Consider the following 57671-nt stretch of genomic DNA (forward strand, 5'->3'; position numbering starts at 1 on the left):
AGGCATGCGCGGTAAGTTCGATGGGCGCGGACGCATCCATGTCGCCATGGATCAAGGTGACCGGAATACGCAACGCAGCCGCCTCGTCGCGGAAGTCGGTTTCCAGGATCGCCCGCTGGAAATCGACGAACGTGCGGCGCGAGACATCCATGATCATCTGGCCAAGCCACTGGATAAGCCGGTCCGGCACGCCCGGTGCGAAGGGTTCGGCATTTCGGTCGATCCATCCAGCAAGGTCGTAGGCCAGTTCACCCAGCAACGCTTCGGCGACTTCCCTGGGCACGCCGCAGGGGTTGTCCTGCGCTGCCAGCATGCACGGACCGGTGGCGCCCACCAGCACCAGTTGGCGGATACGTTCGTCGCCATGCCGGGACAGGTAGCGGATGGCTTCGCCGCTCGCGCCTGAATGGGCTACCAGGGTGACGTCGTGAAGATCCAGGGTGGCGATGACGGTGGCAAGGTCGTTGGCCAGCAGATCGTAGTCGACCTCCCCGCAGTCACTGGAAAAGCCGTGGCCCCGGCGGTCGTAGGCAACGGTGCGCATGCCGGCATCGTTCAGTCCCACCATGGTTTCGGCCCACAGGCGCGAATCCATGCCGGCACCGGCCAGCAAGAGCACCGTCGGCCCATGGCCCCAGTCGCGGACGAACAACAGTTGGCCATCGCCGGTCTCAACGACGGGCGCAGTGGCGGGGGTGGCCTGACGAATGGGGGAGGAAGCGAGGAAGGATTGCACGGTAGTCTCCAGGTTGGGCCGGGCATCGGCGCAAACGAAGCATCGGCGAGCATGTCCCCCTCGGCGATTACCTCACGGGTAATGCCCGGAATATTCCCCACTGTTGGAAATACGCGATGACTCTTGCCGCCATGGAAAACCAGACCCCCGGCGGCCTGCTGCGCGAATGGCGCCAGCGCCGGCGTTTCAGCCAGCTCGCCCTGGCGAACGAGGCTGAGGTTTCCACGCGCCATTTGAGCTTCGTCGAAAGCGGACGGGCGGCAGCGAGCCGCGACATGTTGCTTCATTTGTCCGAGAAACTCGCCATGCCATTGCGCGCCCGAAATCGCCTGCTCGTGGCTGGTGGATACGCACCGGTCTATTCCGAACAACCGCTGGATTCGCCCGACATGGCCGCCGCGCGAGTGGCAGTGGAAAGCATCCTGAAGGCGCACGAGCCCTTCCCCGCCATGGCGGTGGACCGCCAGTGGTGCATCGTGGCCAGCAATGCGGCATTCGCGCCCATCCTTGAGGGCGTGGCCGTTCACCTGCTGCAACCGCCGGTGAACGTGCTGCGCATGACCCTGCACCCGGAAGGCCTTGCCCCCCGCATCGAGAATTTCGACGAATGCCGGTCGCATCTGCTGGAGAGGCTGCATGCACAGGTCGTGGAGACGGGTGATCCCTACCTGGCCGAACTCCTGGCGGAACTGCGCGGTTATCCCGTTCGATCAGGCTCGCAAGCCACCCGGCCGGCCAAACGCATCGCCGTACCGCTGCGCCTGCGCATGCATGGCAGCGACACGGTGCTTTCTTTCCTGTCCACCATCACGGTATTCGGCACACCGGTGGACGTGACGCTTTCGGAACTGGCGCTCGAATGCCTGTACCCGGCCGACGATGCCACTCGCGAAGCGCTATTGCGCCGTGCCTGACGTGATCTTCAAGCAAGCAAGCCCCAAGGAACAACGCAAATGACCGACAAGAGAGTGTGCTTCGATTTCGACGTGGCGTTTTCCAACGGCGGCGGCATCCAGGGCCAGGATTTCCGCCTGGACATCGATGGCGACGACATCGACGACGACGCCCTGGCGGCATACATCGTCCGCGACCTTCGCCTGCTGATGGTGGGCAGCGTAAAGATCCTCAACAAGACCATCATCACCGAACGGCACAAGCGGACAACGGCGGTTGATGAAGCGGAGCCGGGTGAGGGAACACACAAGTTCGACCTCAGCCACGTGATTGAAAGCGGCATGATCACCTACAAGGGGCTGCCTGCACCGCTGGTATGCGATTACATTTCGCGGGAAAACTCCAAGGCCCACTACGCCGAAGGCACCTCGTTCGTGATCGACCGCCTGGACATGGTGGGCAACACCGGCACTTACATCGATTCTCCCTTCCATCGTTACGCCGATGGCTGCGACCTGGCTGGGCTGGCGCTGGACCAGATCTCAGGCGTGCCCGCCGTGGTCGTGCGCGTGGCCGGCGCCACGAACCGCGCGGTGGACTGGACCGAATTCGCAGCCTCCAACGTCAAGGGCAAGGCCGTGCTGGTGCACACCGGTTGGGATCGCCACTGGCGCACCGATGCCTATTTCGAAGGGCATCCGTTCCTGACCGAGAAGGCCGCGATCTACCTGCGCGACCAGGGCGCTCGGTTGGTGGGCATCGATTCGCTCAACATCGACGATACCTCCGACGGCAAGCGGCCGGTGCATACCATCCTGCTGGGTGCCGGCATCCCGATCGTCGAGCACCTCACCGGGCTCGAGAAGCTTCCGGTCGAGGGCCTCCGGTTCTCCGCCGTACCGCCCAAGGTAAGCCGGATGGGCACCTTCCCGGTGCGCGCCCACGCATGGGTGGACGCCAGCGCGTAATGTCCAGAACACACGGGGCGTCGCTGTCAGGCGCCCCTTTTGCGCAAACCTTCAGAAGCGCGAGGCGATGGGCAGCTTCTTCAACTCCTCCAGCAACAAGGCCACCGGAGCTTCCAGGCGAGGTGGCAGCGGACGATAAGCGAGCCAGCCCACCACATCGGTGCGGAAGTCCGCCACCTGGAGCACCTTCAGCCTGTCCCGGTAATTACTGCGCTCAAGAAGATCGGCCGTGACCATGCCCACGCCTGCGCCGCGGGCCACCAGCGAGAGCTGAAGTTCCGAGCCCACGGCCTCCACGGTGACATCGAACGACAGGTTCGAAGCTTCCATCGTGCGCCTTAGCACCGACCGCATGCCGCAGCCGTTCTGGCTCAGCACCCACGAAAACCCGGACAGGCGCTTAAGGTCGCTTCTCGTTGGAAGCCCCAGAGATGGCGCGGCCACGATACGAATCGGTTGCCTGGAAAATGGATGCGCGACCAGCGAGGACGGCGGCGTACTACCATCGGCAAAACCAACCACGGCAGCATCGAGCATATCGTTCTCGACCGCCGCCGTGAGCCCGGGCGACCACGTACTCTGGATACGCAGCGATAGCCTGGGAAAGCACTCGCGCAAGCGATCAACCGGCGTGGCAAGCATCATGTCGGCCAGGTACGGCGGCATCCCCAGGCGCAATTCGCCGGTGGGCTCCGTTGCCGGGTTCACCGATGTCATCAGCTCGCTCTCGGCCTCCAGCATCTGCCGCCCCTTGCGATACACCTCGCGGCCCGCGGCCGATGGCCGCAAAGGTTTGGACTGCCGGTCCAGCAACTGAACGCCAAGCAACGACTCAAGGCCCTGTACGCGGCGGGTGACCGCCGGCTGGGTGAGATGCAGCTTGTTAGCGGCCTGCACGATGGAACCTGAGTCCACCACGGCAATGAAGGCTGCAAGGTCATGCGTATTCATGGCGCTCCAGACTATGCAAGTAAGGCATATTCTTTATAAAGATTATTCAATTGATGCATCGCCCATGGGTATTTAACATCCATCGCCTACCCCGCCGCAAATGCCCACCCCATGCCTCCCGATGCCCCGGCCGTCCAGGCCACCGCCACACCCGTCGAACCGACTGGCACGCTGACGCGCGGCCTGACGGTGCTGTTCGCGTTTGCCGTGAGCATCATGATCGTGAACCTCACCGCGGCGCAGCCATTGGCGGAACCGGTGGCACGCGGTCTTGGCCTGCCCGCCTCGCTGGCGGGCCTGGTGGCCACGCTGCCGCAGGTGGGCTACGCCTTGGGCATGCTGTTCCTGGTGCCGTTGGCGGACCTGCTGGAGAACCGCAGGCTCGCCGTGACGACGCTTGCCATTTGCGCCGCCATGCTTGCGCTTGGCGCTGTCGCACCGAATGCGCCGGTATTCCTGCTGGCCGCCTGTGTGGCAGGTGCCACCTCGTGTGCGATCCAGGTGCTGGTGCCGCTGGCCGCCTCCATGGCACATCCGGAACGTCGCGGAAGCGCGGTAGGCAACGTGATGAGCGGCGTGATGCTCGGCATCCTGTTCTCGCGCCCGCTCGCGAGCCTGGTCGCCGGACACTTTGGTTGGCGCTGGTTCTATGCCTTGCTTGGTGGACTGGACCTGGCGCTGGCCGTGGTGCTTTGGCGCAACCTTCCCGACCGTCGCCCGGACTTCGGCCACAACTATGGCGCGCTTATCGGCTCGCTATGGTCGTTGTGGATACGCGAGCGTGTGCTGCGCCGCTACGCCGTATCCGCGGCATTCGTGATGGCCGCGTTCGCTGCGTTCTGGACGAGCGTGGCGATGCTGCTGGCACAGGCGCCGTTTTCCCTTGATGCCAATGGCGCAGCGGCGTTTGCACTGGCGGGCGTGGCCGGCACCGTGGTCGCTCCGCTGGCCGGCAAGGTGGGCGACAAGGGCCTTAGCAAGATCGGCATGCGCGTGGCCCACGTGGTGCTTCTCGCTGGCGTAGTGCTGGCCGGCATCGCGGGAGCCGGTTGGTTCGGCCTGGATGCAAGCGAACATCGCTATCTGGCGCTGGGTTTGCTGGTGGCGGCGGCCATCGTGATCGACGCCGGCGCCGTCGGTGACCAGACGATCGGCCGGCACGCCATCAACATGCTCGCCCCCGAAGCCCGCAGCCGCCTCAATGGATTGTTCGTGGGCGTGTTCTTCATCGGCGGAGGCACCGGCGCTGCCAGTGCCGGCATCGCCTGGGCTACCGCCGGCTGGACCGGCGTGTGCATGGCGTGCCTGGTATTTGTTGCCCTTGCCTTTGCCGGCGACGTATTCGCGCAAGGATCTGCCGAAGCCTAGAGAGCGACTACCCCGCCCCGGAGGGAACATCCTTCGGAGGCGACGGTGGCGTAGAAGCAATGAGGTGTCGCCGCCGCACCAAGAACCACACGGCGCCAAGGGGGAACGACAGGGCCAGCTGCCATGGCCCATAAGGCTGCGCCACGCCGGAAGCGCTGAACAGCCGGAACGAAATGAGGGAGAAGCCCAGCTCGCCCGTACTCCAGTTCATCGATACCGTTACCACACCCACCAGAGTGAACAACGCCCACCATACCTTCCGCCGCATCGGAGTGCGCAGGCAAGTGACCAGAGCGAACAGGCAGAACAAAGGCATGGCGATGACGCCCAGCAGGAAGAGCCATTGCAAAGGCCCTTTCCCGGCAAGCGAGAAAGCGTTGATTTGTTCGAGCGACTGATCGTGCGTCTCGGCTCGCATACCCACGATTTCCGTACGCTCGCCGGTCTTGACCAAAACGACGTTGGCGACGAGCCAGCGGTGGTCAAACTGGTATTCGTAGCTCAGGTTATAAGTGGTCTGCTTCGCCTTGCCGCTCGCCCAGTGTTCGCCGGTGTAGGTGCCAACCAGCTTCACGTTGGTGGGCGTGCCTGATGGCATTCCGGCGGAGAGGCTACGAAGCTTGACCAACGTGTCGGGGTTATCCAGTTCCCCGGACAACATCGGGCGAAGCTCGTCGATCTTCCCCGTCCGCCATTCGTCGATCACCGACCGGCCGATCTCGGCGGCGGGATGGGGCGTGAGCTTGTCGATCATGGCTTGCTGATCGCACGCGCAAACGCCAAACACGATGGCCAGCACGACCACGCAACGCCTGATGATCCCCATGGGCACGTCCGATGTGATGTTCGACGTCGTTATACGCCTGAACTGGTAGCCACGCTAGCGTGCCGGGGTCGCAAGGCGATACGCACCAGGTAGATAACGATCAGTATATTGGCCACCATCACGGCAAGCTTCAGCCAGCCGAAGCGCACGATGCATTCGTACAGTTCGACGGGCACAAACGAGCCGGTGGCGATCACGGTGAACCACTCGGCCCAGTGCTTGCGCATCCACAGGCCGATGCCCTCGGTGGCAAAGATAGCGGCGTAGACCAACGCCACAATGCCCACCGCAATGAATTTCGCCGGCCCCATGCCCTCGAGCAGGTGCACCAGGCTCCAGCGGATGCTGTTGCTTTCGGTCAGTTGCAGGTGCTCAAGCCATTGCACCAGATTCTGGAAGTTCTGTTCGCGATCCAGGCGAAAGGCAGCGATGGCGATGAAGATCAGGCCGATGGTCTTCACCGCCTTGTACACGGCGATAATGCGAAGTCCTGCCGGGTATTTTTCGGTATCTGCAGAGGAAGCGGATGCGTGGTCCATGAAGTTTGGGCTTATTTTCCCAGTGCCAAGGCGATCGCCCTGGCCGCCAGCGGCCGCATGACATCATAGCCCGCGGCATTCGGGTGCAGCCCATCGAAGGTCAGGCTCTTCTTGAACACGCCCTCTTCGTCGAGCATCGCCGGGTAGTAGTCGAGCAGCACCAGGTGCTCGCCCCGGGCGTAGTCGCGGATCCAGGTGTTGAGTTCCTTGATGGTCTCCGGCGGGCGGTTTTTGCTCTGGTTCGGATCGAAGTAGTCGCTCACCGGCAGCACCGTGGCCAGGATCACCTTGATGTGGTTGGCCCGGGCAATATCGACCATCGAGGCAAGGTTGTCCTCGATCATCTGCACGCTCTGCTTGCCTGTATTGCCGGCGATGTCGTTGGTGCCGGCCAGGATAACCACGGCCTTGGGGTTAAGGGCAACGACGTCGGCGCGGAAGCGGACCAGCATCTGTGGCGTGGTCTGCCCGCTGATGCCGCGATTGATGTACGGCTTGTCGGTAAAGAACACACCCTGGCCGCGACCCCAGAAATCGGTGATCGAATCGCCCATGAAGACCACACGCTTCTCGCCCTTGGCAGGCTTGGCGACGGTTTCGTTGTCGGCGTGGTAACGGGCCAGTTGCGGCCAGTCAGCCAGTTGCTTCTGGGCCTCGGCCAGCTTCTGTTCGCTGGTGGGTACCGCCGGTGCCGCGGTGGCCTTGGCGTTGGCATCGACCGTGGAAGCCGCCTGCGATTTGGGCGCCACCGTGGTGCATGCCGAGCCCATCAGTACCAACCCAGCCAGCGCAAATGCGGCACATGCACGATTCATCGGTCCAACCCTTCACGACGAGTTCTTGAGCATAGGCCGGCAGCCCGCCACCGACAACGGGTGCCTGAAGTCACGGTGACCGGGCCCTTGCACCATCACGGCGACACCCCACCATGGACGGATAGAATCCGCGCATGGCGATAAGCTAAAAGTGAGGCACGAAAGATGAAGAAGCTCTTGTTCGCGCTCTGCCTGGCATTTATAGCCATCGGCCCTGTATTCGCCGACGACTCGCCCAAGGCGGTACAGGCAGCCATCGCCCAGGGTAATTACCCCCTGGCCGAACAGGAATTGCGCCAGGCCATCGCCGAGCATCCGCAAAGCGCCAAGGCGCACTATGTGCTGGCGCAGGTGCTGGCCCACCAGGGCAACATCGGCGATGCACGCACCGAAGCGGATAAGGCGCAGGCACTGGATCCCAAGATCGGCTTTACCGATCCGGCCAAGTTCCAGCGCTTCCAGACGGAACTGCGCCAGGCTACCGCGCCAGCACCCACGCGCGCCGCGCCAGCGCGGCGTGAGGCATCAGCTGCAGCCGCGGCCCCCGTGCCGTTCCAAGTGGAGAAACCCCATACGAGCATCTGGCCATGGGTGTTGGGTCTGGGGGTGATCGGCGGCATCGTGATGATGGTGATGCGTCGCCGGCAATCCCAGCCACCCGGCGGCCCGGGCTACGGCTATGGCCAGGGTCCCAATCCCAATGTTCCGCCGGGATTTCCCGGCCAGGGGTATCCGCCGCAAAACCAGGGCTCGGGCATGGGTAGCTCGTTCCTGGGCGGCCTGGCTGGCGGCGCCCTTGGCGCCGCGGCGGTGAACATGTACGAGAACCATGAGCGCCGCGAAGAAAGCGAACGCGGCGGGAACGGGATCGTCGGCGGCAACGATGCCGCTGACAGCCGCGGCCAGGCCTACGACGACCTTCGCGACCAGCCCATCGACATGGGCAACGACGATAGTGGCTGGGGTGGTGGCGGTGGCGGCGACGACTCCAGCTTCGACAGCGGCGGCAGCGACGACAGCTGGACCTGACGACGGTTCACCGCTTCGCATGAACCTGCGCTAGTCTCGGTCCCCGGAATATTCCGGGGACCGTAGATGAACAGTGCCGAGCTTTTCCTGATCGCCATGGTGATCATTTTCGCCGTGCCCTACCTGATCTGGCGGCTCGGCCGCACCGACTACTACGCGCCGCTGGTGGTGGTGCAGATCCTCACCGGCATCCTGCTTGGCCCAGGCATCCTGGGCGCCGCCTACCCCGCTTACTACCAGACCATCTTCACCCCCTCTGTGGTGACCGCGCTGAACGGGGTGGCCTGGTGGGCCGTGATGATCTTCGTCTGGATCGCCGGCATCGAGCTGGATCTCAAAGCCGCCTGGGCGCAGCGCAAGGAATGCGGTACCACCGCGGCACTGGCCCTGGGCGTACCCCTGCTGTTCGGCTGCGCCGCGGCGGTGGGCCTGTTGGCGTGGCGTGACGGCTGGCTCGGCACGCAGGGCACGAACACGCAGTTCGTGCTGGGCGTGGGCATGGCCTGCGCGGTGACGGCGTTGCCGATCCTTATTCTTTTGCTCGAGAAACTGGGCGTACTGCGTGAACCGCTGGGCAAGCGTGTGCTGCGTTATGCCAGCCTCGACGACGTGATGATCTGGGGGGTGCTGGCGCTGATCCTGCTGGACTTCGACCGCGTCGGTAAACAGGCGATCTTCCTGGCCCTGCTGGTGCCCGTATCCATTGGCTATCGCAAGCTGATGCGCCGCATCCCGGAAAGCGATCGCTGGTACGTGGGCATGGTGTGGCTCGCCCTGTGTGCCTACGGCGCGGACTTCTCGGGGTTGCACTTCATGGTGGGCGCGTTCCTCGCTGGCGTCGTCACCGACTCTGAATGGTTCAACCAGGAACACATGGATTTGCTCCGCCGCCACGTACTGCTTACGGTGATGCCGGTGTTCTTCCTTTCCACGGGCCTGCGTACGAACTGGTCGATCGGTGGCGCTTCGGTTTTCATCGCCGCGGCCGTGTTGCTGGTGGCATCGGTGGCCGGCAAGCTCGCCGGCGTCGGCATCGCCGGCAAGATGCTCGGCTGGGCACGCGGCGACATCTGGATCGTCGGCTGGCTGCTGCAAACCAAGGCGTTGATCATGATCATCTTCGTCAACGTACTACTGGACCGCCACCTGATCAGCAGCGAAACCTTCACCGCGTTGCTGCTGATGGCGGTGGCCAGCACCATGCTGACGGTACCGATGGTCGCGCCGAGGCTGGCGCATCGAAAGCTTGCCGATCACACGATCGGCTGCGCCGAGGGAACTTCCGCTTCGTAGCTCACTGCGTGGAAGCCGGCGCCCCGCTTGGCGATGCGCTTGGCGGCGGCTGCAAGGCTGGCCACGGCCTCGGCATGGCGCGGGAACTCGTCGGCGAAGGTCACTGCGCCCACAGCCACGGTGGTGATGGGAATAAGCCGGCGGCTACCCTGGCGATCCTCTCCCTCGATACCGCCGCGCGCACGATCGGCGGCGTCGAACAGGGCTGGAGCCATCTGGTTGAAGCGAAGGCGCATCTGCGTGCAGCGGTCGAGCCAGTCGTCGCCCTGGAACAGCACCACGAAGTCGTCGCCCCCGATGTGCCCGACGAAGTCGCTGTCGTGGCGCAGGTCCCCGGTAAGCGTGCTTGCCAGCAGGCAGATCATCTCGTCGCCGCGAAAATATCCGTACAGGTCGTTGAACGGCTTGAACTGGTCCAGGTCGAAGTAGGTCGCGGTGAACGGGCGCCCGGCTTCCAGCAGCCGGGCGATATGCTCGGCGACAGGGATATTGCCCGGAAGGAAGGTCAGCGGGTTGGCGTAGCGCGCCGCCTCCACGCGGATCTCGGTCACGCGCCGCACCAGCGATTCACCGGTGCCCAGCCCCAGGTAACGGCCCTGCGAGGTGATCACGAAGCCATCGCTCAAGTAACGCTGGTCCTCGCCGCGGAGGATATCGGCCATGCTCTGCAGCGACTGCTCCGCGTCGCACAGGAGCGGATGGGCGTTCATGAAACTGGTGCAACTCTTGCGACCGAAGAGTTCGCGGGCGAAAGGCTGTGCCATGCGCTCGGTAAACGCGCGCCGGTTGACGATGCCGATGGGCTGGCCATCCTCCACCACCGCTACGGCATGCAGCCGCTCATCGGTGCTGAATATCTGCACAAGGTCTTCATTGGTTTGCGTCGGTGCCAATGCCGGTGCCTGGATCAACAGGTGCTCGGCGTTGAGTGGCCTGGCGCCCACCGGACCGCGCGGACGCGGAGGCACCGGCACGCTGGCGCTGGCCAGCGCCAGCATCGCTGCCGCCGGCACCAGGGCTGCCGGTTCGCTTTCCGGGTGCCCGATGAGGAACCCTTGAGCGAAGGGAATACCCAGTTCGCGCAGCATGCACAGGTCGTCACCCTCTTCCACGCCTTCGCCCACGAGTTCGGCGCCAAGGGTTTCGGCCACCATGCACAGGGCACGCACGATGGCGAGCTTCTCCGCGCTCCTGGACAAGCCGTTGATCAGGTAGCGGTCGATCTTCACGATCTCCGGCTGCACCTCGTTCCACATCTCGAAGTTCGAATGGCCGTTGCCGAAATCGTCAAGGGCAATACGCACGCCACGCGCGCGGAGGTAACCCAGTGCATGCGCGAGTGCGGCGGCATTCTCGACGATGTCCCGCTCAGTGATCTCCACGGTGATGCGTCCGAAGTCGAGTCCCGGCACCGTCAATGCATCGATCACATCGTCCGGCCGCATCCCGTCATGCAACACCGCGTGCGCGCTCAGGTTCACCAGCAGGCGTCCACTCAGCGCCTGTCGCGAAAACTCCGTGGCAATGCAGCGCGCTGCACGCAATTCGAATTCGCCAAGCTTGCCGCGGGCGCGTGCCAGGTCCAGCAGGTCGATCGGCGTCAATGCAGCGCCGGGCAAGTGACTGCGGATCAAACCCTCGTAAGCGACGATTGCGCCCGTCTGGATCCGGATTACCGGCTGGAAGGCTGCGCGCAGATAAGCGGATGAAAGGGCCTGGTCGAGGATCGAGGTAGGGTCTGAACCTAAGTGCGGGGTTTCCAGGCGAGGCATGCGTTAGGCCGAGGAACAGTGTTGGCATGATATCGACCCGGACGTTGACCGCTTGAATGAATTTTTGATGACACTTAAGCAAATCAAACAGTTGCTGTGTCCGTTCTAGCTGACACCGAGTGGTCACAATCGGCTGCTATTGCTCGTGGGACACAAGGTGATCCCGGAGCAACGGCATGAACAGCGCGGTCCTAGGCGAAGGCGTCAAAGGCTCCCCACTCCAGCGTTACCTTGGCTTCGGCCTGTTTGGCGGGTTCCTGCTGGCGGCGGCGATCTACGTGGCATCCCAGCTTGGCCACGACCTGGAAGTGGTGCCCTCCAGCCCCGCCCTCGCCTACGTCCTCTTGGGTGTCGCCCTGTTGATTGCACTGGGCTTCGAATTCGTCAATGGCTTCCACGACACGGCCAATGCCGTGGCCACGGTGATCTACACGCGAGCGCTTCCTGCCAGTTTCGCGGTGGTCTGGTCCGGCGGCTGGAACTTCATCGGCGTGATGGTTTCCACCGGCGCGGTGGCTTATACGGTGCTGCAACTTTTGCCCATCGCCCTGGTATTGGACGTGGGCTCGGGCACGGGCTTTGCGATGGTGTTCGCATTGCTTATCGCGGCGATCATCTGGAATCTTGGCACCTGGTATCTCGGCCTTCCCTCGTCGAGTTCGCACACGCTGATCGGATCGATCATCGGCGTTGGCCTGATGAACCAGTTGATGAGTTCGGGTGATGCCACGAGCGCTGTGGACTGGAGCCAGGCCTGGAATGTCGGCAAAAGCCTTTTGTTCTCGCCGCTGCTGGGGTTTGCCCTGGCCTACGGACTGCTGGTGCTCCTGCGTGCGCTGGTGAAGGTGCCTGAGCTCTACCAGGAACCCAAGGGTGAAGCACCGCCGCCGTTCTGGATACGCGGCCTGCTGATCCTCACCTGCACTGGCGTGTCATTCTTCCACGGCTCCAACGATGGCCAGAAGGGCATGGGCCTGATCATGCTGATCCTGATCGGCACGGTGCCGGGCGCCTACGCGCTCAATCGCGCGGTCACGCCCAGCCAGACGCAGACGTTCATCGCGGTAGCGCATTCGGCCAGTGAAGTATTCGCCCGCAACAGCGCCGGTGTTGCTCCGGCCACCGATCCGCGCGCGGAACTGGAGCGTTACATCAACTCGCACGACTTGAAGCCGGCCACCATCGCAGCGCTCGGCCAGCTCACCGACGCCATCAGCGGCCAGGTGGGCCGCAGCACCACGTTGGCCGACGTTCCCCAGAGCGCGGTGAACAACGTGCGCAACAACATGTACTTAAGTTCCGAAGCGCTGCGGGTGATGAGCAAGGCCAAGCAGCCCGCGTTCAGCCCGAGCGACCAGGCAGTGCTGGACAACTATCACAAGTCGCTGGACAACGGCACCAAATTCATCCCGACCTGGGTCAAGGTGGCCGTGGCATTTGCGCTGGGCCTGGGCACCATGGTCGGCTGGCGCCGCATCGTGCGCACCGTGGGCGAGCGCATCGGCAAGCAGCACCTGACCTACGCGCAGGGCGCGTCGGCCGAGGTGGTGGCGGCGGTCACCATCGCCGCGGCCGATAGCTTCGGCATGCCGGTAAGCACCACGCACGTGCTGTCATCGGGCGTGGCCGGTGCCATGGTCGCCCAGGGATCGGGCCTGCAGTGGGCCACCGTACGCAGCATGCTGATGGCCTGGGTACTCACGCTACCCGCGTCGATCGCGCTTGCAGCGTGCCTGTTCTGGGTGTTCCGCCACGTTTTCTAAGCCTAGAGCCGCCTTATGGTGAAGGCGGCGCGGCACCCTTCGGCGGCGGAGGCGGCGCGAACGTCGCCAGGCGTGCACGCATGTAGCGTTCGATGCACTTGGTATCGCTGCCGCACAGTTCGTTGCGCTCGTGCTGCCAACCGGCCTGGCCTTCGCGCAAGGTGGTGGCACGATCGCCGGAGGTTTGCGCCAAGGCCTTGTTGAAAGCCGCTGCCTGTTCGCGGTCGAGCGCGGACAGCGCTTTGTTGGCGCAGATCACCGTCTCGGTCATGGAGAGCGACTTTTTGCAGTCGAACGAAGGGCCGGCGCTTTCGGCCGCGACGCTGGCGGGATCCACATGAGCGGACGCCGCGGGCGCTTCTGAGGACGCCGGCGCAGGAAGGGTTGTAGCTACCGGGGCCGCCGAGGGCGCGGGAGCGCTGGAGGACGTTGCCGGCGGCGACAGCGCGGCCGATGGCACGGTTGCAGGCGTGGATGCGGCAGGCGCGGGTGCCGGCGATCCGGTGACTGCCACTGGCGCGGCAGCGACCGGCCGTGGGACCGCAGGGGCCTGCCGGTCAGCCACCAGCTGGCCGGCGGTGACCGCGTTGACCTGCGACGTCGACGGCAGGCGGATGTCATCGCGCAGCACGAACAGCGCCGCCCACACGACGGACAACACCGCACCGACTGCGATGGCAAAGCGCGCACGACCGATGCCCTGCTTCTGCGGATGGCGATGGATGTCACGGACGGCAAGCATGCCGGCCAGCATCGCCAGCAGGCCCACTCCCGGGACGATCGAAAATACGCCCAGGTAGCCGGCGATGGCGGCGATCGACGAGCGCGGCGGCTTCGCTTCCACCGGCTCCGTGGATGCTTGATCTTCGACAATCGGCTGCGTCCATGCCGGCGGGAATGCCGAGGCGTCGACGGGCAGCGGCGGGGGTGGCGGCGGCTCGAAAGCCACCGGAACGTCAAGTTCCGCGGCGACATCGTTGGTTGTCGCTTCGGAGAGCGATGCCGGCTCAACTTCGGTTATCGCCTCGGGGAGCGGTGCCGGTTCAACTTCGTCCGATGGCAAGGACACCACCGGTCGTTGCCACACCTGCCACTCACGCGTGTTGCGCAGGCGGTAACGCTCGCCATCGGCGATGAATCGCTCGAGCGCGGCGTGCGGCACGGGACCGAGCGAGGCGCCCTCGCGTTCGATGTACACGAAGGGATCGCGGTCGGGAACGACCTCGGCGATGGCGCCGATCGCCGCCAGCCGGTCGGCCACTTCAGTGGCAAGGGCTTCGTCCAGCTGTCTGCGCACCAGCAGCGGCATCGCCGAAAGTACCTTTGCCGCGAAAGCTGCCTGGTCCAGGCCCAAGGCCCGGGCGACGGGCGTCCAATCGACATCCGCCTGGCCGGCTTTCGGGCCGGCTAGCACCACACCAAATGACGTCACGCGCATATCCCCCTGTTTCTCCGGGGAGTTTAGACGGTTCGCCGCCCGGGCGCACCCGGCTGGGGATTAGCTGGCGTGCCGGCTGTAGGCCGGCCGCTGGGCACGCACCTCATAGAGCTTGCGGTCGGCCTCGGCAATGGCGTCTTCCAGGGTGTTGTCGGCGTGGCGCAGGCCCTGCCCCACGGTGAACCCGATCGGGGCCTGGCTGCGGTCGTCGAGCATGCGGGTGGCGATCGCCTGCGTGGCGTCGGCATCGGCGCCACGCAGCATCACCAGGAATTCGTCCCCGCCCAGGCGCACCACCGCGTCGTCGGGCCGCACATGCGTGCGGAGGAACTGCGCCATCGCCACCAGCACCTCGTCGCCGCGCTGATGGCCATAGGTGTCGTTGACCTGCTTGAAGCGGTCCAGATCGATGGCGATGCAGCCCCAGGCGATCCGCTGGCGGGGATCGGCTTCGACCTCGGCGAGGAACCGACGGTTGAAACAACCGGTGAGCGGGTCGCGGATCGCCGATTCGCGCAACCGCCGTTCGAGGTCGCGCCGCTCGGTGATGTCCTGGGCGTGACCCAGCACGTAGGTCTCGGGGCCGGTGGTGTCGAGCATGTTGTTGTACTGCCATGTATGCCGGGTACCGTCCTTGGCCATGAGCTCGAGCACGCCTGAGTCCGCGCCATTGCTGCGCACCCTGTCCAGGTAGGCCGTAAAGGCCGCAGCCACTTCATCGCGCATGAAGTCGAGCAGTGACCGGCCCATCATCTCGGCCACGCGGTATCCCAGGGTGCGTGCGGCGGCCAGGTTGACCGACAGGATCACGCCGTCGAGGTCGTGGGTGCAGATCAGGCCCAGGCTGTTCTGGAACAGGCGCCGGAAGCGCTGCTCGCTCTCGGCCAGGGCTTCCACCGCCTGCTTGCGCACGGTGATGTCCTGCAACGCACCCACCAACCGCCGGGCGCGGCCGTCTTCGTGCTCGACCGAACCTAAGGTGCGCACCCATATGTCTCGCCCATCGGCGGTGACAAAGGGGAGCTCCAGGTCCCAGCTGGTGCCGTCGGAAATGGCACGGGTAAATGCCGCTTCGATCGCCGGGCGGGCCTCGGGCGCATAGAACGCCAGGCCCTCGCGCATGGAAGGCGCATAACCTTCGGCCACGCCGTGGATGCGGCAGGTCGCATCCGACCAGGTGATCTTGTAGGTTTCCAGGTCCATCTCCCAGCCGCCGACGGCCGCCATGCGGCCTGTGCGGTCCAGGAATGCCTCGCTTGCACGCAGGCGTGTCTCGGCGGTCTTGCGCGCGGTGATGTCGATCGCGGTGCCCTGGATCCAGTGCGGCTGGCCACCGAGCCCGAGGCTGGTGATGCGGCCGCGGAACAGCGCCCATACGTCGTGGCCGTCCTTATGCCGCAGCTTGAGCTCCCCGTCGAATTCGTCGCTGCCGGAAGAGGCCAGGCGCCGGGCGCGCTCTACCAGGCGCTGCCAGGCTGACGGCCCACTGAGCGTGGGCAGGCTGATGGTGGTGTAAGGCGCCATCTCCACCGGCGGGTAGCCGATGATGTCCACCCAGCGCCCGTCCAGTTCCAGCTCGCCGGTTTGCACGTTCCAGTGCCAGATCCCGGCCGAGGTACCGTCGATGATCTGGGCCAGCCGCTCGCCGGCATCGGCTTCGCGCTGCAGCGCCGCGTTGCGGTCGATGACCAGGGCACGCTGGTCCAGCGCCTCGGATACAGCGTGGGCCAGTTCGGCAAGGATCGCGCGCTGGCGATCGTCGAGCTGGCGCGGTTCGCGATCGATCACGCACAGCGCGCCCATCCGCAGCCCGTCGTGCAGGCTGATGGGCGCACCTGCGTAGAACCGGATGTCGGGGGAGCCGGTGACCAGGGGATTGGCGGCGAAGCGTTCGTCCTCCCGTGCATCAGGAATTTCCAGCAGCCCGTCTTCAAGGATGGTATGGGCGCAGAAGGCCACTTCTCGCGGGGTCTCGCTGACACCTGGAAGGCCATGGTTGGCCTTGAACCACTGCCGGTGGGTGTCGACCAGGGTCACCATGCCGATCGGTGTCCCGGCGACCAGGGCGGCAGCCCTGGCCAGCGCGTCGAACAGCGGCTCGGATCCGGTATCCAGGACGGCAAGTTCATGCAGCCGTGCGATGCGTCGGCTTTCGTTGGACGGTAGGGGAGCCGGTCGGGTCATGGTAGCGAAGGGGAGCCGGAGGAATGCGCAGCGCATGATTAGCAGAATTGGCGTGGAAAATCCGTCTTACGGTTCACGCGGGTGCCCTTCCCCCAGCCGGCCCAACATACGCCCGCGTACCCGGCCCGGGGTGCCTTGCCGCTAAAATGCCCTTTCCGCAAACACAGGATCAAAGCGCGTGGTCATCAACCCGAAAGTCCGTGGCTTCATCTGCACCACCGCCCACCCGGTTGGTTGCGAGAAAAACGTCATCGACCAGATCGAAGCCACCCGCATCCAGGGCGTCCGCGCCGATGGTCCCAAGCGCGTGCTGGTGATCGGCGCTTCCACCGGCTACGGCCTGGCCTCGCGGATCACCGCGGCCTTTGGTTTCGGCGCCGCCACGCTCGGCGTTTTCTTCGAAAAGCCGGCCACTGAAAGCAAGACCGGCACGGCCGGCTGGTACAACTCCGCCGCCTTCGAGCGCTTGGCCCATGAGGCCGGCCTCTGGGCCAAATCGATCAATGGCGATGCGTTCTCCAATGAGGCCCGTGCCCGCGCCATCGAGATCATCAAGGCCGAAATGGGCGGCGAGGTGGACCTCGTGGTTTATTCCCTGGCTTCACCAGTGCGCAAGCTGCCCGATACCGGCGAGCTGGTGCGCTCGGCGCTCAAGCCCATCGGCGAGTCGTACCAGGCCACCTCGATCGACACTAACAAGGACGCGATCATCAAGGTGGCGGTGGAACCGGCCACCGAGCAGGAAGTGAAGGACACCGTCACGGTGATGGGCGGCGAAGACTGGGCCCTGTGGATGGATGCGCTCGCCAGCGCCGGCGTGCTGGCGAAGAATGCCCGCACGGTGGCCTATAGCTACATCGGTACCCAGATCACCTGGCCGATCTACTGGCACGGCTCGATCGGCCAGGCCAAGCAGCACCTTGACGACACCGCGCACCAGCTTACCCGGCGCTTCTCCGACCATGGCGTGGTGGCCCAGGTCGCGGTGATGAAATCGGTGGTAACCCAGGCCAGCGCCGCGATCCCGGTGATCCCGCTCTACGTATCCCTTGTCTTCAAGATCATGAAGGAAAAACGGTTGCACGAGGGCACCATCGAGCAGACCAACCGCCTGTTCCGCGAGCGCCTGTACCGTACCGACGGCGCAGTGCCGGACGTGGACGAGGAGGGCCGCCTGCGCCTGGACGACTGGGAATTGCGCGATGACGTTCAGAGTGAATGCACCGCCCAGTGGGATGGCGTTACCACCGAAAACCTCTTCGACACCACCGATTACCGCGGGTACAAGATCGGCTTCCTGCACCTGTTCGGTTTCGCGCGCCCCGACGTGAACTACGAAGCCGACGTCAAGCCCAACCCCGAGTTCGACTGCATCGAGCTTTGACACAGCGCCGGACAAGGGTGATGCCGCTTGCCATCGCCCTGGGCGTGGCAAGCGTGTCATTCGTCCACGCGAATCCACACGACGCTGCCGCCACGCTTTCACGCCTTCGCGTGGAAAGCCAGGACACGCCGCTCGCGATCGATGCGGCGCACCCTCGTTTCAGCTGGCAGGTGCAAAGCGACCAACGCGGGGCCAGACAACTTAGCTGGCGCCTCACCGTCGCGACGTCGCCCGGTCTACTTGATGACGGCAAGCCCGATATCTGGGACAGCGGCCGCGTGGCCTCGCCCGAACCGTTCGGCCACGCCTACGCCGGCCCTGCCCTGGCATCGGGTACGCGCTATTTCTGGAAGGTGGACGTCGATACCAGCTCTGGTCACGCTGCACGCACGGCGAGCTTCGCCACCGGCCTTGTGGACGAAACCGCCTGGGCGGGTGCACGCTGGATCGGCAAGGGCGATGCAGGCACACGCGCCGCGCCGCTGCTGCGCCGGCCGTTCAGCACCGAAGCTCCAGTGGCGAGGGCAACACTGTATGTCGCCGCCGGTGGCTATGCCGACGTTACGCTGGACGGAAAGCCCGTCGGCCCTGCCGTGCTGTCGCCCGGTTTCACCAATTACGACAAGCGCGTGCAGTACGTGGCCACCGACCTTACCGCCGCCCTGCAGACTGCGGGCGGACATGTATTGGGCATGGAACTGGGCCGCGGTTTCTATGGCCTGACCAATCCCGATGTCTGGCATTGGGAGCGAGCGCCGTGGCATGGCGAACCGCGCGTACGTGCCAGGCTTGCCATCGACTTCGCCAACGGACAGCACCAGGACATCGTCACCGGCGACGACTGGAAGCTGATCGACGGCCCCACCCTGCTCGATGATCTCTACGGCGGCGAAACCTACGACGGGCGCCGCGCGCAACCGGGATTCGACGCAACCGGCTTCGACGACTCCGCATGGCGCGCGGCATCGCTTGTTCCCGCACCGCGGGGGCGCCTGGTTTCCCAGCCGCAGCCATCGATCACCGTGGCCACCACGCTCGCGGCCAACGAAGTGACGCAGCCGACGCCCGGCGTTTACGTATTCCGCTTCCCGCGCGTGATCGCCGGCTGGGCGACATTCGTCGCAAAAGGCCGCGCCGGCGACACCATTGTCGCGCGCTATGGCGAGAAACTGCTTCCTGATGGCAGCGTGGACGTCCGGGATCGCCACCACTATTTCAAGGAAGGTTTCCAGACAGACCGATTCACCCTGTCGGGCAAGGGCGAGGAAAGCTGGCATGCGAAATTCTCGTACAAGGGATTTCGTTACGTGGAAGTCAGCGGCTGGCCCGGCGGAGCGCCCGCGCGCGATGCCGTCACTGTGCAGGTGGTGCATTCGGACGTTGCCGAGACATCGTCGTTCGATAGCGCGAATGACCTGCTCAACTGGATCCACCGCGCGGCCGTGGACACCGTGCTGAACAACCTGCAGGGGATTCCCACCGATACCCCGATGTACGAGAAGAACGGCTGGACGGGCGATGCGATGGTGGGCGCGGACATGATGCTGCGCAATCTCGACGCCGGTACCCTGCTGGCCAAGTGGGTCGATGACATCAGCGACGCCCGTAACGCGAACGGCGCCCCCTTGCTGATCGCTCCCAACCCGGGCTGGGGTGACGTTCGCGCGCCGCCCTGGCATGCGGCGTACATCCTGGTGCCATGGTCGCTGTACCTTCACGACGGCGACCTGCGCGTGCTGGCCGATCACGAACAAGGCATGGCCGCCTACGTGAGGCTGGAATACGCACGCTCGCCCGGGGGCATTGCCACCACGGAGCTCGGCGACTGGGTGAGCCCTGAAACCGATCCTGATGGCGAGAACGCCCCCGAGGACAAACGCGTCGCCGCCACCGCCTATCTCTACCGGATGGTCACGACCATGGCCGACATCGAGCACGTGCTTGGCAAGGACAGCGATGCGGCTCGTTTCCGCGGCATGGCCGACAACGTTCGCAAGGCGTTCAACCAGGCGTTCTACGACACCCATGCCCATGTCTATCGTGGCCAGGTCGACCGGGGCTATCGCCAGGCACACAATCTCTTCGCCCTGGCCTTCGGTCTTGCACCGGAAGCCGATCGCGGTTTGATCGCCGCGAACCTGGCCAACGATGTCCGTGCCCGCGGCAACCACCTGGATACCGGCGCACTGGCCACTAAGATCATCCTGCCGGTGCTAAGCCATTCCGGCCACGAGGCCGAGGCCTTTGCCGTGGCCACCCAGGTGACTTTCCCCAGTTGGGGTTTCTGGCGCGCACAGGGCGCGACGAGCCTCTGGGAGCACTGGAAGGCGGCATCGCGTTCGTGGGGACATTATTTCCTCGGCACCGCGGACGATTGGCTGTTCGGCGACGTGGCCGGATTGCGTCCGCTGGAACCGGGCTGGCGACGCATCGAGGTGGCACCCCTGTTCACCGGCTTCCTCGACCACGCGCGCGGCAGCGTGCTGACGCCTTACGGCGATGCTGCGGTTTCGTGGCAGCGCCGTGGCTCGCAGTTGGAACTGAAGGTGGATGTACCCGTCGGCGCCACGGCGCTCGTGCGCTTGCCCACGGACAATCTGCGCGGTGCGAGCGAATCAGGCACGACGCTGGACAAGGCGCGCGGGGTCCATGTCGGCAAGGCCTGCGGGCCCGGCGCATGCGTCACCGTGGACTCGGGCCACTACGACTTTTCGATGCCGGCAACATCATTGCAATAATCACCGGCTAGCGTGCGCACTCCCCCTGCCCGCGGCATTCGCGCGGCAGAAGCCATGCAAGCAGGTACCATGATCCTCGCCTCCAAACGCCCGTTGCCACGCGCGCTCATCGCCGGTGGCATTCTTTTCGTGGCTGCCGTGATCGGCGGCGTGGCCTGGCGTGGACACCATGCTGCGGCCACCACGGATACGTCCAGCGCCGCCACTGCCCAGGCGCCCAGCAACGACTCCGCTGACACCGATGACTCGCCCACGGCCATCCTGCTGGGCCTGGCACGCACCTCGATCCGTGAAAACCGGCTGATTGCCCCCCAGGGCAACAACGCTTTCGAGTACTACATGAGCGTGCTTGACCTGGACAAGACCAACGCCACGGCGCAGGAGGCCTTGCGCGAATCCTTCCCGCAAGCGTCCGACCAGATCGACCGCGCGATCCTTGACAAGGATCTGGACGAGGCACAGCGCGAAATCACCCTGCTGCGCGAATACGATCCGGATAACTACGTATTGCTGATCCTGGGCGCCAAGCTCGATGCGCAACGGAAGCTGGTGACTGCCGAGGACGAGGCACGGGCGCTGACCATGCGCCAGACCGCCGCAGGCAAGTGAAAGGCTCTATACAGGCGGAATCGCTTATGCTTAGGCTTCCATATGGCATAAGCAAGGATAAAAACCGCATGGCGCTCAAGCTCGACGCTCTCTCTCCGAAGGAACTGCACGCCCTCATCGCCGATGCTAAATCCCGCGTGGAAGGCGCCCGTAGCCAGCAGGTCAAGGCGTTGCGCAAGACCATCGAGGGCATGATCAAGGCCGAAGGCCTCGAACTTGCCGAAGTCTTCCCTGCCCTGGGCACGCGCACGAAGAAATCCAAACGTGCCGGCGCAGGCGTGGCGCGCTACCGCAACCCGGCCAACCCGTCGCAAACCTGGACAGGCTTCGGCAAGAAACCCAACTGGTTCATCGAAGCAGTACGCAAGCGCGGCGTCACCGCCGAAACGCTGTTGATCGATCCGGCCCGCACGCCCGCAACAACGAAGACCACCACGGCAAAAAAGGCCGCACCCCGGAAGTCCACGGCGAAGAAAGCCACGCGTAAGCGCGCGTAAACCGAGGACGCCCTCGTCGCTCGGGTGTGGTCGCGGGAGCCGGGGGCCATCAGCCTCGTCGCTCCGGTTCCACCGGCGCTTGGGAGAAGAGGCCGCTGCGCGGCTTTTTCTTATGGCTTACGCCCCGGCGCGCGCGCGTTGCGGGCGTGGGTTTTCGAGGCGGCCTGCGGCCTTCGCGAAAACGGCCGGCTGAAGCCGGCCCCCTGCGGGCCTTTTCCGCCCGCAACGCTCGGTTCCACAAGTCGCTGACGAGGCTGATGGCCCCCGGCTCTGGACAGTCCGAAGTCGCGTGACGGGACAACGTGGCTGCCTCACATGAGACGTTTGTGCTTGCGCACTAAAGAGCGATCGGCACGTGCAAGGTCACGCAAAACACCTATGCCATCCAAGCACTCCCGACGTGAACCTCACCGTTTGGCGAGAGCGGGCGGGGCGCCGCGGCGGCGGCTCCGTGCGAAGGCGAAGGGCTTCGGTCGGATCAGGCCCGCAGGGGGCCGGCCATGGATGGCCGGCCGTTTTCGCTGAGCCAGGATGGCGAATCGAAAACCCCCGGCCGAAGCCCGTCCCGATGGGGCGCAGCCCCGAGGGTCGCCGCAGCAGGAGCCGCCGCCGCGGCGCCCCGCCCGCTCTCGCCAAACGGTGAGGTTCACGACCGCGCGGCCTCACGGCAACGTAAGGCCGCCTTCGATGCAGGTCACGACGTCGCCGCCTACCCAGATGTCGTTGCCTTCCTGCTGGACGTGTACGCGGCCGGCGCGGCCCAGCACCGTGCCCTGGCTTGCCACGTAGCGCGACGGCGCCATGTCGGCGCCGATCAGCCATTGTGCGATGCCTGCATTGAGGCTGCCGGTGACCGGATCTTCCGGCATGCCGTCGCCGGGGATGAAGGCGCGGACTTCGAAGTCCGCCTCGCCACCCCAACGTGCCACGATGCCGAGCTTCATGCCGAGGATCTTGCCCAGGTCCGGGCGGATATCCAGCAGGGTCTCACGGTCCCTCACCAGCACGGCGGACCAGCCGGGGCCGTTGTCCACCCACTGGTGGCCGATGACGTCGTCCGGTTCCAGGCCCAGGCCATCGACGATGCGTTCGACGAGGTCGTCCTCGAGTGGGCCTGAGCGCAACAGCGGCGGCGCGGCGAAAGCCAGCCGCTTGCTGTCGCGGCGGATGCGCACGAGCCCTGCTTCGCATTCCTGGACAACCTGCTCGCCACGGGGGACGCCGCCGGCTTCAAGCCACGCGTGGCAGCTGCCCAGGGTGGGATGGCCGGCGAAGGGGAGCTCCCTCATCGTGGTGAAGATACGCACGCGATAGTCCGCCGCGGGATGGGTCGGGGCGAGCAGGAACGTGGTTTCGCTAAGGTTGGTCCACCGGGCGAAATCCGCCATGCGCGCGTCGGACCAGTCGTCCGCGCCATGCACAACCGCCAGTGGATTGCCCTTCAGTGGCTCGGCCGAGAAGACGTCGACCTGCCGGAAACGGTAATTCGTCATCAGCCAAGCATATCGGGTTTCTTGTCCGTCGCATGTCCGCCGGGGGTGTCCGCGGACATCCGAGCAAGCTCGGGCCGTCACGCCAAGTAAATGATCCGGAAAGGGAATTCTGCCGCGGGTAACGATGGCACGGCGCTTGCCTCGCATGGCTTGTCCTTATCCGGAACCCAAGCCTCCATGCGGATCAAACTGCTGCCTCTCATCCTCGGCTCCCTGCTGGTCGCGCCCGTTGCGCATGGCGAAGACCTGATGGATGCGTTCCGCCAGGCCATCGCCAACGACCCGGTGCTGGCCACGTCCAACGCCACCCGGCTTGCCGTGGCCGAAGGCGTGCCCCAGGCACGCTCGGCGCTGTTGCCGCAGCTTTCGGCGGGGCTGGATATCAACCAGGTGCATGGCGGCTCCGGCGGCACCACCATCGTCAATGGCAACTCGGTCAACACTGGCGCCGGCCACACGCGCCAGCGCGACTTCACCGCGCAGCTTGATCAATCCGTGATCGACCTCTCCCGCATCGCCAACCTCCGCGCCGCGCAGTCCACGCGCGACTCGCAGGACGAAGTGGATCGCGCCGCCCTGCAAAACCTGTACATCCGCGTCACCAATGCCTACTTCAACGTTCTGGTGGCGCAGGAGCAGCTTGAAGTGGACAAGTCCTACGAGGACGCCTACAAAAAGGAATTCGAACAATCGAGCGAGCGCTTCAAGGACGGCCTGGCGATGGCAGCGGACGTTACCCAGTCGCAGGCCTACTACAACTTCATCAAGTCGCAACGCATCAGCGCGATGGACGCGCTCAAGGACTCAAAGCGCGCGCTCGAACAGATCACCGGCCAGGAAACACAGACCCTGAAAACCCTGCGCGAGGACATCCCCATGCAGGGTCCGACGCCGGCTGATGCCAAGGCTTGGGTGGATGCCGCGATGGAAACCAATCCGACGATCCTGGCCGCACGCTACACGGTCAAGGCCGACGAGCATAAGGTCAGCGCCGCCCGCGCCGGCCACCTGCCCACGCTGTCGCTGGGGCTCGGTTACAACAAATTCGGTACCTGGTCGAACGTCAACCAGGGCGACACCGGCCAGATCGGTCCCGGTTACGGCCCGGGCACCACCACCGTGGGGCTTACGCTAAGCGTCCCGGTGTTCAGCGGCGGCCTGACCCAATCCCAGGTGCACCAGGCGATCTACCAGCGCGATGCCGATCAAGGCGTGCTGGAAAGCCAGCGCCGCCAGGCCGCGCGCGATGCCAACAACTTCTACAACCAGGTAGTGGACGGCATCGAACAGGTAAGCAGTGCCAAGCTGTCGGTGGATGCGGCGAAGAAGTCGCTCGAATCCATGCGCGCGGGCAACGACATCGGCACGCAGAGCCTGACCAACGTGGTGGTGGCGATCCAGGTGCTGGCCGAGGCGCAAAGCGAATACACCCTGGTGCGCCACCAGTTCGTGCTGAACAAGCTGCTGCTCAAGCAGGCGGCAGGCACGATCGACCTGCACGACATCGAGGACGTCAACCGCCTGTTGCAGTAGGCGTGGGCGAGACGTTCAGCCGGGGCCGGGCGACTTTGAGGTACTTCTCCTCGAAGGCCGCCGGGGCCAGCGGGTAGGACATGTAGAAGCCCTGCACCTGGTCGCAGTCGAGCGCGCGCAACTGCTCGGCCTGGTGGAGCGTTTCCACGCCCTCGGCCACCACTTCCATCCCTAAGGTATGGGCCAATGCGATGATCGCCGAGACGATCGCCTTCGACTCCACGCTGTCGCTCTCCAGCGAATGGGTGAAAAAGCGATCGATCTTCAGCTGCTTGGCCTGGAATTTCTGCAGGTATGCCAGCGACGAATAGCCGGTGCCGAAATCGTCGATGGCGAACTCGAAGCCGCGCTCCTGGAAATCGCGCAGGATCTCCACTGTGCGCTCGGCGTCCTGCATGGCGACGGTTTCGGTCACCTCGAACATGATCAGCGAGGGTTTGAGGCCCGCATCGGCAACGATCTGCGCGGCCATGTCCACCAGGTCCGGCTGTGATAGCTGCAGCGGCGACAGGTTGATCGCCACGCGCATCGGTGCATGGCCCTTGTCCTGCCATTCGCGCATCTGCCGGCAGGTCTCGCGCATCACCCATTCCCCGATGCGGGAAATCTGCCCGGTACGCTCGGCCACGCCGATGAATTCCAGGGGAGATACCGAACCGAGCACCGGGTGGGTCCAGCGGGCCAGCGCCTCGGCACCCGTCAGCTTGCCGCTGGGGCCGTCGTGCTTGGACTGGAAATGCACTGAAAGTGTGCCGTCCTCAGTAGCCGTCTGCAGCCCGCGCTGGATATCGAGCATGCGGATGGAGCGCTGCTTCATGTCCATCTCGAACACGCGGAAACCGTTGCGGCCGCTTTCCTTGGCGCCGTACATGGCAACATCGGCGTTGGCGATAAGCTCGTCCACCGTTTCGCCATCGGTCGGGTAGAAGGCGATGCCGATGCTGGGCGTTACCCGCAACGACGTACCGTTGACGGTGAAATTCTCGCGCATACGGGCGATCGCCCGCTCGGCCACCTGCATGGCGGTATCGCGCGACACCAGGCGCTCGACCACGGCGACGAATTCATCGCCACCCACGCGTGCAAGCGTGCCGCGGCGCAGGCCCGACGACAACCGCCCGGCCACCGCGCGAAGCAATTCATCGCCGAAGGAATGGCCCAGGGAATCGTTGATCGCCTTGAAGCCGTCCAGGTCGACGTAGAGCACCGCCACTTCGGTGTTCTGCTGGCGCGCTTCCTCGATCGCCTGCTCCAGGCGGCGTCCCAGGGTCACCCGGTTGGGGAGGCTGGTCAGCGGATCGTGCGTGGCCATGTGCAGCAGGCGGCTGTTGAGCTGGTTGATGGAGCCGGACAACCTTTGCGTGTCGCGATGCAAGCGGCTTTCAAGGTACGAAAGCATCAGCCCCACCACCAGGATCGCCGTACTGATCACACCGGCTACCAGGGCCAGCACGTTGGGACTCAAGTCCGACGCCGCGCCGCAGATCGAACCCGGCAGGAAGTTGGCGGCGGCCATGCCGCTGTAATGCATACCGGCAATGGCAAGCCCCATCACCGATGCGGCGGTGGCGCGCTTGAACACCAACTGGCTCTGGCGGCTGTCCTTCAGCGCGTGGGCAATACTGATCGCTGCGATCGAGGCACCGATGGCAATCAGTACCGAGGCGCTGAACCAGTAGGGGTCATAGACGATGCCCGGCATCATCAGCATGCTGGCCATACCGGTGTAGTGCATGCCGGCGATGCCAAGCCCGAGGGCAACCCCGCTCACGGTCAACAGCGGCCATCTCAGGCGCTGTGTGGCCACCAGCAGCAACACGAAGTAGGACACCACCACCGCGATCAGCCCCGACGCCGCGGTGAGCTCGAAATCGAAGCCCATGGCGATGGGCATGCGCAGGGCCAGCATGCCGATGAAATGCATCGACCAGATGCCCACGCCCAGCGCAAACGCTCCTCCGCATAGCCAGGCCTGCCGGACCAGCGCCGTCCTGACCATGGCAATGCGGCCGGACAGGTCCAGTGCCGTGTACGAGGCCAGGAAGGCCACGAGCAGGGAACAGCCCACCAGCGCGAGGTTGTAATGTCCAGTCATGAAGAATTTCGCGGCCTGCCAAGGGGCAGCCCCATCCGTGATGATAACGGCTCACATCAAGAATTCTTGAATCCTGGGCGCCAAGCGGCTGTATAATCTTCGGCCATGGCGCGGTGGGAGAAGCGGTCCTAAGGATCGCTGCCGAAGGCGCAACGCCCGTAATCGCTCAGGCTCCCATACCACCGAACCGTTGCAACACTCTGGAGAGACCGGTCAAACCCGGCGCCGAAGGTGCACGAAGCCGCTTTGAGGCTTCCAAACTCTCAGGCAAAAGGACAGAGGGGCGCCCCACGTGCCGGCACGGCACGACTGCCCTATGCCCTGAGAAACCCCATGGCCCAGCCTCGCTCCCCTTCCCTGCGCGACCTCGAATACCACGGCGCCTTCATCGATCGCCACATCGGCCCGAACGACGCTGAAATCGGCGCCATGCTGAACGTCCTGGGCCACGACTCGCTCGATGCCATGACCGATGCCATCGTTCCGGCTTCGATCCGCTCGCCCAAGGCGCTGGCCCTGCCGGCCGCCATGACCGAAGTGGAAGCCCTGGCCCGCATCCGCGCCATCGCCGACAAAAACCAGGTGTTCCGCAACTTCATCGGCCAGGGCTACTACGGCACCCACACGCCGAACGTGATCCTGCGCAACGTGCTGGAGAATCCGGCCTGGTACACCGCCTATACCCCCTACCAGGCGGAAATCTCCCAGGGCCGCATGGAAGCGCTGATCAACTTCCAGACCATGGTTGCCGACCTCACCGGCATGGACATCTCCAACGCTTCCCTGCTGGACGAAGCCACCGCCGCCGCCGAGGCCATGGCCCTGGCGCGCCGCTCGGCCAAGGCGAAGTCGAAGGTGTTCTTCGTCTCCTCAGGCGTGCACCCGCAAACCATCGAAGTGCTGCGCACCCGCGCCGATGGCATCGGCATCGAGGTGGTGGTAGGCGACGATGCCGACGCCGCCGGTACCGATTGCTTCGGCGTACTTCTGCAATACCCCAATACCTTCGGCCAGGTGAATGATTACAAGGCGCTGGCCGATGCAGTGCACGCGCGCGGCGGCCTGGTCTCGGTCGCAACGGACCTGTTGGCCCTTACCGTCATCGCTTCCCCTGGAAGCTGGGGCGCGGACATCGTCGTTGGCAACAGCCAGCGCTTCGGCGTGCCGTTCGGCTTCGGCGGTCCGCACGCTGCCTATATGGCCTGCCGCGATGCTTATAAGCGTTCCATGCCTGGCCGCCTGATCGGCGTGTCGGTGGACGTCGAGGGCAAACCCGCCTATCGCCTTACCCTGCAAACCCGCGAACAGCACATCCGCCGCGAGAAAGCCACGTCGAACATCTGTACCGCGCAGGTGCTGCTGGCGGTGATGGCCAGCATGTACGCCGTGTACCACGGGCCGGAAGGCCTGGAGCGCATTGCCCGCCGCACCCATCGGCTGGCGGCGATCCTGGCCGCGTCGCTGCGCCACGCCGGGGCAACGGTCGGGCCGGACTTCTTCGACACATTGCACGTGGTGGGAATCGATGCCCCCGCCGTGCATGCCGCCGCCGCGAAGGCGAGCATCAACCTGCGCACGATCGACGCATCGTCGGTGGGCATCAGCCTGGATGAAACCAGCACGCGCGAGGATGTCATCGCGCTGGCTGCGCTTTTCAACGCCCACATTACCGATATCGACGCCCTGGACGGCAAGATCGCCGACGCCCTGCCGGCAGGCCTGTTGCGCGACACGCCCTACCTGCAGCACCCGGTGTTCAACACCCACCACAGCGAACATGAGCTCCTGCGCTACCTGCGCGGCCTGGCCGACAAGGACCTGGCACTGGATCGCACCATGATCCCGCTGGGCTCGTGCACCATGAAGCTCAACGCCACCGCCGAAATGATCCCGGTAACCTGGCCCGAATTCGCCAACATCCATCCGCTGGCCCCGGCCAACCAGGCCACCGGCTACAAGCAGCTGATCGACGAACTGGAAGCGATGCTGGTGGAATGCACCGGCTACGATTCAGTCAGCCTGCAGCCCAACTCTGGCGCGCAAGGCGAATACGCGGGCCTGCTCGCCATCCGCGAATACCATCGCTCGCGTGGCGAAGGCCACCGCGACGTCTGCCTTATCCCTGAATCGGCCCACGGCACCAACCCGGCCTCGGCGCAGATGTGCGGCATGGAGGTGGTGGTCACCCGTTGCGACGCGAACGGTAACGTCGATGTCGCCGACATCCGCGCCAAGGCGGAGAAATACTCCCAGCGCCTGGCGGCGCTGATGATCACCTACCCCTCCACGCACGGCGTGTTCGAAGAAGACGTGGTGGAGATCTGCGACGTCGTGCACCAGCACGGCGGCCAGGTGTATACCGACGGCGCCAACATGAATGCACTGGTCGGCGTGGCGCGCCCGGGCAAGTGGGGCTCGGACGTTTCGCACCTTAACCTGCACAAGACCTTCTGCATCCCGCACGGCGGCGGCGGCCCGGGTGTCGGCCCCTGCGCGGTGAAGTCACACCTGGCTCCGTTCCTGCCGCGTGCCTTCGGCGAAGAGGGCAAGGGCGGCATGGTGAGCGCGGCGAGCTTTGGCTCCGCATCGATCCTGCCCATCAGCTGGATGTACATCACCTTGATGGGGACCTCGGGCCTGCGCAAGGCCACCCAGGTGGCGCTATTGAACGCCAACTACATCGCCAAGCGCCTGGAAGCACACTACGACACGCTGTACACCGGCCGTAACGGCCTGGTGGCGCACGAGTGCATCCTGGACCTGCGCCCGCTCAAGGACGCCACCGGTATTGGCGCCGAAGACGTGGCCAAGCGCCTGATCGACTTCGGCTTCCATGCCCCCACGCTCAGCTTCCCGGTGGCCGGCACACTGATGGTCGAGCCCACCGAAAGCGAATCGCAGCACGAACTGGACCGCTTCATCGACGCCATGATCCAGATCCGCGACGAAATCCGCGCCGTGGAAGAAGGCAAGCTCGACCGCGAGGACAACCCGCTCAAGCACGCCCCGCACACCGCCACCCAGGTGACCGCCAGCGAGTGGAAGCATGCCTATCCGCGCGAACTGGCGGCGTTCCCGCTGGAAAGCCTGCGCCAGCAGAAGTACTGGTCGCCCGTGGCACGCGTGGACAACGTGTACGGCGACAAGAATGTGTTCTGCAGCTGCGTGCCGCTCGAAGCGTTCAAGGGTGAGATCGAGGCGTTCAGCGAGCCGAATGTCGCGTGAGACCAGGACGTTTGAAAACCTGAACGTTGCTTGAGGAAAACGCCGCGAAAGCGGCGTTTTCTTTACGTCGGAATCCGTCAGTTCGCCAGCGCCAGTTCCACCGCCGCGTTCGCGTGCAACCCGGCCGTGTCGAACAACGGCGTCGTCACATGTTCCGGTTGCACGAGAAGCATCAACTCCGTGCAGCCAAGGATGATGCCTTGTGCGCCTCGTTCCACCAGTTGATCGATCACTCGCAACACCACCTCGCGCGAGTTCTCGCTAATCACGCCATGGCATAGCTCATCGTAGATCAACGCATGCACCGCATCGCGCCCGGCAGCACCGGGAACGATCGCCTCGATCCCGTGCTTCTCCCGCAAGCGATCGATGTAGAACGGACGCTCCATCGTGAAGCGCGTGCCAAGCAGGCCCACGCGGGTGATGCCAGCCGTCTTCAGGGCTTGCGCTGTCGGATCGACGATATGGATGAAAGGAATGCGCAGCGCTTCCTCGATCGCGCCGGCCACCTCGTGCATCGTATTCGTGCACAACAGTACGAAGTCCGCGCCGGCGGCCTGGACCTGCCCCGCCGCCTGCGCCAGCAACTGACCGGCGGCGTCCCAGCGACCTTCCTGTTGCATGCGCACGATGTCGTCGAAGCAGACGGTCACCATCACGCTACGTGCGTTGTTGTGCCCGCCCAGGCGCTCCTTCATGCCCTGGTTCACCAGGCGGTAGTACTCCGCCGAGGATTCATGGCTCATGCCGCCGATCAGGCCGATGGTCTTCATGCGCGAATTCTGCGTGGGAGGGTCCCCAGCATCATTCCACGATCTGGTATTTCGGTTGCTAAACCCGTCGAAAAAAAGGGCCCGCAAGAGGGCCCTTTTTTCAGACGCGAGGTGATGGCCTCAGCAATTACCCGCGCGTTCGGCGAACGGGTCGTCCAGCACGATGGTGTCGTCGCGGTCGGCACCGGTGGCGACCAGCGCCAGGCGGCAGCCGGAGAGCTCTTCCACGGCACGCAGGTAGGCACGTGCCGCGGGGGGAAGCTTGTTCCAGTCGCGGATGCCTGCGGTGGATTCTTCCCAGCCGGGGAAGTCCAGGTACACCGGCTTGCACTCGTCCCAGCCATCGGCATCGAGCGGTGCCAGTTCGCGGCGCTTGCCGCGGTATTCATAGGCGATGCAGACGCGGATGGATTCCAGGCCGTCGAGCACGTCGAGCTTGGTGATGGCCAGGCCGTTGATGCCGTTGATCTGCACGGCGCGCTTCAGGGCGACCAGGTCGATCCAGCCGCAGCGGCGCGGACGGCCCGTGCTGGCGCCGAATTCGTTGCCGACCTTGCGCAGGCGCTCGCCCATTTCATCATTGAGTTCCGTGGGGAACGGACCGCTGCCCACGCGCGTTGCATAGGCCTTGCAGATGCCAAGTACATAGTCGATATCGGCGGCGCCGACGCCGGTACCTGCCAGCGCTCCACCGATGGTGGTGTTGGATGAGGTGACGTACGGATACGTGCCATGGTCGATGTCCAGCAGCGCGCCCTGCGCGCCTTCGAACAGGATGTTGCCGCCATCGCGACGGATGTCGTGCAGGATGGTGGCAACGTCGTCGATCATCGGGCGCAGGTACTCGCCCCAGGTCAGGGCTTCGTCGAGCACCGTCTGGTAGTCGACGGGATCGGCCTTCAGCCACTGGGTAAGCACGAAGTTGTAGTACTCCACCGCGGCCTTGAGCTTCTCAGGAAGCTCGTGCGGGTACATGAGGTCGGCCACGCGGATCGAGCGGCGGGCGACCTTGTCTTCGTAGGCCGGGCCGATGCCGCGGCCGGTGGTGCCGATGGCCTTGGCGCCGGAAGCGATCTCGCGGGCCTTATCCAGGGCAATGTGGTACGGCATGATCAGCGGCGTGGCCGGCGAGATCTTAAGGCGCGGGCGAACGTCCACGCCCTGGGCTTCGAGTTCCGCGATCTCGCTCATCAGCGCGGCCGGCGACAGCACCACGCCGTTGCCGATCAGGCAGAGCGCGTCGTCGCGCAGGATGCCCGACGGGATCAGGTGCAGCACCGTCTTCTTGCCCTTGATCACCAGGGTATGGCCGGCGTTATGGCCACCCTGGAAACGGGCTACCGCGCCGACGCGCTCGGTGAGAAGGTCGACGATCTTGCCCTTGCCTTCATCGCCCCACTGGGCACCGAGGATGACTACTGATTTACCCATGGCTCTCTTGCTCGCAAAGAAATAGGAAACGTTTAGGTGTGGCCGGTGCGCTGATGATCAGCGCGCCTTGGCTCCGCCATCATTGAAGTACCGCAGGAAATCCGACTCCGGCTTCAGCACCAGCACGCCTTTGCCGTCCAGGAACGAGGTGCGGTAGGCCTGCAGGCTACGGTAGAAATCGAAGAAGTCCGGATCCTGTCCGTAGGATTGCGCATAGATGGCGGCCGCCTGGGCGTCGCCATCGCCACGCACCGTGGCGGCCTCGCGTCCGGCGTCAGCCAGCAGCACCGCCTTCTGGCGATCGGCATCGGCACGGATTCGCTCGCCCGCTTCCTTGCCGCGCGAGCGCAGATCCTGCGCCAGCTGCTGGCGCTCGGCGCGCATGCGCTTGTATACCGAATCGCTTACCTCATCGGGCAGTTCAATGCGCTTGATGCGCACGTCCACCACTTCGATGCCCAGGCTGCGTCGTGCCGCGGCGTCGGTCTGGCCGCGCACGCGGTTGGTGATGTCATCGCGGCCATTGGCCACCACCGCCTGCAGCGGACGGGAATTGAACTCGAAGCGCAGGGCATCCTTGACGATCGGAATCAGGCGTTGTGCGGCCTGCAGCTGCTCGCCGGCCGTGGCGCGGTAATAGGCCGCGTTGTCGGCGATCCGCCACTTCACGTAGAAATCGACGTTGATGCTTTTCTTCTCGGAGGTGAAATAGCGCTCCGGCTGGGCATCGAGATTCAGGATGCGGTTGTCCAGCAACACCACCTGCTGCACCACGGGCAGCTTGAAGTGGAGGCCGGGGTTGTAGTCGGCACGGATGATGCGGCCGAACTGGAGCAGCAGGGCGCTCTGGCCTTCGCTGACGACAAAGGCGCTGTTCAGGCCCAGCAGGACCACCAGCAGGCCGACGAAACCGTAAACGATTTTCATGGCTTGGCCTCCTGCGCGGGATTGGTGTCCACGGCGCCGGCCGCCGACTGCACCACGCCCGTCAACGACCGCGCCGGGGCACGCTCGGACGGCAGGTTGATGATGTTCTTGCCGTTGCTGCCATCCACTACCTTGGCGTTGTTGGCCATCACCTGCTCCATGGTTTCAAGGTACAGGCGGCGACGCGTGACGCCAGGCGCGGCCCGGTATTCCTTCAACAACTGGTTGAACTGCGTGGTATCGCCGGTGGCCCGGGCGACGCGCTCGGCGAGATAGCCTTGGGCCAGCGCTGCCACGCGCGCGCCCTGGGCGCGGGCGTCGGGCAGCACGCTATTGGCGTAGGTGCGGGCCTCGTTTTCGCTGCGCTGCTTGTCTTCACGCGCGGCGTTGACGTCATCGAAGGCGTCCTTCACCTCCGCCGGCGGTGCCACGTTCTGGAAGCTGATGTCGTTGACCACCAGGCCCGAGTTGTAGCTGTCGAGGGTTTTCTGCAACGCCGAGCGGATCTGCTGCTGCAGGGTTTCACGCGTCTTCGGCTCGATCACGGCAGCGGCCGGAGCGGCAACCGTGCCGGCGGCGGCGGGTAGGTCGCCCGGGCTGGTCAGGATGTTGTCCATGTCGTTGGCACCGACCACCGAGCGCACGGCGGCTTCGGCGGCCAGGCGCAGCGTATCGGGCGGCGGCTCGCCCAGCGAGAACAGGAACTTGCGTGCGTCGGAGACCTGGAACTGGACGTTGAAGTCCACCGTGATGATGTTTTCGTCACTGGTGAGCATGCGGGCGTTGACCGACACCGACTGCACCTGGGTGGTCTGCACGCGGGTGACCGTCTCGAACGGCCGCGGAAGCTTCAGGTGGAAGCCCGGGGCGAGCATTCGCGAAAACTCGCCGAATCGCAGCACCACGCCTACTTCGCGCGCGCCGACGATGACGTAACTGGACAGCAGTAGCCAGGCCAACAGGATGGCCAGCACCACGGTGACGATACCGCCACTGTTCCCCAACCGGCCGAAGCGCGATTTGAGGCTCTTGATCAAGCCATCGATGTCGGTCTTGCGACCGCTGGCCCGCTGGCGGTTCCAGGGATCCTTCTGGCCGTTGCCGGGTTCGTTCCATGCCATGGGCGGCATACTCCATTTTAAGAACGCAAACGGGGTCAATCTTACCAGATAAGACGGGCACTTGGCCCACACTGGCGGGGATTTCAGGCCTCGACGGGGGCCTCAGCTTCGAGCAGTTGCCGCAGCGGCGCGGCATGCTCGTCGCCACCGGCCAAGGGAGCCAGGACGCTGCGCGGAGCGTCCAGGTCCAGGTGCCAGCCTGAATCATCGATGCGTTCGGCCGTGATCGCCCCGGCGGCCTTCAGCCGGGCATGCAGCCGGCCGGCACCCAGTGACAACGACACCGTGGCATGGACTCTTTCACCACCCAAGAGCTCGCCCAGCACCACCCGCAGGCCATCCAGGCCTTCGCCGGTAGCGGCCGAAAGCCACACCTGGGAAGGCTTGCCTTCGGCGTCGCGGTCGACCCGGGCCGGCAGGCCAGCCAGGTCGATCTTGTTCATGACGGACAGTTGCGGCACGTCGCCTGCGCCGATTTCCTCCAGCACGCCATTGACCACCCGTCGGAGGAGCTCGCGTTCGTCGTCGGCCGCGTCGCTGACATGCAGCAGGAGGTCCGCATCGCGGGCCTCGGCCAGGGTGGCGCGGAAGGCCGCGACCAGGTCGTGGGGCAGTTCCCGGATGAAGCCGACCGTATCGGCCAGCACCGCAGGGCCGCAGGAGAGGTCGTCCACCTTGCGCACTGTAGGATCGAGCGTGGCGAACAGGAGGTCCGCCGCGTACACGCCACCGGTGGTGAGGGCGTTGAACAGGGTGGACTTGCCGGCATTGGTGTAGCCCACCAGGGCCACCCGCGGCACCGTGTTACGCAGGCGCGAGCGGCGTTGCTGGGTGCGCTGGGTCTGCACTTTTTCCAGGCGTTTGCTCAGCATCTTCACCCGCTCGCCGAGCAGGCGGCGGTCGGTTTCCAGCTGGGTTTCGCCAGGACCGCGCAGGCCGATGGCACCGCCGCGCTGGCTGTCCAGATGCGTCCAGCCGCGGACCAGGCGCGTGGCCAGGTGCTTCAACTGGGCCAGTTCAACCTCCAGCTTGCCTTCGTGCGAGCGGGCTCGCTGGGCGAAGATGTCCAGGATTAGCCCGGCGCGGTCGACCACGCGCACGGAGAGGTGTTTTTCCAGGTTGCGTTCCTGGACGGGAGTGAGGATGTGGTCCACCAGCACCACGTCCGCTTCCAGGGCGCGGACGGCCTCGGCGACCTCGTCGGCCTTGCCGGTACCGATGTAATACCGCGGATTGGGATCTTCCACTCGTGCAGCCACGTGGCCCAGCACTTCGGCACCAGCCGAGCGGACCAGTTCGGCGAATTCTTCCCCGCGGCGAACGCCGTCGCCCATGCTGCGCGAGTGCGGTAGCACCAGCAACGCCCGTTCGCCTTTCTTTTTTCTATCGAACACTAAGGTTGTTCCGCCTGGAGGCTACGGATCGTCCCGTAGCCTCCCTTGGTGTAGGCGGACCGGGCCAGTATCAAGCGTCCGCTTCGATCCCGGCCACACCACCCTCGGCATGGTTCTCGTGGCCGCCCACCCGCACGTTGCGGCTGGGCACGACGGTGGAGATGGCATGCTTGTAGACCATCTGGCAGACCTGGTTGCGCAACATCACCGCAAACTGGTCGAACGACTCGATGGTGCCCTGCAACTTGATGCCGTTGACCAGGTAGATAGCCACCGGGACACGCTCGCGGCGCATGGTGTTCAGGAACGGATCTTGCAACGACTGCCCTTTGGACATTTTTTCTTCTCCCCTCGCCAACCGACAGGACCAGGTAAAAAAGACGCCTTCCGGCGCCCCGGTCCCAAGTGCTTGGAATCTTAACTGCTTTTAAATCACGTTAGAAAGCGGTCTGCGTCACGCCGCCGAAAGTGGGACGAAAAGCCGGGTCGCGGCGGTCACGGATGCCTCCAAACCGCCGCGATCCGGGTCGAAAACCCGGGCATCGAGCTGCCCCCGGAGCCAGGTCCGCTGCCGTTTGGCCAGCTGGCGGGTGGCGAAGACGCCCCGGTCGCGGAACTCAGGCAGGGACGTTGAGCCGTCCAGGTGTTCCCATGCCTGGCGATAACCCACCGCGCGGATGGCGGGCAGGTCGGGGTGCAGGTCGCCCCGCGCCCGGAGCTGGCGAACTTCATCGAGGAAGCCGTCGGCGAGCATCTGGTCGAACCGGGCGGCAATGCGTTCAGCCAGCGGGCCGCGGTCGGCGGGGACCAGGGCAAGCTTCAGGACCCGCCAGCCGAACGGCGTGCGCCTGGATTGTTGCTGTTCGCTCAAGGGGCGGCCGGTAAGTTCGATCACTTCCAGCGCCCGCTGGATGCGCTGGGCATCGCCAGGCTTGATCCGCTCGCCGGCGATGGGGTCCAGACGGGCCAGCCTCTCGTGCATCACGGCCCAACCTGCCTCCCTGGCTTCCCCCGCCAGGCGCGCCCGCACGTCGGGGTCGGCGTCGGGCAGGTTGGAAAGCCCTTCGTGCAAGGCGCGGAAATACAGCCCGGTGCCGCCGACTAGCAAGGGAATGTTGCCCCGGGCGTTGATGGCCTTCATGGCCGGCACCGCATCGGCGGCAAATTCCGCCGCCGAGTAAGGCTGCGCCGGGTCGCGGATATCGATCAACGCATGCGGATAACGGGCTTGCGTTGCCCGGTCGGGTTTGGCGGTACCGATATCCATGCCGCGGTACACCAGCGCGGAGTCCACGCTCACCAGTTCGACCGGGAACTGATCGGCCAGCCTGCACGCCAGCGCCGTCTTGCCCGAGGCGGTCGGGCCCATCAGGAAGATGGCAAGAAGGCGTGAGTCGCTGGGCATGCGCGGCATGGTAGCCGGTTAGTGCCCCTTGCTTGCCGGCACGCCAAGCTCCTGCAGCAATGCAGGCGATGGGTACACCTTGTCCATCAGCCAGCGCATGTAGCGCATGTCCACGTGGATAGCCCGCTTGTAGCGAGGGTCGTACATCCAGCTGGCGCTGACCGCTTCCCAGTTGCTGTCGAAGTTCAGCCCCACCAGTTCACCGCGGGCATTGAGCACTGGCGAGCCGGAGTTGCCGCCGGTGGTATCGAGGTTGGAGAGGAAGTCGACCGGCAGACTGCCAAGCTTGGTGTCCGCGTAGCTTCCGAAGTCACGCTTGCCAATCGCCGCCAGCAACGGTGCGGGCGCATCGAAGGGGATTTTTCCGGTGTTCTTTTCCACGATGCCTTCGACGGTGGTGAGCGGCGCATACGTCACCGCGTCGCGTGCCTTGAGCGGCGTCACCTTGCCGTAGCTCACTCGCAAGCTGCCGTTCGCGTCCGGATACACCGCCTTGCCCTGCGATTGCCGGTAGGCGATCAAGGCATGCATGTAGGTCGGGCGCAGGCGCATCAGATCGCCTTCGCGCGCCTTGCGTTCATCGTCCATGCGCAGCAAGGCCGGACGCAAGGTGCGCGAGAGCACCAGCAGGGCGTCGTCGGCGCCGGCCACTTCGCCCGGTGCCGCGTCAAACCACTTCAGGCGCGTGGCTTCGTCACCCAGCTTCGTGGCGCCGTATATCTTGTCCAGGGCTGTTTTCAGGCTCTCAGGTGTACGTCCGAAAGCCTTGTCGAACTCGGGAACGCGCTCGGTATCGGGCAGCTTCTGGTACCGGGCGAGCGCCACCGTGATCAGTGCTTCCTCCACCGCCGGCTGGTAGCGGCGCGAGACCTGCTTCAACTGGCTGCGGATCAGTTCCTCGTCGCGCTTCTGGTAACCCGATTCCCGCTCGGCGTCGGGCTTTGCACGCTCCAGTGCCAGGCGGTCGATCGATAGCGCCGCGCGCATCAGCTGGGTTTGCGAGGTGAATACGCCCAGGACGAGGTCACGCCCGCGCACGCCCTTGCCTGCATCGAGCACGCCGGAGAGCGCATCGATGCCGGCTTTGGTTGCAGCAGCATCGGGCCGCGCCGCAAGCCAGGCCAGCATGGCTTTCTCGTCGTCGGCGCGCACGGTTACCGCATCGCTGCGGCGCAGACCCTCCAGTTCCCCCGAGTAGCGCTTGATCACGTTCTTCAGCGATTGCAGTTGCGATGCGTAGCGGATCTCAGCGTCCTTGTCGTTCTTGCCGGCGGCTTCGATCACGTCCTGAAGTTCGGTGAGCAGGTCCACCGTGGTCGGCAGGCGCCACTGCACCTGGTCGGCGAATTCATCGGCGGTACGGTGGCGATAGGTGATGCCCGGGTAGCCCGCCAGCATGACGAAGTCGCCCTCGGCCACCCCAGTGCGGGCCACCTGCAGGTGCGCCGGCGGATGGTAGGGCTGGTTTTCCGGCGAATAGTCGGCAGGCTTGCCGTCCTTGCCCACATAGGCGCGCAGCACGGTGAAATCGCCGGCATGGCGCGGCCAGACGAAGTTGTCCACTTCGTCGCCGTAGTTACCGATCGCGCGCGGTGGGGCGTAGACCAGGCGCAGGTCGCGCAATTCCAGCTGCTTCACCAGGTAAAAATCGGTGCCGTAGAACATGTTGGCGACCGAACACTTGATGCCCTCGCCCTGCTCGCATTCGGCCACCAGCTTCTTGCTGGCGGCGTCCACGGCGTCGTAGTAGGCGCGGCCGGTGGTGCCGCGGGCGCCTGCGAGCACCTTGTCGGTGACCTTGTCGAAGCCTACCGTCACGCGCAGCCGGTAGTCGGGGTTGGCCGGGAGCTCGCCGGCGCGGTCGGCGGCCACGTAGCCCTGGGTAATCAGGTCCCGGTCGGGCTTGGAGTTGTACTGGATCACCCCGAAAGCCACGTGGTGGTTGGTCACCACCAGGCCGTCGGCCGAGACAAAAGCCCCGGTACCGCCACCGATCTTGACCACGGCGGAAAGCGGCGGCCGGGTAAGGTCAGCCAGTTCCGCCGGATTGCCCTTGAAACCGGCCAGGGCCAGTGGTTTGGCAATGGAGGGGAGCTGCGAGGGCAGCCACATGCCTTCATCGGCGCGGACGTCGGTGGCCAGCGCCATGGCGGCGCCCAGCACGGCAGTTCGGACTTTCATGGGTCTTCCTTGGGGTGTGCCCTGCACTCGCGCAGGATTTCACGAAACATAGACCGAACCCGGCCTTACGGGCAAACCCACCCCCTCCCCTCGTATAATCCGTGGTTTGGCCCGTACCCCGCGGGCGCCCGCACGGAACTACCCCATGCAGCAGACGATGAAAGCCCTGGTCAAGCGCAAGCCCGAGCAGGGCATCTGGATGGAAGAAGTGCCGGTGCCGGAAGCCGGCCCGAACGAAGTGCTGATCAAGATGGAAAAAACCGCCATCTGCGGCACGGACCTGCACATCTACAAATGGGATGAATGGTCCCAGCGCACCATCACGCCGGGCCTCACCATCGGCCACGAGTTCGTCGGCCGCATCGCGGCGATCGGCCCGGGCGTCACCGGCTACAAGATCGGCGACCGCGTCTCGGCCGAGGGCCACATCGTCTGCGGACATTGCCGCAACTGCCGCGCCGGCCGCCAGCACCTGTGCCCGAACACCGTCGGCATCGGCGTGAACCGCAACGGCGCCTTCGCCGAATACATGACCATGCCAGCCTCCAACCTGTGGCCGATCCCCGACCAGATTCCCTCGGAACTTGCCGCGTTCTTCGACCCGTACGGCAACGCCGCGCACTGCGCGCTGGAATTCGACCTGATCGGCGAAGACGTGCTGATCACCGGCGCCGGCCCGATCGGCATCATTGCCGCCGGCATCGCCAAGCATGTGGGCGCACGTAACGTCGTGGTAACGGACGTCAATGATTATCGCCTGAAGCTTGCCGCCGACATGGGCGCCACCCGCGTGGTGAACGTGTCCAAGCAGTCGCTGAAAGAAACGGTGAAGGATCTGCACATCGAGGGCTTCGACGTGGGCCTGGAGATGAGCGGCAACCCGCGCGCCTTCGCCGACATGCTCGACTGCATGTATCACGGCGGCAAGGTGGCCATGCTCGGCATCATGCCGCGCGGCGCGGGTATCGACTGGGACAAGGTGATCTTCAAGGGCCTTACCTTGCAGGGTATCTACGGCCGCCGCATGTACGAGACCTGGTACAAGATGACCCAGATGGTCCTTACCGGCTTCCCGCTGCAGAAGGTGTTGACGCACCAGATCGCCATCGACGATTTCCAGAAGGGCTTTGACCTGATGGATGCCGGCAATTGCGGCAAGGTGGTTTGTTCCTGGAATTGAGGTAGGGGGCATTCTTGCCCCTACCCCCTCCAACCTGAGTAAACTCAGCCGAGGCAGGCCGGCAGTTCTCGGGACGTGTACGGCAGCACAGCCGTACACCGTCGGCTCGCGATGTCAGCGGAGCATCGACCGTCATGAATGACCCCATCGGCAACTCCCGCCTCGCGGCCGGCCGCGAACGTGCCGTGAGGCTCTATCGCTCGCATCGCTTGCGTAAGACCCTTCTGGTTCTTCTTGGCCTGATCCTGCTGTTCGGCGTGCTGGGGTTCCTCGCCGCCCCCTCGCTGATCAAGAGCCAATTGCAAACCCGGGCAACGGCGGCGCTCGGACGACCGGTCACTGTCGATGCCATACATCTGAATCCGTACACGCTGCGGCTGCAGCTGGACAAGTTGCATATCGGCGAAAAAGACGGCACATCGCCCTTCGTCGATATCGACCAGATCGTGGTCAATACGTCCTGGGCGTCGGTCTTCCGCATGACCCCGGTGCTGGACGAGCTGACGGTGCAGCGTCCACAGGTCCACATCACCCGCACCGCACCGCAGGAGTTCAATTTCAGCGACCTGCTCGACCGTTTCGCGGCCAGGCCCGGCGAGCCGCCCTCGCCGCCCACGCGCTTCGCGCTGGCCAATATCAGCGTGCACAACGGCGACATCCAGTTCGACGACAAGGTGCAGAACGCCAAACATCGCGTCGACCAGCTGGAACTGGGCATACCTTTTATCGCGAACCTGCCCAGCCGCGTTGATGTGTATGTGCAGCCGCTGCTGGCCATGCGCGTGGACAATAGCCCGCTGCGCATCGACGGACAGACCAAACCCTTCGCCGATAGCCGCGATTCGACGATCAACTTCAAGCTCGATCAGCTCGACCTTCCGCGCTACCTGAGCTACGTGCCGTCGAAACTGCCCGTTGCCATCCCCAGCGGCGTTCTATCGGGCCAGCTGCAACTGCACTTCGTAACGACCAAGGACACATCGCAACTGCGGCTGGACGGCTCGCTGGCGATGGATGATTTCAAACTGGCCAATCACGACAATACGCCCTTGCTTGAGCTGGGCCGGGCCACCGCCACGCTCAATGATGTCGAGCCGTTGCTATCGCGCTATCACCTGGGCACGCTCAGTCTCGAACGTGCCACCCTGCACTACACCAGACTACCGGGCGGCCACAGCAATTTCGACGCATTGACCGCGCCCGCGCCGCCGACTAATCCACCGGCCAAGCCCACGCAGGTCCGTATCGACACATTGACCCTGCAGGGATCGCGGCTGGACTACGCAGACCTGAGCGGCAAGGCCCCGGCCAGGCTTTCGCTGGAAAACCTCCATGGCACCCTGCGTGGCGTATCCACCGTGGCCGGCCCTGCCGGTAGCGTGGACATGGCCGGCCAGATGGCCGGCGGCAACATTGCCGCCAACGGCAAGATCGACCTGGTCGGCAATCACTATGTCGGCAAGGTCAACCTGAAGCAGGTTGCACTGGTCACCCTGGTGCCGCTGGCGCCACCCATGCTCAACGGCGAGATTACCGACGGTTCGATCGACGCCGACGCCCAGCTGCAAGCCAGCTGGGGCAGCGTGCTGAATGTGCATATGGAACCGGCGCAGGCGAGCCTGAATCATTTTGCGCTCAGCCCGAAGGGCAGCCGTGAGACGCCTGTCGCCTGGCAAAGCATGCACGCGGATATCGCCAAGTTCGACATGGCCGGTGGCGAAGCACGCTTGAACAGCCTGACCATCAGCGGTTTGAAAGTGGATGTCCGGCGCCTGCGCAACGGCCAGTTCGACCTGGCCAGCCTCATGCTGCCCAGCAAGCCGGCACCGCGCGGTGCGGCGACATCGCCGCCCTTCCACTGGAGCGTGGCGCATTTCGGACTGGACGATGGCACGGTCAACTTCAAGGACGACAACGCGACCGGCAAGAAAGCGGCCCTGGCGATCAAGGCCAGCAAGTTCGGCGTGGACGGCCTGTCGGACAATATGCGCCAGCCGATCAAGCTGGACTTGAATGGCGGCATCGGCAAAGGCACGTATAACGTCACAGGCTCGGTGAAGCCCGAACCGCTGGATGCCGATCTACGCGTCAAGACGACACGCCTGGATATCGCGCCATTCGAGTCGTTGATCACCGTGCCTCTGAACGTGCGCATCGTAAGCGCACAGTTGGGACTCAATGGGCGTGTCCGCTACGCCGACCGTGGCAAGCAGCCGGCGCGTATCGCCTATCAGGGGCAGGCCACGCTGGGTCGCGTACGCGTGCTGGACAAGACGACCGACGATGAATTCCTGCACTGGAACAGCCTGGCCGCGTCGGGTGTGAATGTACGTATGGGCGAAGGCGCGCCGCAGGTGGATATCGGCGCCCTGTCGCTCGACGACTTCTACGCTCGCGTCATCGTCAACGCGACCGGGCGCATCAACCTGTCGGACGTCGTGGCCAATCCAGAAGCCGCCCCCGTTTCCGTCACGCGTGCTCAGGATGGTTCCACGACGACGCCCGCACCGGCGGCCGCCAGCACTGCACAAGTTGCGCAGGCCGCTCCCGCAAGCGCCTCATCGGCGCCCGCGGGGCCGCCACCGCAGATCCAGATCGGCCAGGTCGCCGTGTCGCATGGCCAGCTCAACTACACCGACAACTTCATCAAGCCCAATTACACGGCCAACATCACCGAGCTGGAAGGCAAGGTCGGCGCCTTCGGCACCGCCGCAGGCAACCCCCCTGCAGAATTGAACTTGAACGGCCAGCTCGACGATAACGCGCCGGTGGAGATCGCAGGCACCATCAATCCACTGGCGCCGGTGGCCTTCCTCGACATCAAGGCCAAAGCCGATGGCGTGGAGCTCACCCACCTGTCGCCCTATTCCGGCAAATATGCCGGCTACCCGATCACCAAGGGGCGGCTCAACGTCGATGTGCACTACCTGCTCGACCAGGGCAAATTGACCGCCGACAACCATATCTTCATCGACCAGCTGACCTTCGGCGACCGTATCGAAGGCCCGGGCGTGAGCCATCTACCCGTAAAGCTCGCCGTGGCTTTGCTTAAGGATTCGCAAGGCCGGATCGATGTGCATGTACCGGTGTCCGGCTCATTGGACGATCCGCAGTTCAGTGTGGGCGGCCTGATCTGGCGTGCCATCGGAAACCTGATCGCCAAGGCCGCTACGGCGCCGTTCAAGCTGCTGGCCTCGGCATTTGGCGGCGGCAGCGGCGGACAGGATTTAGGTTATGTGGAATTCGCCCCCGGATCGAGCACGCTCACTGCAGACAGTACGTCGCGGCTTGAAAAAATCGTCAAGGTTCTGAACGACAAAGAGTCATTGAACCTGGACATCATCGGGCGCATGGACCCCGCCTTCGATGAGAAGGGCCTGCGCCACGAGATGGTCGAGGACCTGATTCGCCACGAAGCGGGCAACGACGAGGACAACGCCGATCCAGCCAAGGCCCAGATGACGCCCGAGCAGCGCGATAACTACCTGGAAAAGGCCTACAAGCACGCGAAGTTCAAGAAGGAACGCAACATGGTCGGACTGACCAAATCGCAGCCGCCGGAAGAAATGCGCAAGCTTCTGGAAGAAAACATGCCGGTCGACCAGGACGCCCTGCGTCACCTGGCCGAACGGCGCGCCGATGCGGTGCGCCAGTGGCTGCGGGGCAAGGTGCCGGATAACCGCGTCTTCGTTTCGGCGCCCAAGCTCGACGCCAAGGGCATCGACGACGGCGGCAAGACAACGCGCGTGGATTTCGGCCTGCATTGAAGTCAGTTGCCAACGTACCGGCAAGCGCCGCACTGTCGGGTGAAGTGGCCTGGAAATTGTCCCTGTCGTTGCCAGGGGCCATAATCGGGTTTTCCCCTCGATGGAACATTCCCCATGGGCTACCCGGGCAAGGCGCGCTTCGCCGCCGAACTTGAATCGATCCGCGAGCAGGGCCTGTTCAAGGCCGAACGCGTGATCACCTCGCCACAGTCAGCCGAAATTACCCTGGCCGACGGGCGCAAGGTGCTGAACTTCTGCGCCAATAATTACCTCGGGCTGGCCGACCATCCCGACGTGATCGCCGCGGCGAAGGATGCGCTCGATACCCACGGCTTCGGCATGGCCTCGGTGCGCTTCATCTGCGGTACCCAGGACCTGCACAAGGAACTGGAGCGGAAGATCGCCGATTTCTTCGGCACCGAGGACACCATCCTTTACGCCGCTTGCTTCGATGCCAACGGCGGCCTGTTCGAACCCCTGCTCGGCGAGGAAGACGCCATCATTTCCGATGCGTTGAACCACGCCTCGATCATCGACGGCATCCGCCTGTGCAAGGCCAGGCGCTTCCGCTATGGAAACTGCGACATGGCCGACCTCGAGCAGCAGCTCAAGGACGCCGATGCCGCCGGCGCGCGCACCAAGATCATCACCAGCGACGGCTCGTTCTCAATGGACGGCTTCATTGCGCCGCTGGATGAAATCACCGCGCTGGCAAAAAAATACGATGCCCTGGTGCATATCGATGAATGCCATTGCACCGGCTTCCTGGGCGACACCGGCCGCGGTGCCGCCGAAGTGCACGGCGTGATGGACAAGATCGACATCTTCACCGGCACCCTGGGCAAGGCCCTGGGCGGTGCGCTGGGCGGTTTCACCACCGGCCGCGCGGAAATCATCGAGATGCTGCGCCAGCGCTCGCGCCCCTACCTGTTCTCCAATTCCCTGCCCCCGCACGTCGTCGCCGCCGGCATCAAGGTGTTCGACATGCTCGCATCCGCGGGCGACCTGCGCCGCAAGGTGCAGGACAACACGGCTTATTTCCGCGCGAAGATGACCGAGGCCGGCTTCGATATCCGTCCGGGCGTGCATCCGATCGTGCCGGTGATGGTGTACGACGCGAAGAAGGCGCAGGCCATGGCCAGCGCTCTCCTGGACGAAGGCATCTATGTCACCGGATTCTTCTTCCCGGTGGTGCCCAAGGACAAGGCGCGCATCCGCACGCAGATGAGCGCCGCCCACAGCCGCGAGCACCTGGACAAGGCGATCGCGGCATTCACCCGGGTGGGCAAGAGCCTGGGCATCATCGCCTAGGCTTACCTTGCAGGCCCCTGCTCCTTGCCCGGTGGCTTGCGCTGGAAGGGCGAGGGCGAGCGCTGGATGGAACCTGGCGGCAGGAAGGGCGGGTTGCCGCCCTCCACCGGGCGCGGGTCAGGAATGGGTTTCATGGGTATGTCGCGACGGTTAGGCAGTTGCATGGGATATCTCCTGGTGCTGTCGAAGCTGTCTTAGCGAGAGAAGCCGCGGCCGGTATGGCGCGGCGGCGTATCGGGAGGACTGAACCGTCCACGCTCGGATCCCGCGGGGCTGGGCGCGCGAGAGGCGGTCATCTGGGCTGCCAGCGGCGAGCGCGGAGACGGTGCATGTAGGCTCCAAGGCGAGCCTTCCTGCGACGAGAAGGACGTCATCGATGGAGGCGTCGACGTGGCGGACGTGAACGAGAACGGTCGCGGCGATGGCGGGAACGTAGCCACGTCCCCGCGCTGCGACGAGGTGTCACTGGGCCACGCCCTGGATGATCCTGAAGCCCACGAGGCATTCGAATCGACCGTCGCGGACGACGACATGGCTTGCGCCTGGTAGAAAATCCGCCGTGGCGGAGTACTCGCGGACGACGACGGCGGTGAACTTCCTGCCGACTGGCTGTGATAGGTCTGCTCGCTGCGTTCGGACGAAGCATTCGACCTGAATGGACTGCTGCTCATTGCTCGGCCTCCTTGCCGTGACAACGGACCTCAAGATGGCCCGCATTCGTTGGAATCCAATCGGCAAGCCTGGACCAGTCAGGCAGGCAATTCAATTCGCCGAGCGGAAAATCCGAATTATTCCGATCAACCGGAGCATCGCTGCGCGAGGGTCAACGCCTGAGCATCTCCACTTCTGCTGGATCGAGTTGCCTGAACTTACCCTTGGCCAGCTCGCCCAGCGTCAGCCCGCCGATGGCAACACGTACCAGACGGATCACATCGAATCCGAGCACGCTTAGCATGCGCCTGATGTGGCGATTGCGGCCTTCGTCAAGCACGATCTCCAGCCAGGCCTGGCGCGGGCCCTGGCGCAGAATGCGGACGGCCAGCGCCCGGAGGATCTCCCCCCCATCCTCCACACCATGCAGCATGACCTGGCAGGCTTCTTCGCCCGGCGTGCCGCGTACTTGCACGTGGTAGGTCTTTTCCTTGCCGGACGAGGGGTCGGTGATGCCGGCAGCCCATGCCGTGTCGTTGGACATTAGCAGCAGGCCCTCACTGGCCTTGTCCAGGCGGCCGACCGGTCCGACCCAAGGCAAGGAAGCTTCGCGCAGCAGCGAATAAACAGTGTCGCGCCCCTTCTCGTCCCGGGCTGTCACCACCAGGCCTCGCGGCTTGTTCAAGGCGATGTAGACGAAGCTTTCCTGGCTGGCAGCGGCGTTGTCCACGGTGACCTTGTCGCGGCCCATGGCGACCGGGAATTCCGGGTCGCGCTGCACGCGTCCATTGACGCGTACGCGACCGTCGCGCACCCAGGTGGCGGCCTGGGTGCGCGAACATAGGCCAAGCTTGGAGAGAACCCGTGCCAGGCCGTGACGTGGCGCGTGCGCCGCAGCGGTGGGGTTGGTCATTGGCAAAGCGTAGCGCATCAGTGTCGACTCGCCCGGGCTCGCGTATCGCGGGCGTCCGGTTGAATTGGAACAAAGCGCAAATCATGCCATGCCGCTTGTCCTCGGGTGAGCGCGAATCGATAGTCGACGGTTTCGCCAACCAGGAAGGCATCATGAAACAACTGCAAGAACCCATATGCGTGGCCGCGGGGGACATCCGATGAGTACACCCCCTCGCGACCAGGACAACAACCAACGATCTTCGAGCGAATGGACGCCACCCCGGCGCCCCGACCGGCCACGCAACCTGGACGAACTGGTTCGCCGCTTCGGTGGCATGACCACGAACGGGCAAGGCCAGGACCAGGCCCCTGCCGATATCGTACGGGTGGTCCAGCCACCGCAACCGCAGCGTGCCCAGCCGGGGCATGCCTTTCTTTCTTCCCGCTTCCCCACGCCGCCCATGACCCAGGCAAGCACACCGGCCTCGTCGGCACCTTCCACGCCACGGTTCGGGCCGCAAGGTGGCACCGCCCCGCGGGGACGCGAGAGATAGCTCCGGCAAAGGCCAAAGAAAAGCCCCGCTTTCGCAGGGCTTTTTCGTCTTGCTTTCGGGTCGCATACTGCTTGACCTGCAGTTTCGAACGATGGTTGCGAGCGCGGCCATCGGCCGTGTCGTTGACTGCATCGATGCCCGGCTCGCCCTGCGGCCCACCGTCGTACGCCAGGGGAGCGGTCGGGTGTCGTTTTCGGAACGCTTCCGCAGGGAGGCGAAGCCGACCGAGGACTTAGTGAAGAAAACGACACCCGACCGCTCCCCCGCCACGCCGGCAAAAAAAAGCCCGGCTTTCGCCGGGCTTTTTCGTGTTGCTTGCGGGTCGCTTACTGCTTGACCTGCAGTTCCGTACGACGGTTGCGAGCGCGGCCATCGGCCGTGTCGTTGCTGTCGATCGGATCGGCTTCGCCGTGGCCGATCGGGCCGTCGAGGCGGTCGGCAGTGATGCCGTGGGCCGTCAGGTAGTCGTACACGATCTTCGCGCGACGCTCGGACAGGCTCTGGTTGTAGGCATCCTTACCAACGCTATCGGTGTAACCGGCGACCGTGACATGGACCTGCGGGTAACGCTGCAGGGTGTCGACAGCCTGGTTCAGCACGCCCATCGAATCGGCGGTCGGCTCCTGCAGGGTCTTCTCGATGTTGCCACCCATTTCAGCCTTCTTCGGGTGGTCGAACTTGAAGTTGACGCCACGCAGGTCGATGACGACCTTCTGCGGGCAGCCGTCCGGACCAACGATGGTACCGGCAGGCGTGCTCGGGCACTTGTCTTCGCAATCGTTCACACCGTCGCCATCGCTGTCGAGGGTGGAGCAATCCGGAGCGGCCGGAGCCGGAGCTGCAGCCGGAGCGGGAGCTGCGGGCGGAGCGCCGAAGCGCGAAACCACGCTGAAGCCCAGGAACCAGTCGCCGTAGCCATTCTCGCCGCGGTTGGTCTTGTCGTCCCAATCGTAACGGTAGCCACCCTCGACACGGATGTCGGAGGAGTCGGTGATGGTCTTGGACACGCCAACGCCCAGCTCAGCAGCCGGAGCCCAGCCCTTGTCGTCAGCGTTGGTGTGGTAGCTGCCCATGATGCCGGCCAGCAGGTACGGACGCCATGCGTCCCATGCACCAGCGTAGAAGCGAGCGGCCACGCCGTAGTTGTTGTTCGACCAGTTGCCAGCGCCGTCACGATCGCGCTTGGTGCGGTCGATGAACAGGTCGATGGATGCGTTCGACGAAATGAACTTACCCACGCCCAGGCCGTAATAAACCTGGCGGCTGTTGGTGTTGCGGTCGGTGTCGTTGTAGTAGCCGCCCACGGTCGGCGCAATATACCAACGGCCATCATAGGTGGTCGTCGACGTGCTGCTTGCCGTGTCGGCAGTGGTGTCCTGCGCGTGAACGGCACCCACGCCGCCCAGGGCCAGGCCGATCAGCAAAAACAAGCCCTTACGATTCATCGGTGTCTCCTCGTTATTGGTATTCGCGTCCGCGCTCCACCCCAGACGGAAATCGCGCGTAGAACGTCTATTCCTGAGTTTTTTTACGGAGGCTGTTTCCGCCCCTCGCAAACATCCCGTTAAGCGGGCTGCGGCAGTTTAGCAAAAATCAAACAATTGAACAGCCGCAGCTCACCTTCGTTCATATTCGAGTCACGGCAATGTTCAAACCGTGAAGAGACCAAGGAACTGACTTACCGGCATGGCATCGAGCCTGGCGGGATCGGCCGTGGCGGCCAGTATCCTGGCCGCCTGGTGCTGGGGCAGGTAACCCTTGAGCGCGCCTTCGAATTTCTTCAAAAGAACGGGAATGCCTTCGGCCCGGCGACGACGATGGCCTATGGGGAAGTCAATGGAAACTTTCTCGGTGCTGGAGCCGTCCTTGAAAAATACCTGGATGGCATTGCCGATATAGCGTTTTTCGGCATCGAAATAATCGGTAGTAAACCGGGGATTTTCCGAAACCTGCATTTTGTTGCGCAGCGCGTCGATTCGCGGATCGGCTGCCACGTCGTCGTTATAATCATCGGCGGTGAGACGCCCGAAGATCAGTGGCACGGCCACCATGTACTGGATGCAATGGTCGCGGTCGGCATAGTTGGCCAAGGGGCCGGTTTTGTCGATGATGCGCACGCCCGCTTCCTGGGTCTCGATGACGATCTTCTCGATGTCATCCAGGCGGCCGGCGACCTGGCCATGCAGCTGCATGGCGCATTCAACCGCCGTCTGGGCGTGGAATTCTGCCGGGTAGCTGATCTTGAACAGCACGTTTTCCATCACGTAGCTGCCGAAGGGCCGTTCGAACGTGAACGCGTTGCCCTTGAAGGCGACGTCGTAGTAACCCCAGGTCTTGGCCGAGAGCGCCGACGGGTAACCCACCACGCCGCGATACACGGCGTTGATGGCATGTGTAACAGCGCGACGGCATGCATCGCCAGCGGCCCAGCTCTTGCGAGGGCCGGTGTTGGGGGCATGGCGGTAGGTGCGCAGGGCGCCGTTGTCGATCCAGCTATGCGACACGGCGGTGGTGATCTGCTCCTTGTCACCGCCCAGCATCGCCGTGGCCACCGCGGTGGAGGCCAGGCGCACCAGGATCACGTGGTCCTGGCCGACGCGGTTGAAGCTGTTCTTCAGGGCATAGCAGCCCTGGATCTCGTGCGCCTTGATCGCCCAGGTCAGGACGTCGCGCACGGTCGGGCCCTTGCCCCCTTCCCGCTCGGCCTTGCGGCCCAGGTAGTCGGCCACGGCCAGGATGGCGCCGAGGTTGTCCGACGGATGGCCCCATTCGGCGGCAAGCCAGGTGTCGTTGAAGTCGAGCCAGCGCACTTGGGTGCCGATGGCAAAGGCGGCCTGGACCGGGTCGAGCTGGTGCGAGGTGCCCGGGACGCGGGCGCCACCGGGAAGGTCCGCGCCCGGCACCAGGGGGCCCAGGTGCTTGACGCACTCGGGAAATTTCATCGCCAACATCGCGCAGCCGAGCGAATCGAGCAGCATGTAGCGGGCCGTGTCGTAGGCCTCGGTGGAGTCCACGCGGTAATCGGCCACGTAATTGGCAATGTCCACCATCGGCTGGTCGGGATCGGGCCGGACGGCGGAGCGGATGTCGTGTGCACTCATGGAGGGGTCTCAGGCTACGGGAAACCTCCAGTTTAACCGATGGCCCGGGATGGAAGCCCTAAGCCATGGCCATCGGGTTTAAGTCACGCGAAAGCCCAGGGTGGCCTCCACGGCCTGCTTCCAGCCCGCGTACAGCGCCTGGCGCCGGTCGTCGGCCATGACAGGCTCGAACCTGCGGTCCACCGCCCATTGGCTGGCGATTTCGTCCCGGCTGGCCCAGAAACCCGTGGCGAGCCCGGCCAGGTACGCCGCGCCCAGGGCCGTGGTTTCCTGCACCTTCGGGCGCAGGACGTCGAGCGCCAGGATGTCGCTCTGGAACTGCGCCATGAAGTCGTTGGCAATGGCCCCGCCGTCGGCCCGCAGTTCCTTGACCTTGATGCCGGCGTCCGCCTCCATGGCTTCAAGCACGTCACGGGTCTGGAACGCCATCGACTCCAGCGCCGCGCGGATGAACTGTTCCTTGGTGGTACCGCGGGACAGGCCGAAGATCGCGCCACGGACATCGCTTCGCCAGTACGGCGCGCCCAGACCGACGAAGGCCGGCACGAAATACACCCCGTCGGTGTCCCGGGCGCGCTCGGCGTAGGCCTGGGAATCGCTGGCCTTGCCGAACATGCGCAGGCCATCGCGCAACCATTGGATCACGGACCCCGCAACGAAGACGCTGCCTTCCAGTGCGTATTCCACCTTGCCGTCGATGCCCCAGGCGATGGTGGTCAGCAGGCCGTGCCTGGACGTTACCGCCTTCGTGCCGGTGTTCATCAGCATGAAACAGCCGGTGCCGTAGGTGTTCTTGGCAAGCCCGGGTTCAAAACAGGCCTGGCCGAACAGGGCTGCCTGCTGGTCGCCGGCAATGCCGGCGATGGGCACCTCGCGGCCGAGCAGAAACTGCGGCAGTGTCTTGCCGTAGACCTCACTGCACGAACGGACCTCCGGCAGCATGGCGCGCGGCACGTCGAGCATGGCAAGCAGCTCCTCGTCCCACTGGCAGGCATGGATGTCGTACATCAAGGTGCGCGATGCATTGGTGTAGTCGGTGACATGCGCCTTGCCACCGGTGAGATTCCAGATCAGCCAGGTATCGATGGTGCCGAACAGCAATTCTCCGTTGGCAGCTTTTTCGCGCGCACCTTCGACGTGATCGAGGATCCACTTGACCTTGGTGCCGGAAAAATAGGCATCGATCAGCAAGCCCGTCTTCGCCCGCACCATGTCGTCGAAGCCGTCGGCCTTCAGCTGGTCGCAGATGCCGCTGGTCTGCCGCGACTGCCAGACGATCGCGTTGTATATCGGCTGGCCGCTCGCCTTGTCCCATACCACCGCCGTTTCGCGCTGGTTGGTGATGCCGATGCTGTCGATGTCCGACGGCCCGATGCCTGCGTTGTTGATCACTTCGGTGAGCGTCACCAGCACGCTGGTGAGGATCTCGCGCGGGTTGTGCTCGACCCAGCCGGGCTGGGGGAATATCTGCGTGAACTCGCGCTGCGCGGTGCCGGCGATGCGTCCTGCATGGTCGAAGAGGATCGCGCGTGAGCTGGTGGTGCCCTGGTCAATGGCCAGGATGTAGCCTTTTTTCTCGCTCATGGGAGCTCCGGGGAATCAGCCGGCAACGGCGTGGTAGAAGAAGGCGGCACCCAGCGCGCCGATGATGGGCCCTACGATGGGCACGAAGGCATAGCCCCAGTCCGAACCGCCCTTGCCGGGAATCGGCAGCAGCGCATGGGCCAGGCGTGGCGCGAAGTCGCGTGCCGGGTTGATCGCGTAGCCGGTGGGTCCGCCCAGGCACATGCCGATCACCACCACCAGCAAGGCGACCGCCAGCGGTGCCAGGCCCTCGGTCATGCGGTTGGCACCGATCGCCAGCACGCCGTACACCAGCACGAAGGTGCCGATGATTTCCGTCAGCAGGTTGGAGGGAAGATGCCGTACCGCGGGCGCCGTGCAGAACACGCCGAGCTTCTTCGCAGGATCCTCGGTGCCGGGCCAAAGCGCGAAGTAGTGCAGGTATACCAATACCGCGCCGACGAAGGCACCGGCCATCTGCGCGGCGATATAGCCTGGCACCAGCCCCCAGGCCAGCTTGCCCAGCGAGGCCAGCGCCAGGGTGATCGCCGGGTTCATGTGCGCGCCGCTGGCAGCGGCGACGTAGATGCCGATCAACACGGCCAGCCCCCAGGCCAGCGTGATGGTGATCCAGCCGGCGCCCTCGGCCTTGGATCCTTTCAGCAGCACGCCGGCGACCACGCCGTCGCCAAGCAGGATCATCATCATCGTGCCGAGGAATTCACTCAGGTACACCGACATCGGGACTACTCCTTGAATGGCGCGCGGCCAAGTCGCGCGCTTATATACGTCTCAAGCCGCGCGGCACCGGCCGCGTCCACGTGCAGGCCGGTCTTGGTCCGGCGCCAAAGGATATCCTCGGCGTGCCGTGCCCATTCATGGCGCACCAGGTAATCGACCTCGGCGGCGTAGAGGTCGCCGCCGAAAAGCTCGCCGAGGTCCTCCAGCGACACGGCGGCGCCTAGGAAATCGCGGCAACGCGTGCCGTAGGTGCGCACCAGGCGATCGGCCATGGCGTCACTCAACCACGGGCGGTCGGCACGGACATCGACCAGCAGTTCCTCGATGTCGGCCTCGCCGCCACCGGGCAGGTGACGCCCGGTGGCCGTCCACGGCCCCACGGACGATCCCAGCAACGGGGCAAGCCGGTCGACAGCTTCCTCCGACAGCTTGCGAAAGGTGGTGATCTTGCCGCCGAAGACATTGAGCAAGGGCGGGCCTTCGGCATCGACCTCGAGAAGATAGTCGCGGGTGACTTCCGATGCGCTGCTGTTTTCATCGTCAAGCAGCGGACGCACGCCGCTATAGCTCCAGACCACGTCGGACGGCGTCAACGCCTTGCGGAAATAACGGTTCGCCGCCTCGCACAGGTAGGAGGTTTCCTCAGCGTCGATGCGCGGCTGGGACGGATCGCCGTGGTATTCCACGTCGGTGGTGCCGATCAGGGTGAACTCTCGCTCATAGGGAATAGCGAACACGATGCGGCGGTCCGGCTGCTGGAAAATATACGCGTAGCGATGCTCGAATAGTTTCGGCACCACGATGTGGCTGCCCTTGACCAGGCGCAGCGCGTGGTCGTGGCGGACATCGGCCACCTCGCCCAGAAACGTTGCCGCCCAGGGCCCGGTGGCGTTGACCAGGCTGCGCGCATGGATGGTCCGGTGGCCTTCCGCCGATTCCAGCTCCACGCGCCACAATTCCCCTTCACGCACCGCCGCGACACAGCGTGTGTGGGTAAGGATCTCCGCTCCCCGGTAGGCCGCGTCCATGGCATTGAGCACCACCATGCGCGCGTCCTGCACCCAGGCGTCGGAATAGACGAAACCGGTATGGAATTCATCGCGCAACGGCTGGCCGGCCACGTGCTTGGCGAAGCGGATGCGCCGCGAGCCTGGCAAGGTGCGGCGGCCACGACCCAGGTGGTCGTAGAGGAACAGGCCCAGGCGGATCATCCAGGCCGGTCGCAGGTGTGGCTGGTGCGGCAGCACGAACCGCAGCGGCCAGATGATGTGGGGCGCGGCACGCAGCAGTACTTCGCGCTCGGCCAGCGCCTTGCCTACCAGCGCGAACTCGAACTGCTCCAGGTAGCGCAGCCCGCCGTGGATCAGCTTGGTGCTGGCGCTGGAGGTGTGTGCGGCCAGGTCGTCGCGCTCGCACAACAGCACGGACAACCCGCGGCCGACGGCGTCCCTGGCAATGCCCGCGCCATTGATGCCGCCGCCGACGACAACGATGTCGAAGGGGTCCATCAGCAACGACTTGTCATGTGCATGCAACACGCTCCAGGCCCTTGAACGGACACCGCCATGATGCGTCCACCGGTGCACCCATGTCATGCGGGAATTGCGCGTACATTGACTACCAGCGGCGCCTGGCCAAGAATGCGCCTGTTACTCAACCCAAAGGGGAGTAGCCCAGGGAGGCTTTCGAAGCTCCTGCGTGGCGATACGTCATCACGAGCGGCCCATCCGCTCCGGGCGTCACGACGGCCTTGGCCGGGGGCGAGACTTTTGCGTTGCACGCGGCCGCACGGGGCCGCGTGCCACGCAATGTCCCGTGCGCAAGGAGCCCCATGGACATCCCCGTCACCGATTTTCTTTCCGGCCTCTTCGCCATCGTCCTGCTGGACCTGGTGCTGGCCGGCGACAACGCCATCGTGATCGCGCTGGCAGCGCGCAACCTACCCCCCCACCTGCAGAAGAAGGCTATCTTCTGGGGCACCTTCGGCGCCGTGGCCGTGCGTGTGGCGCTGACGGGCATCGTGGTCTACCTGCTGAAGCTGCCGGGCCTGATGCTCGCTGGCGGCCTCTTGTTGTTGCCGATCGCCTGGAAGCTCCTCAAGCACGACGAGCACGACCCGGACATCACGCCGGCCTCAGGCTTCTGGGCGGCATTGCGTACCATCGTGGTGGCCGACGCGTTGATGGGCATGGACAACGTGCTGGCCATTGCCGGCGCGGCCAAGGGCCACATGCTGCTGGTGGTCCTGGGCTTGTTGATCAGCATACCGCTGGTGGTCTGGGGCTCCACCTTGATCCTGAAGCTGATCAACCGCTTCCCCGCGGTGATCTACATCGGTGCCGCAGCCATCGCCTGGACAGCGGCGCGGATGATCACGCACGACCACCTGGTATCGCCCTGGTTCGATGCCCGGCCATGGGCGCCCTGGACGCTGGACGCCCTGCTGGTACTGGCCGTCTGCGGAGGCGGCTGGTTGTGGCAACGGCGTAGCGTAGCGCGCACTGCCTGATTCCTTTCCGACAAGAAAACGGGCCGGATAGCTGGCCCGTTCTTGCGCGATACGTTGGCGTTTACGCGATCAGAAGCGGAAGCGCACGTAAGCCGACGGACCGTTGAACTTCATGTCCAGGTCCAGGTCGTAGGCACGCTTTTCCTCGTTCAGCCGGATCTTCGTATAGGCGTATTCCGCGCCGAAGCCCACGTTCTTCCAGGGGAACCATTCCACGCCCAGGGCGGCGTCGTAGATATGACCGTTGAGGTTGCCGCCGTTCTTCCTCACGCCCGATGCATTGATGTACATGCGCCATTGGTCGTTGAAGGCATGGCGCCAGCCCAGCTGGAGGTTGGGCGCCCAGGCATCGGCATCCGCGCCGGTGTGCGTGCTGGCCGTTGTCACGCCGTTGAGGGTCGCGGAGCCTGTGACACCGCCGCGTATCTTGTAATAAGCCGCACCCAGGCCCACGCCAAAAACATCATCGCCGCTGCCGAACCACCAGCGGTAGGCAGCGCTGCCGAAATTGAAGCGCAGGTTGCCCTCCAGACGGGCCGAGGCGTCGTACTGGTGGCCCAGGTAGTTCACGCTGCTGCTAGTCGTGCGTGAATGATCGCGGTCGATGTTGTAGTAGTCGAAGGTGAAACCCTGGTGTTCACCGAAGACGAAGTCCAGGCGCGCACGGGGAGCGACTTTTCTTTTCTGGAAATCCAGGTCGTCTTCCAGGTTGAGGTTGCCGCGAGCTATTCCATCCTTGCTGTGTGCGCCGATATTGGTATCTGAGTTGGCGTAATAGCCGCCCAGCCAAATGCTTACGTTATCCAATGCACGCGATTGCTCCTGTGCATGCGCGCCGGTGGCATAGCCACCCAGCGACACCATGAGAATCCCGGAAATTGCCCTGCCCAAATAGTTTTTCGTGATACCCATGTCGTCTCCGTGTAAAGCGTTTAGTGATAACCCTCTCCCGCGGTGCCCTACATTTTCGGGCGCTCCAAACCCGATGCTTACGGCTGGCATGTATGCATTTCGTGCAGCGCACAAGACAAAGGTTTGAAACGCGACGCCGTTCTCGTAACGCGATGCTTGCTCCACGATGCGTTCACGTGCATCATCAAACGATCGTTTGAATCGGCGCCTTATCCCGTGGAATACCCGCATCTGTTGGCCCCGCTCGACCTCGGCTTCACCACCTTGCGCAACCGCGTGTTGATGGGTTCGATGCATACGGGGCTTGAGGACAAAGCGAAGGATTTCGACAAGCTCGCCGCGTTCTTTGCCGAGCGTGCACGCGGGGGCGTGGGCCTGATCGTCACCGGCGGCATTGCACCGAGCATCGAAGGATGGTTGAAGCCGTTCTCCGGCACCTTGTCGATGCCCTGGCACGTGGCCCGGCACCGCAAGGTCACCCAGGCAGTGCACGCCGAAGGCGGCAAGATCTGCATGCAGATCCTCCACGCAGGCCGCTATGCCTACCAGCCGCTGGCCGTGGCGCCATCGAAGATCAAATCCCCGATCAGCCCGTTCACGCCCCGGGCGCTTACCAGCCGCGGCGTCGAGCGCACCATTGGCGCGTTCGTGCGCAGCGCGAAACTTGCCCAGCGTGCGGGTTACGACGGCGTCGAGGTGATGGGCTCGGAGGGATACCTGATCAACCAGTTCATCGCCGCACGCACGAATAAACGTGACGATGCCTGGGGCGGCGACGCCGAACGCCGCATGCGTCTGCCGGTAGAGATCGTCCGACGCATCCGCCAGGCCGTGGGCCGCGACTTTATTATCATCTACCGCCTGTCGATGCTGGACCTCGTCGACGATGCGCAATCATGGGATGAAATCGTCATGCTTGCGAAGAAGGTGGAAGCCGCCGGCGCCACGATCATCAACACCGGCATCGGCTGGCACGAGGCGCGCGTCCCCACCATCGTCACCAGCGTGCCGCGCGCGGCGTTCACCTGGGTCACGCGCAAGCTCAAGGGCGAAGTGTCGATCCCGCTGGTCACCACCAATCGCATCAACATGCCCGATGTTGCCGA

45 protein-coding genes and 2 riboswitches (2 of these 47 cut by a window edge) are annotated in these 57671 nt (G+C 64.5%); of the genes, 19 read left to right on the plus strand and 26 right to left on the minus strand.

Annotated features, from left to right (window positions below; translation table 11 throughout):
* A protein-coding gene (locus NDK18_RS12670) for an alpha/beta fold hydrolase (protein WP_250623878.1) crosses the window boundary here: on the minus strand, positions 1-736 show its 5' portion. The gene continues 149 nt to the left of window position 1, outside the view; only the first 736 of its 885 coding nucleotides appear in the window; the start codon lies at positions 734-736; the stop codon falls past the left edge of the window.
* A 116-nt stretch (positions 737-852) separates the two neighbouring features.
* Here NDK18_RS12670 and NDK18_RS12675 point away from each other — a divergent pair, with 116 nt between their 5' ends.
* Both NDK18_RS12675 and NDK18_RS12680 read left to right on the plus strand, forming a co-directional pair.
* Positions 853-1650, plus strand: coding sequence for a helix-turn-helix domain-containing protein (locus NDK18_RS12675; protein WP_250627966.1), 798 nt, complete (start codon positions 853-855; stop codon positions 1648-1650).
* 39 nt (positions 1651-1689) lie between these two features.
* Positions 1690-2598 carry a cyclase family protein gene (locus NDK18_RS12680; protein ID WP_250627967.1) on the plus strand — a complete coding sequence of 303 codons (909 nt, stop codon included), beginning with the start codon at positions 1690-1692 and terminating at the stop codon, positions 2596-2598.
* A gap of 51 nt (positions 2599-2649) precedes the next feature.
* Here NDK18_RS12680 and NDK18_RS12685 read toward each other — a convergent pair whose 3' ends face one another.
* Entirely contained in the window at positions 2650-3549 is a 900-nt protein-coding gene (locus NDK18_RS12685; RefSeq protein WP_250627968.1) for a LysR family transcriptional regulator, read from the minus strand.
* Between the two features lie 111 nt (positions 3550-3660).
* On the opposite strand from NDK18_RS12685, the gene NDK18_RS12690 reads away from it, so the two are divergent.
* Entirely contained in the window at positions 3661-4917 is a 1257-nt protein-coding gene (locus NDK18_RS12690; protein ID WP_250627969.1) for an MFS transporter, read from the plus strand.
* A 7-nt stretch (positions 4918-4924) separates the two neighbouring features.
* Here the strand turns inward: NDK18_RS12690 and NDK18_RS12695 are convergent, their stop codons facing one another.
* The 3 genes from NDK18_RS12695 to NDK18_RS12705 are packed head-to-tail and all read right to left on the minus strand — an operon-like array spanning position 4925 to position 7097.
* Positions 4925-5716: a hypothetical protein gene (locus tag NDK18_RS12695; protein ID WP_250627970.1), complete on the minus strand. Its 792-nt coding sequence runs from the start codon at positions 5714-5716 to the stop codon at positions 4925-4927.
* 56 nt (positions 5717-5772) lie between these two features.
* Entirely contained in the window at positions 5773-6282 is a 510-nt protein-coding gene (locus NDK18_RS12700) for a DUF2127 domain-containing protein (protein WP_250623884.1), read from the minus strand.
* A gap of 11 nt (positions 6283-6293) precedes the next feature.
* Complete coding sequence (locus tag NDK18_RS12705) at positions 6294-7097, minus strand: SGNH/GDSL hydrolase family protein (protein ID WP_250623885.1); 804 nt, start codon at positions 7095-7097, stop codon at positions 6294-6296.
* Positions 7098-7262: 165 nt separating this feature from the next.
* On the opposite strand from NDK18_RS12705, the gene NDK18_RS12710 reads away from it, so the two are divergent.
* Positions 7263-8126 (plus strand): tetratricopeptide repeat protein, encoded by an 864-nt coding sequence (locus NDK18_RS12710; protein WP_250623886.1) that lies wholly within the window; start codon positions 7263-7265, stop codon positions 8124-8126.
* 66 nt (positions 8127-8192) lie between these two features.
* The gene (locus NDK18_RS12715; protein WP_250627971.1) at positions 8193-9419 is read left to right on the plus strand and encodes a cation:proton antiporter; all 1227 of its coding nucleotides are present in this window, start codon (positions 8193-8195) and stop codon (positions 9417-9419) included.
* Here NDK18_RS12715 and NDK18_RS12720 read toward each other — a convergent pair.
* Positions 9380-11191 (minus strand): EAL domain-containing protein, encoded by a 1812-nt coding sequence (locus NDK18_RS12720; RefSeq protein ID WP_250623888.1) that lies wholly within the window; start codon positions 11189-11191, stop codon positions 9380-9382. The two genes, NDK18_RS12715 and NDK18_RS12720, sit on opposite strands and share 40 nt — an antisense overlap.
* 176 nt (positions 11192-11367) lie before the next feature.
* On the opposite strand from NDK18_RS12720, the gene NDK18_RS12725 reads away from it, so the two are divergent.
* Positions 11368-12954, plus strand: a complete 1587-nt coding sequence (locus NDK18_RS12725; RefSeq protein ID WP_250623889.1) for an inorganic phosphate transporter — start codon at positions 11368-11370, stop codon at positions 12952-12954.
* Between the two features lie 13 nt (positions 12955-12967).
* Here NDK18_RS12725 and NDK18_RS19425 read toward each other — a convergent pair whose 3' ends face one another.
* Both NDK18_RS19425 and NDK18_RS12735 read right to left on the minus strand, forming a co-directional pair.
* Complete coding sequence (locus NDK18_RS19425) at positions 12968-14386, minus strand: lysozyme inhibitor LprI family protein (RefSeq protein WP_250623890.1); 1419 nt, start codon at positions 14384-14386, stop codon at positions 12968-12970.
* 66 nt (positions 14387-14452) lie between these two features.
* Positions 14453-16576 carry a PAS domain S-box protein gene (locus tag NDK18_RS12735; RefSeq protein WP_250627972.1) on the minus strand — a complete coding sequence of 708 codons (2124 nt, stop codon included), beginning with the start codon at positions 16574-16576 and terminating at the stop codon, positions 14453-14455.
* Positions 16577-16754: 178 nt separating this feature from the next.
* Between NDK18_RS12735 and fabV the strand changes: the two genes are divergently transcribed.
* From fabV to NDK18_RS12755, 4 genes are all read left to right on the plus strand, one after another.
* Positions 16755-17960 carry an enoyl-ACP reductase FabV gene (gene fabV, locus NDK18_RS12740; RefSeq protein WP_250623892.1) on the plus strand — a complete coding sequence of 402 codons (1206 nt, stop codon included), beginning with the start codon at positions 16755-16757 and terminating at the stop codon, positions 17958-17960.
* Between the two features lie 20 nt (positions 17961-17980).
* The gene (locus NDK18_RS12745) at positions 17981-20698 is read left to right on the plus strand and encodes a family 78 glycoside hydrolase catalytic domain (RefSeq protein WP_250627973.1); all 2718 of its coding nucleotides are present in this window, start codon (positions 17981-17983) and stop codon (positions 20696-20698) included.
* A gap of 54 nt (positions 20699-20752) precedes the next feature.
* A complete protein-coding gene (locus NDK18_RS12750; RefSeq protein ID WP_250623894.1) occupies positions 20753-21307 on the plus strand; it encodes an energy transducer TonB in 555 nt (184 codons plus the stop codon).
* A 68-nt stretch (positions 21308-21375) separates the two neighbouring features.
* On the plus strand, positions 21376-21804 hold the full coding sequence (locus NDK18_RS12755; RefSeq protein WP_250623895.1) for an H-NS histone family protein: 429 nt from the start codon (positions 21376-21378) through the stop codon (positions 21802-21804).
* Positions 21805-22466: 662 nt separating this feature from the next.
* Here the strand turns inward: NDK18_RS12755 and NDK18_RS12760 are convergent.
* Positions 22467-23297, minus strand: coding sequence for a PhzF family phenazine biosynthesis protein (locus NDK18_RS12760; protein WP_250623896.1), 831 nt, complete (start codon positions 23295-23297; stop codon positions 22467-22469).
* A gap of 177 nt (positions 23298-23474) precedes the next feature.
* On the opposite strand from NDK18_RS12760, the gene NDK18_RS12765 reads away from it, so the two are divergent.
* Positions 23475-24830 (plus strand): TolC family outer membrane protein, encoded by a 1356-nt coding sequence (locus tag NDK18_RS12765; protein WP_250623897.1) that lies wholly within the window; start codon positions 23475-23477, stop codon positions 24828-24830.
* Here NDK18_RS12765 and NDK18_RS12770 read toward each other — a convergent pair.
* Positions 24811-26925 carry a putative bifunctional diguanylate cyclase/phosphodiesterase gene (locus NDK18_RS12770; protein ID WP_250623898.1) on the minus strand — a complete coding sequence of 705 codons (2115 nt, stop codon included), beginning with the start codon at positions 26923-26925 and terminating at the stop codon, positions 24811-24813. The genes NDK18_RS12765 and NDK18_RS12770 overlap by 20 nt on opposite strands.
* A gap of 106 nt (positions 26926-27031) precedes the next feature.
* A riboswitch (glycine riboswitch) is annotated at positions 27032-27115 on the plus strand.
* A riboswitch (glycine riboswitch) is annotated at positions 27116-27214 on the plus strand.
* 44 nt (positions 27215-27258) lie between these two features.
* Between NDK18_RS12770 and gcvP the strand changes: the two genes are divergently transcribed.
* Entirely contained in the window at positions 27259-30150 is a 2892-nt protein-coding gene (gene gcvP, locus NDK18_RS12775; RefSeq protein ID WP_250627974.1) for an aminomethyl-transferring glycine dehydrogenase, read from the plus strand.
* 77 nt (positions 30151-30227) lie between these two features.
* On the opposite strand, the gene NDK18_RS12780 is transcribed toward gcvP, so the two are convergent.
* From NDK18_RS12780 to NDK18_RS12815, 8 genes are all read right to left on the minus strand, one after another.
* Positions 30228-30923, minus strand: a complete 696-nt coding sequence (locus tag NDK18_RS12780; protein ID WP_250623900.1) for an aspartate/glutamate racemase family protein — start codon at positions 30921-30923, stop codon at positions 30228-30230.
* A gap of 120 nt (positions 30924-31043) precedes the next feature.
* Positions 31044-32354, minus strand: a complete 1311-nt coding sequence (locus NDK18_RS12785) for an adenylosuccinate synthase (protein ID WP_250623901.1) — start codon at positions 32352-32354, stop codon at positions 31044-31046.
* A gap of 57 nt (positions 32355-32411) precedes the next feature.
* Positions 32412-33281: a protease modulator HflC gene (gene hflC, locus NDK18_RS12790; RefSeq protein WP_250623902.1), complete on the minus strand. Its 870-nt coding sequence runs from the start codon at positions 33279-33281 to the stop codon at positions 32412-32414.
* The gene (gene hflK / locus NDK18_RS12795; protein ID WP_250627975.1) at positions 33278-34402 is read right to left on the minus strand and encodes an FtsH protease activity modulator HflK; all 1125 of its coding nucleotides are present in this window, start codon (positions 34400-34402) and stop codon (positions 33278-33280) included. Before hflK ends, hflC begins: the two co-directional genes overlap by 4 nt.
* An 83-nt stretch (positions 34403-34485) precedes the next feature.
* Positions 34486-35796, minus strand: a complete 1311-nt coding sequence (gene hflX, locus NDK18_RS12800) for a ribosome rescue GTPase HflX (protein WP_250623904.1) — start codon at positions 35794-35796, stop codon at positions 34486-34488.
* Between the two features lie 70 nt (positions 35797-35866).
* A complete protein-coding gene (gene hfq / locus NDK18_RS12805) occupies positions 35867-36133 on the minus strand; it encodes an RNA chaperone Hfq (RefSeq protein ID WP_250623905.1) in 267 nt (88 codons plus the stop codon).
* 117 nt (positions 36134-36250) lie between these two features.
* Positions 36251-37201, minus strand: a complete 951-nt coding sequence (miaA, locus tag NDK18_RS12810) for a tRNA (adenosine(37)-N6)-dimethylallyltransferase MiaA (protein WP_250624436.1) — start codon at positions 37199-37201, stop codon at positions 36251-36253.
* An 18-nt stretch (positions 37202-37219) separates the two neighbouring features.
* Positions 37220-39382 (minus strand): S46 family peptidase, encoded by a 2163-nt coding sequence (locus NDK18_RS12815; protein ID WP_250623906.1) that lies wholly within the window; start codon positions 39380-39382, stop codon positions 37220-37222.
* Between the two features lie 157 nt (positions 39383-39539).
* Here NDK18_RS12815 and tdh point away from each other — a divergent pair, with 157 nt between their 5' ends.
* The 3 genes from tdh (at position 39540) to kbl (ending at position 45640) form a co-directional block, all read left to right on the plus strand.
* Positions 39540-40562, plus strand: coding sequence for an L-threonine 3-dehydrogenase (gene tdh / locus NDK18_RS12820; RefSeq protein WP_250624437.1), 1023 nt, complete (start codon positions 39540-39542; stop codon positions 40560-40562).
* A gap of 134 nt (positions 40563-40696) precedes the next feature.
* Positions 40697-44329: a DUF748 domain-containing protein gene (locus NDK18_RS12825; RefSeq protein WP_250623907.1), complete on the plus strand. Its 3633-nt coding sequence runs from the start codon at positions 40697-40699 to the stop codon at positions 44327-44329.
* 114 nt (positions 44330-44443) lie between these two features.
* Entirely contained in the window at positions 44444-45640 is a 1197-nt protein-coding gene (gene kbl / locus NDK18_RS12830; protein ID WP_250623908.1) for a glycine C-acetyltransferase, read from the plus strand.
* 2 nt (positions 45641-45642) lie between these two features.
* On the opposite strand, the gene NDK18_RS12835 is transcribed toward kbl, so the two are convergent.
* Positions 45643-45804 carry a hypothetical protein gene (locus tag NDK18_RS12835; protein ID WP_250623909.1) on the minus strand — a complete coding sequence of 54 codons (162 nt, stop codon included), beginning with the start codon at positions 45802-45804 and terminating at the stop codon, positions 45643-45645.
* A 226-nt stretch (positions 45805-46030) separates the two neighbouring features.
* Between NDK18_RS12835 and NDK18_RS12840 the strand changes: the two genes are divergently transcribed.
* Positions 46031-46189, plus strand: coding sequence for a hypothetical protein (locus NDK18_RS12840; RefSeq protein ID WP_250623910.1), 159 nt, complete (start codon positions 46031-46033; stop codon positions 46187-46189).
* Between the two features lie 274 nt (positions 46190-46463).
* Here NDK18_RS12840 and NDK18_RS12845 read toward each other — a convergent pair whose 3' ends face one another.
* The gene (locus tag NDK18_RS12845) at positions 46464-47222 is read right to left on the minus strand and encodes a pseudouridine synthase (RefSeq protein ID WP_250627976.1); all 759 of its coding nucleotides are present in this window, start codon (positions 47220-47222) and stop codon (positions 46464-46466) included.
* A gap of 181 nt (positions 47223-47403) precedes the next feature.
* On the opposite strand from NDK18_RS12845, the gene NDK18_RS12850 reads away from it, so the two are divergent.
* Positions 47404-47739 (plus strand): hypothetical protein, encoded by a 336-nt coding sequence (locus NDK18_RS12850; protein ID WP_250627977.1) that lies wholly within the window; start codon positions 47404-47406, stop codon positions 47737-47739.
* Between the two features lie 326 nt (positions 47740-48065).
* Here the strand turns inward: NDK18_RS12850 and NDK18_RS12855 are convergent, their stop codons facing one another.
* The 5 genes from NDK18_RS12855 to glpD all read right to left on the minus strand — a co-directional run bounded on the left by NDK18_RS12855 (position 48066) and on the right by glpD (position 54655).
* A complete protein-coding gene (locus NDK18_RS12855) occupies positions 48066-49184 on the minus strand; it encodes an OmpA family protein (protein ID WP_250627978.1) in 1119 nt (372 codons plus the stop codon).
* Between the two features lie 204 nt (positions 49185-49388).
* Positions 49389-50840 (minus strand): bifunctional 2-methylcitrate dehydratase/aconitate hydratase, encoded by a 1452-nt coding sequence (locus tag NDK18_RS12860; RefSeq protein ID WP_250627979.1) that lies wholly within the window; start codon positions 50838-50840, stop codon positions 49389-49391.
* A gap of 78 nt (positions 50841-50918) precedes the next feature.
* A complete protein-coding gene (gene glpK / locus NDK18_RS12865; RefSeq protein WP_250623913.1) occupies positions 50919-52424 on the minus strand; it encodes a glycerol kinase GlpK in 1506 nt (501 codons plus the stop codon).
* A gap of 15 nt (positions 52425-52439) precedes the next feature.
* Positions 52440-53144, minus strand: coding sequence for an MIP/aquaporin family protein (locus NDK18_RS12870; protein ID WP_250623914.1), 705 nt, complete (start codon positions 53142-53144; stop codon positions 52440-52442).
* Positions 53145-53149: 5 nt separating this feature from the next.
* A complete protein-coding gene (gene glpD / locus NDK18_RS12875) occupies positions 53150-54655 on the minus strand; it encodes a glycerol-3-phosphate dehydrogenase (protein ID WP_250628042.1) in 1506 nt (501 codons plus the stop codon).
* Between the two features lie 320 nt (positions 54656-54975).
* Here glpD and NDK18_RS12880 point away from each other — a divergent pair, with 320 nt between their 5' ends.
* Positions 54976-55653 (plus strand): TerC family protein, encoded by a 678-nt coding sequence (locus tag NDK18_RS12880; RefSeq protein ID WP_250623915.1) that lies wholly within the window; start codon positions 54976-54978, stop codon positions 55651-55653.
* Positions 55654-55722: 69 nt separating this feature from the next.
* Here the strand turns inward: NDK18_RS12880 and NDK18_RS12885 are convergent, their stop codons facing one another.
* A complete protein-coding gene (locus tag NDK18_RS12885; RefSeq protein WP_250623916.1) occupies positions 55723-56565 on the minus strand; it encodes an outer membrane protein in 843 nt (280 codons plus the stop codon).
* A gap of 216 nt (positions 56566-56781) precedes the next feature.
* Between NDK18_RS12885 and NDK18_RS12890 the strand changes: the two genes are divergently transcribed.
* On the plus strand, positions 56782-57671 hold the 5' end (the start) of the coding sequence (locus NDK18_RS12890; protein WP_250627980.1) for an oxidoreductase. The gene runs 1129 nt beyond the window's last position; 890 of the gene's 2019 nt are visible here — the first part of the coding sequence; the start codon lies at positions 56782-56784; its stop codon lies beyond the right edge, outside the window.

The organism is Pinirhizobacter soli (assembly GCF_015905305.1).
In the GTDB taxonomy this organism is placed as follows: domain Bacteria; phylum Pseudomonadota; class Gammaproteobacteria; order Xanthomonadales; family Rhodanobacteraceae; genus Pinirhizobacter; species Pinirhizobacter soli.

Bases quoted from the DNA above. Each gene is read 5' to 3' on its own strand.
- NDK18_RS12880 (WP_250623915.1), top strand. From the start codon at position 54,976: ATGGACATCCCCGTCACCGATTTTCTTTCCGGCCTCTTCGCCATCGTC.
- NDK18_RS12745 (WP_250627973.1), top strand. From the start codon at position 17,981: ATGCCGCTTGCCATCGCCCTGGGCGTGGCAAGCGTGTCATTCGTCCAC.
- tdh (WP_250624437.1), top strand. From the start codon at position 39,540: ATGAAAGCCCTGGTCAAGCGCAAGCCCGAGCAGGGCATCTGGATGGAA.
- hflC (WP_250623902.1), bottom strand. From the start codon at position 33,281: ATGAAAATCGTTTACGGTTTCGTCGGCCTGCTGGTGGTCCTGCTGGGC.
- NDK18_RS12700 (WP_250623884.1), bottom strand. From the start codon at position 6,282: ATGGACCACGCATCCGCTTCCTCTGCAGATACCGAAAAATACCCGGCA.
- glpK (WP_250623913.1), bottom strand. From the start codon at position 52,424: ATGAGCGAGAAAAAAGGCTACATCCTGGCCATTGACCAGGGCACCACC.
- NDK18_RS12755 (WP_250623895.1), top strand. From the start codon at position 21,376: ATGGCGCTCAAGCTCGACGCTCTCTCTCCGAAGGAACTGCACGCCCTC.
- NDK18_RS12715 (WP_250627971.1), top strand. From the start codon at position 8,193: ATGAACAGTGCCGAGCTTTTCCTGATCGCCATGGTGATCATTTTCGCC.
- miaA (WP_250624436.1), bottom strand. From the start codon at position 37,201: ATGCCCAGCGACTCACGCCTTCTTGCCATCTTCCTGATGGGCCCGACC.
- NDK18_RS12710 (WP_250623886.1), top strand. From the start codon at position 7,263: ATGAAGAAGCTCTTGTTCGCGCTCTGCCTGGCATTTATAGCCATCGGC.
- NDK18_RS12825 (WP_250623907.1), top strand. From the start codon at position 40,697: ATGAATGACCCCATCGGCAACTCCCGCCTCGCGGCCGGCCGCGAACGT.
- gcvP (WP_250627974.1), top strand. From the start codon at position 27,259: ATGGCCCAGCCTCGCTCCCCTTCCCTGCGCGACCTCGAATACCACGGC.
- NDK18_RS12675 (WP_250627966.1), top strand. From the start codon at position 853: ATGACTCTTGCCGCCATGGAAAACCAGACCCCCGGCGGCCTGCTGCGC.
- NDK18_RS12815 (WP_250623906.1), bottom strand. From the start codon at position 39,382: ATGAAAGTCCGAACTGCCGTGCTGGGCGCCGCCATGGCGCTGGCCACC.
- NDK18_RS12855 (WP_250627978.1), bottom strand. From the start codon at position 49,184: ATGAATCGTAAGGGCTTGTTTTTGCTGATCGGCCTGGCCCTGGGCGGC.
- hflK (WP_250627975.1), bottom strand. From the start codon at position 34,402: ATGGCATGGAACGAACCCGGCAACGGCCAGAAGGATCCCTGGAACCGC.
- NDK18_RS12870 (WP_250623914.1), bottom strand. From the start codon at position 53,144: ATGTCGGTGTACCTGAGTGAATTCCTCGGCACGATGATGATGATCCTG.
- NDK18_RS12720 (WP_250623888.1), bottom strand. From the start codon at position 11,191: ATGCCTCGCCTGGAAACCCCGCACTTAGGTTCAGACCCTACCTCGATC.
- NDK18_RS12685 (WP_250627968.1), bottom strand. From the start codon at position 3,549: ATGAATACGCATGACCTTGCAGCCTTCATTGCCGTGGTGGACTCAGGT.
- NDK18_RS12785 (WP_250623901.1), bottom strand. From the start codon at position 32,354: ATGGGTAAATCAGTAGTCATCCTCGGTGCCCAGTGGGGCGATGAAGGC.
- NDK18_RS12725 (WP_250623889.1), top strand. From the start codon at position 11,368: ATGAACAGCGCGGTCCTAGGCGAAGGCGTCAAAGGCTCCCCACTCCAG.
- NDK18_RS12680 (WP_250627967.1), top strand. From the start codon at position 1,690: ATGACCGACAAGAGAGTGTGCTTCGATTTCGACGTGGCGTTTTCCAAC.
- NDK18_RS12885 (WP_250623916.1), bottom strand. From the start codon at position 56,565: ATGGGTATCACGAAAAACTATTTGGGCAGGGCAATTTCCGGGATTCTC.
- NDK18_RS12860 (WP_250627979.1), bottom strand. From the start codon at position 50,840: ATGAGTGCACACGACATCCGCTCCGCCGTCCGGCCCGATCCCGACCAG.
- NDK18_RS12750 (WP_250623894.1), top strand. From the start codon at position 20,753: ATGCAAGCAGGTACCATGATCCTCGCCTCCAAACGCCCGTTGCCACGC.
- NDK18_RS12780 (WP_250623900.1), bottom strand. From the start codon at position 30,923: ATGAAGACCATCGGCCTGATCGGCGGCATGAGCCATGAATCCTCGGCG.
- NDK18_RS12690 (WP_250627969.1), top strand. From the start codon at position 3,661: ATGCCTCCCGATGCCCCGGCCGTCCAGGCCACCGCCACACCCGTCGAA.
- kbl (WP_250623908.1), top strand. From the start codon at position 44,444: ATGGGCTACCCGGGCAAGGCGCGCTTCGCCGCCGAACTTGAATCGATC.
- NDK18_RS12760 (WP_250623896.1), bottom strand. From the start codon at position 23,297: ATGACGAATTACCGTTTCCGGCAGGTCGACGTCTTCTCGGCCGAGCCA.
- NDK18_RS12770 (WP_250623898.1), bottom strand. From the start codon at position 26,925: ATGACTGGACATTACAACCTCGCGCTGGTGGGCTGTTCCCTGCTCGTG.
- NDK18_RS12835 (WP_250623909.1), bottom strand. From the start codon at position 45,804: ATGCAACTGCCTAACCGTCGCGACATACCCATGAAACCCATTCCTGAC.
- NDK18_RS12765 (WP_250623897.1), top strand. From the start codon at position 23,475: ATGCGGATCAAACTGCTGCCTCTCATCCTCGGCTCCCTGCTGGTCGCG.
- NDK18_RS12735 (WP_250627972.1), bottom strand. From the start codon at position 16,576: ATGACCCGACCGGCTCCCCTACCGTCCAACGAAAGCCGACGCATCGCA.
- NDK18_RS12845 (WP_250627976.1), bottom strand. From the start codon at position 47,222: ATGCGCTACGCTTTGCCAATGACCAACCCCACCGCTGCGGCGCACGCG.
- hfq (WP_250623905.1), bottom strand. From the start codon at position 36,133: ATGTCCAAAGGGCAGTCGTTGCAAGATCCGTTCCTGAACACCATGCGC.
- NDK18_RS12705 (WP_250623885.1), bottom strand. From the start codon at position 7,097: ATGAATCGTGCATGTGCCGCATTTGCGCTGGCTGGGTTGGTACTGATG.
- NDK18_RS12850 (WP_250627977.1), top strand. From the start codon at position 47,404: ATGAGTACACCCCCTCGCGACCAGGACAACAACCAACGATCTTCGAGC.